At 63.7% G+C, this 57423-nt stretch carries 48 protein-coding genes and 1 riboswitch (2 of these 49 only partly in view); of the genes, 22 read left to right on the top strand and 26 right to left on the bottom strand.

The window, feature by feature from the left end; genetic code table 11:
• On the top strand, positions 1-867 hold the 3' portion of the coding sequence (gene gnd / locus HDE76_RS16825) for a phosphogluconate dehydrogenase (NAD(+)-dependent, decarboxylating) (protein WP_179478897.1). It extends 42 nt beyond the left edge of the window; 867 of the gene's 909 nt are visible here — the last part of the coding sequence; the start codon falls outside the window, past its left edge; its stop codon occupies positions 865-867.
• 214 nt (positions 868-1081) lie between these two features.
• Here the strand turns inward: gnd and HDE76_RS16820 are convergent, their stop codons facing one another.
• From HDE76_RS16820 to HDE76_RS16795, 6 genes are all read right to left on the bottom strand, one after another.
• Positions 1082-1720 (bottom strand): glutathione S-transferase family protein, encoded by a 639-nt coding sequence (locus tag HDE76_RS16820; protein WP_184509204.1) that lies wholly within the window; start codon positions 1718-1720, stop codon positions 1082-1084.
• A 120-nt stretch (positions 1721-1840) separates the two neighbouring features.
• Positions 1841-2275: a hypothetical protein gene (locus tag HDE76_RS16815; protein WP_184509202.1), complete on the bottom strand. Its 435-nt coding sequence runs from the start codon at positions 2273-2275 to the stop codon at positions 1841-1843.
• Between the two features lie 108 nt (positions 2276-2383).
• Positions 2384-3088 (bottom strand): LytTR family DNA-binding domain-containing protein, encoded by a 705-nt coding sequence (locus tag HDE76_RS16810; RefSeq protein ID WP_184509200.1) that lies wholly within the window; start codon positions 3086-3088, stop codon positions 2384-2386.
• Entirely contained in the window at positions 3066-4166 is a 1101-nt protein-coding gene (locus tag HDE76_RS16805) for a histidine kinase (RefSeq protein ID WP_184509198.1), read from the bottom strand. Before HDE76_RS16805 ends, HDE76_RS16810 begins: the two co-directional genes overlap by 23 nt.
• 76 nt (positions 4167-4242) lie before the next feature.
• Positions 4243-4905, bottom strand: a complete 663-nt coding sequence (locus tag HDE76_RS16800; protein ID WP_184509196.1) for a dienelactone hydrolase family protein — start codon at positions 4903-4905, stop codon at positions 4243-4245.
• Positions 4906-4994: 89 nt separating this feature from the next.
• Positions 4995-7166, bottom strand: coding sequence for a prolyl oligopeptidase family serine peptidase (locus HDE76_RS16795; RefSeq protein ID WP_184509194.1), 2172 nt, complete (start codon positions 7164-7166; stop codon positions 4995-4997).
• A 160-nt stretch (positions 7167-7326) separates the two neighbouring features.
• Between HDE76_RS16795 and HDE76_RS16790 the strand changes: the two genes are divergently transcribed.
• Together HDE76_RS16790 and HDE76_RS16785 are read left to right on the top strand one after the other, a co-directional pair.
• Positions 7327-9756 carry a prolyl oligopeptidase family serine peptidase gene (locus tag HDE76_RS16790; RefSeq protein WP_184509192.1) on the top strand — a complete coding sequence of 810 codons (2430 nt, stop codon included), beginning with the start codon at positions 7327-7329 and terminating at the stop codon, positions 9754-9756.
• Positions 9757-10269: 513 nt separating this feature from the next.
• Positions 10270-10755, top strand: coding sequence for an HAD-IB family phosphatase (locus tag HDE76_RS16785; protein ID WP_255481648.1), 486 nt, complete (start codon positions 10270-10272; stop codon positions 10753-10755).
• A 499-nt stretch (positions 10756-11254) separates the two neighbouring features.
• On the opposite strand, the gene HDE76_RS16780 is transcribed toward HDE76_RS16785, so the two are convergent.
• The 4 genes from HDE76_RS16780 to zwf all read right to left on the bottom strand — a co-directional run bounded on the left by HDE76_RS16780 (position 11255) and on the right by zwf (position 16270).
• On the bottom strand, positions 11255-11905 hold the full coding sequence (locus HDE76_RS16780; protein ID WP_221262459.1) for a bifunctional 4-hydroxy-2-oxoglutarate aldolase/2-dehydro-3-deoxy-phosphogluconate aldolase: 651 nt from the start codon (positions 11903-11905) through the stop codon (positions 11255-11257).
• A 55-nt stretch (positions 11906-11960) separates the two neighbouring features.
• The gene (edd, locus tag HDE76_RS16775; protein ID WP_184509190.1) at positions 11961-13778 is read right to left on the bottom strand and encodes a phosphogluconate dehydratase; all 1818 of its coding nucleotides are present in this window, start codon (positions 13776-13778) and stop codon (positions 11961-11963) included.
• Between the two features lie 213 nt (positions 13779-13991).
• Positions 13992-14705, bottom strand: coding sequence for a 6-phosphogluconolactonase (gene pgl, locus HDE76_RS16770; RefSeq protein WP_179478875.1), 714 nt, complete (start codon positions 14703-14705; stop codon positions 13992-13994).
• A gap of 134 nt (positions 14706-14839) precedes the next feature.
• On the bottom strand, positions 14840-16270 hold the full coding sequence (zwf, locus tag HDE76_RS16765; protein ID WP_343205730.1) for a glucose-6-phosphate dehydrogenase: 1431 nt from the start codon (positions 16268-16270) through the stop codon (positions 14840-14842).
• 319 nt (positions 16271-16589) lie between these two features.
• Here zwf and HDE76_RS16760 point away from each other — a divergent pair, with 319 nt between their 5' ends.
• From HDE76_RS16760 to HDE76_RS16735, 6 genes are all read left to right on the top strand, one after another.
• Positions 16590-17342, top strand: coding sequence for a GntR family transcriptional regulator (locus tag HDE76_RS16760; RefSeq protein ID WP_179479110.1), 753 nt, complete (start codon positions 16590-16592; stop codon positions 17340-17342).
• A 69-nt stretch (positions 17343-17411) separates the two neighbouring features.
• Positions 17412-18443: an SIS domain-containing protein gene (locus HDE76_RS16755; protein ID WP_184509186.1), complete on the top strand. Its 1032-nt coding sequence runs from the start codon at positions 17412-17414 to the stop codon at positions 18441-18443.
• Positions 18444-18657: 214 nt separating this feature from the next.
• Entirely contained in the window at positions 18658-19806 is a 1149-nt protein-coding gene (gene nagA, locus HDE76_RS16750; RefSeq protein WP_184509184.1) for an N-acetylglucosamine-6-phosphate deacetylase, read from the top strand.
• A gap of 37 nt (positions 19807-19843) precedes the next feature.
• Positions 19844-20071, top strand: a riboswitch (cobalamin riboswitch).
• A gap of 139 nt (positions 20072-20210) precedes the next feature.
• Positions 20211-22115: a TonB-dependent receptor gene (locus tag HDE76_RS16745; protein ID WP_343205726.1), complete on the top strand. Its 1905-nt coding sequence runs from the start codon at positions 20211-20213 to the stop codon at positions 22113-22115.
• A 253-nt stretch (positions 22116-22368) separates the two neighbouring features.
• Complete coding sequence (locus HDE76_RS16740) at positions 22369-25542, top strand: efflux RND transporter permease subunit (RefSeq protein WP_184509180.1); 3174 nt, start codon at positions 22369-22371, stop codon at positions 25540-25542.
• A 444-nt stretch (positions 25543-25986) separates the two neighbouring features.
• Positions 25987-29160, top strand: coding sequence for an efflux RND transporter permease subunit (locus tag HDE76_RS16735; protein WP_184509178.1), 3174 nt, complete (start codon positions 25987-25989; stop codon positions 29158-29160).
• Positions 29161-29343: 183 nt separating this feature from the next.
• Here the strand turns inward: HDE76_RS16735 and HDE76_RS16730 are convergent, their stop codons facing one another.
• The 10 genes from HDE76_RS16730 to HDE76_RS16685 form a co-directional block, all read right to left on the bottom strand.
• A complete protein-coding gene (locus tag HDE76_RS16730; RefSeq protein WP_184509176.1) occupies positions 29344-29826 on the bottom strand; it encodes a DUF3617 family protein in 483 nt (160 codons plus the stop codon).
• Positions 29827-29936: 110 nt separating this feature from the next.
• Positions 29937-31982 carry an alkaline phosphatase family protein gene (locus HDE76_RS16725; RefSeq protein WP_184509174.1) on the bottom strand — a complete coding sequence of 682 codons (2046 nt, stop codon included), beginning with the start codon at positions 31980-31982 and terminating at the stop codon, positions 29937-29939.
• 208 nt (positions 31983-32190) lie between these two features.
• Entirely contained in the window at positions 32191-33840 is a 1650-nt protein-coding gene (locus HDE76_RS16720) for a multicopper oxidase domain-containing protein (RefSeq protein ID WP_184509172.1), read from the bottom strand.
• 197 nt (positions 33841-34037) lie between these two features.
• Positions 34038-35501, bottom strand: coding sequence for an MATE family efflux transporter (locus HDE76_RS16715; protein WP_184509170.1), 1464 nt, complete (start codon positions 35499-35501; stop codon positions 34038-34040).
• Between the two features lie 143 nt (positions 35502-35644).
• Entirely contained in the window at positions 35645-36166 is a 522-nt protein-coding gene (locus HDE76_RS16710; protein ID WP_179478845.1) for an acyloxyacyl hydrolase, read from the bottom strand.
• A gap of 127 nt (positions 36167-36293) precedes the next feature.
• On the bottom strand, positions 36294-37820 hold the full coding sequence (locus HDE76_RS16705; protein ID WP_179478843.1) for a DHA2 family efflux MFS transporter permease subunit: 1527 nt from the start codon (positions 37818-37820) through the stop codon (positions 36294-36296).
• Between the two features lie 88 nt (positions 37821-37908).
• The gene (locus tag HDE76_RS16700) at positions 37909-39027 is read right to left on the bottom strand and encodes an HlyD family efflux transporter periplasmic adaptor subunit (protein ID WP_255457750.1); all 1119 of its coding nucleotides are present in this window, start codon (positions 39025-39027) and stop codon (positions 37909-37911) included.
• 147 nt (positions 39028-39174) lie between these two features.
• The gene (locus HDE76_RS16695; protein ID WP_179478839.1) at positions 39175-40665 is read right to left on the bottom strand and encodes an efflux transporter outer membrane subunit; all 1491 of its coding nucleotides are present in this window, start codon (positions 40663-40665) and stop codon (positions 39175-39177) included.
• 26 nt (positions 40666-40691) lie between these two features.
• Positions 40692-41168 carry a MarR family transcriptional regulator gene (locus HDE76_RS16690; protein WP_184509166.1) on the bottom strand — a complete coding sequence of 159 codons (477 nt, stop codon included), beginning with the start codon at positions 41166-41168 and terminating at the stop codon, positions 40692-40694.
• Between the two features lie 76 nt (positions 41169-41244).
• On the bottom strand, positions 41245-41496 hold the full coding sequence (locus tag HDE76_RS16685; RefSeq protein ID WP_184509164.1) for a hypothetical protein: 252 nt from the start codon (positions 41494-41496) through the stop codon (positions 41245-41247).
• A gap of 222 nt (positions 41497-41718) precedes the next feature.
• Between HDE76_RS16685 and HDE76_RS16680 the strand changes: the two genes are divergently transcribed.
• Complete coding sequence (locus HDE76_RS16680; protein ID WP_184509162.1) at positions 41719-42531, top strand: helix-turn-helix transcriptional regulator; 813 nt, start codon at positions 41719-41721, stop codon at positions 42529-42531.
• 221 nt (positions 42532-42752) lie between these two features.
• Here HDE76_RS16680 and HDE76_RS16675 read toward each other — a convergent pair whose 3' ends face one another.
• A complete protein-coding gene (locus HDE76_RS16675) occupies positions 42753-43139 on the bottom strand; it encodes a hypothetical protein (protein ID WP_184509160.1) in 387 nt (128 codons plus the stop codon).
• Entirely contained in the window at positions 43136-46447 is a 3312-nt protein-coding gene (locus tag HDE76_RS16670) for a winged helix-turn-helix domain-containing protein (protein ID WP_184509158.1), read from the bottom strand. The genes HDE76_RS16675 and HDE76_RS16670 overlap by 4 nt, the downstream gene beginning before the upstream one ends.
• A 493-nt stretch (positions 46448-46940) precedes the next feature.
• Between HDE76_RS16670 and HDE76_RS16665 the strand changes: the two genes are divergently transcribed.
• Positions 46941-47600, top strand: a complete 660-nt coding sequence (locus HDE76_RS16665; RefSeq protein WP_184509156.1) for a response regulator transcription factor — start codon at positions 46941-46943, stop codon at positions 47598-47600.
• A gap of 42 nt (positions 47601-47642) precedes the next feature.
• Here HDE76_RS16665 and HDE76_RS16660 read toward each other — a convergent pair whose 3' ends face one another.
• Both HDE76_RS16660 and HDE76_RS16655 read right to left on the bottom strand, forming a co-directional pair.
• Positions 47643-48143 (bottom strand): hypothetical protein, encoded by a 501-nt coding sequence (locus HDE76_RS16660; protein ID WP_184509154.1) that lies wholly within the window; start codon positions 48141-48143, stop codon positions 47643-47645.
• Positions 48133-48318: a hypothetical protein gene (locus HDE76_RS16655; RefSeq protein WP_184509152.1), complete on the bottom strand. Its 186-nt coding sequence runs from the start codon at positions 48316-48318 to the stop codon at positions 48133-48135. The genes HDE76_RS16660 and HDE76_RS16655 overlap by 11 nt, the downstream gene beginning before the upstream one ends.
• 71 nt (positions 48319-48389) lie before the next feature.
• Between HDE76_RS16655 and HDE76_RS16650 the strand changes: the two genes are divergently transcribed.
• From HDE76_RS16650 to HDE76_RS16605, 10 genes are all read left to right on the top strand, one after another.
• On the top strand, positions 48390-48932 hold the full coding sequence (locus HDE76_RS16650; RefSeq protein WP_179478821.1) for an N-acetylmuramidase: 543 nt from the start codon (positions 48390-48392) through the stop codon (positions 48930-48932).
• Positions 48933-48970: 38 nt separating this feature from the next.
• Positions 48971-49510 (top strand): DUF2589 domain-containing protein, encoded by a 540-nt coding sequence (locus HDE76_RS16645; protein ID WP_179478819.1) that lies wholly within the window; start codon positions 48971-48973, stop codon positions 49508-49510.
• 72 nt (positions 49511-49582) lie between these two features.
• Positions 49583-50266, top strand: a complete 684-nt coding sequence (locus HDE76_RS16640; RefSeq protein WP_179478817.1) for a DUF2589 domain-containing protein — start codon at positions 49583-49585, stop codon at positions 50264-50266.
• 75 nt (positions 50267-50341) lie between these two features.
• The gene (locus HDE76_RS16635) at positions 50342-50602 is read left to right on the top strand and encodes a hypothetical protein (protein ID WP_179478815.1); all 261 of its coding nucleotides are present in this window, start codon (positions 50342-50344) and stop codon (positions 50600-50602) included.
• A 9-nt stretch (positions 50603-50611) separates the two neighbouring features.
• Positions 50612-51073, top strand: coding sequence for a hypothetical protein (locus tag HDE76_RS16630; protein ID WP_179478813.1), 462 nt, complete (start codon positions 50612-50614; stop codon positions 51071-51073).
• A 4-nt stretch (positions 51074-51077) separates the two neighbouring features.
• The gene (locus tag HDE76_RS16625) at positions 51078-51260 is read left to right on the top strand and encodes a hypothetical protein (RefSeq protein ID WP_179478811.1); all 183 of its coding nucleotides are present in this window, start codon (positions 51078-51080) and stop codon (positions 51258-51260) included.
• 20 nt (positions 51261-51280) lie between these two features.
• Complete coding sequence (locus tag HDE76_RS16620; protein ID WP_179478809.1) at positions 51281-51682, top strand: hypothetical protein; 402 nt, start codon at positions 51281-51283, stop codon at positions 51680-51682.
• Positions 51683-51695: 13 nt separating this feature from the next.
• Positions 51696-52034: a hypothetical protein gene (locus tag HDE76_RS16615; RefSeq protein WP_179478807.1), complete on the top strand. Its 339-nt coding sequence runs from the start codon at positions 51696-51698 to the stop codon at positions 52032-52034.
• Positions 52031-52369, top strand: a complete 339-nt coding sequence (locus HDE76_RS16610) for a hypothetical protein (protein ID WP_179478805.1) — start codon at positions 52031-52033, stop codon at positions 52367-52369. Before HDE76_RS16615 ends, HDE76_RS16610 begins: the two co-directional genes overlap by 4 nt.
• Positions 52370-52456: 87 nt before the next feature.
• Positions 52457-54061 (top strand): peptidase S10, encoded by a 1605-nt coding sequence (locus HDE76_RS16605; RefSeq protein ID WP_179478803.1) that lies wholly within the window; start codon positions 52457-52459, stop codon positions 54059-54061.
• Positions 54062-54069: 8 nt separating this feature from the next.
• Here HDE76_RS16605 and HDE76_RS16600 read toward each other — a convergent pair whose 3' ends face one another.
• Positions 54070-55119, bottom strand: a complete 1050-nt coding sequence (locus tag HDE76_RS16600; protein ID WP_179478801.1) for a LacI family DNA-binding transcriptional regulator — start codon at positions 55117-55119, stop codon at positions 54070-54072.
• Positions 55120-55248: 129 nt separating this feature from the next.
• Entirely contained in the window at positions 55249-56535 is a 1287-nt protein-coding gene (locus tag HDE76_RS16595) for a sugar MFS transporter (protein WP_179478799.1), read from the bottom strand.
• A 447-nt stretch (positions 56536-56982) separates the two neighbouring features.
• On the opposite strand from HDE76_RS16595, the gene HDE76_RS16590 reads away from it, so the two are divergent.
• Positions 56983-57423, top strand: partial view of a glucokinase gene (locus HDE76_RS16590; protein ID WP_343205725.1) — the 5' end (the start) only. Its footprint extends 669 nt past the window's final position; 441 of the gene's 1110 nt are visible here — the first part of the coding sequence; it begins with the start codon at positions 56983-56985; the stop codon falls past the right edge of the window.

Raw genomic sequence — 57423 nt, 5'->3', positions numbered from 1 at the left:
ATGGCGGAACGCCTGATCAAGGGCGGGCACAAGGTGATCGGTTTCGATCCGAACGCCGACGCGCGCACGCTGCTCGTGTCCAAGGGCGCCGGCGAAGCCGATTCGCTCGAAGCGCTGGTCAAAGCGCTGCCCGCGCCGCGCGTGGTCTGGGTGATGGTGCCGTCCGGCAAGATCACCGACGACACGGTCGACACGCTGTACAAGCTGCTGTCCGAAGGCGACACCGTGATCGACGGCGGCAACTCCAACTACAAGGACACGCAGCGGCGCGCGGCCTCGTACGTCGACAAGAAAATCAACTACGTCGACTGCGGTACCAGCGGCGGCATCTGGGGTCTGGCCGAGGGTTACAGCATGATGGTCGGCGGCGACGAGAAGGTCGTCGACGCGATCAAGCCGATCTTCGAAACGCTGGCGCCGGCCAAGAATCAGGGCTGGGGCCGCGTCGGCCCGGTCAGCTCCGGCCACTACACCAAGATGGTCCACAACGGTATCGAGTACGGCATGATGCAGGCGTACGCCGAAGGCTTCTCCATCCTCAAGCACAAGACCGAATTCGGCCTCGACCTGAAGCAGGTCGGCGAAATCTGGCGCTACGGCAGCGTGGTGCGTTCCTGGCTGCTCGACCTCACCACCGACGCGCTGGGCAAGAACCCCGACATGAAGGGTATCGCCCCGTACGTGGTCGATTCCGGTGAAGGCCGCTGGACCGTCGACGCCGCCATGGAGCTGAGCGTGTCCGCTCCGGTGATCACCCTGTCACTGATGGAACGCTACCGCTCGCGCGACAACGATTCGTTTGCCGACAAGCTGCTGGCCTCGATGCGCAACGAATTCGGCGGCCACGAGATCAAGAAGGAAGGTTGACCCCACCTCGCCAGGCGCCGAACGCGCGTCGGCGTTGAAAACGCAGGTTGGTGCTGAGCAAAGCGAAGCCCGACGGGTACCAGGCGATGGAGTTGTCTATCGCCTTACCCCTGTTGGGCTTTTTGTTGGGCATCGGTGCGCTCAGCGCCAACCTACGCGCTATGCGCCGTCGCCATCTCGATAATCGTAGAGATTGAAGGGTGTCTACTGCGAGTCACGCCACCGCGCGATACGTGCTTGGACCGCAGGGCGCCGCGGCAAACGCCGCCAGCGCCTCGGCTTTGTCCGAGAACATGCGTAGCGCCGGATAGTCGGCCGCCTGCACGATATCCGGCAACATCTCCTGGGTGAACTTCCAGGCAACGGCGGTAGTGATACCGGCCTGATCGATAGTGCCGCTGGTAACGGCGAGGGATTGATCGCGAGAGGCCGCTTCGAGCGCATCGTAAGCGGCCAGCAGCTGCCCGCTGACGCGCTCCACCCACGGCGCGTACTGTTTCTCGGTCGGCCGCAGCTTGCGTTCGTAAACGATCTGCACGCTTTTCTCGCACGCGGCCAGTGCCAGTCCGATAAGGCGAAGCGAATGCCGCAACGCCGCCGCCTCCGTCGGCATCAGGCTCCTGCCGTTGCTGGCTATAGCCTCGGCATACTGCAGAATCAGCGTCGAATCGATCAGCACCTCGCCGTCATCGCAGATCAGCGTCGGTGCCTTCACCAGCGGATTGATCCGCTGAAACTCGTCGAAGCCGCCAAACACCGACAGCGACTGATGCTCGAACGGGATGCCGAGCATTTGCAGCGAGATCGCCACGCGGCGGACGTAGGGCGAGTCGAGCATGCCTATAAGCTTCATGGTGATTCCTTTTATCTTGAGATGAGAGCGACCAAAAAATCCATTGTTTCCCTACGCTTCCTGTGTAGATCACGAAGGTGTTCAGCGATGAATGTACGGATGCCTCACATGTTCGAAAATCTATGAAGTCAGCTGCTCGGACATTCTCTGTGCCGATGAAATAAAATCTTGAATATCGGCATCGGAATGGCCGAGGCGGCCAGCGTTCGCCCAAAGCCATGCCGTGATGAGCGCGCCGTTGTAGGGAGGGCTTCCTTGCCGCTCATCGAGATACGACTTCAGCAGTTCCGCGGTTCGTGGAATCAGATGAAAATGTATGCGGTCGTCGGATTCGCCAAATTTCAGAACATAAATTCGCTCGGGTCGAATCAGAAGATCGAGCAGACGCTCCCCGAGTTTCAACACGGCAGCAAGCTCTTCGGATTCCCCTGGCCCGAAGTCGTTCAGGCGACGAACGCCTGAGTGGCACTCGACAAACAGGTAACCAGGAAAGCGAAAATCGTAGGACTGCGAGAGTCTGAAATGCGCCGATTCCCAGATCGTATAAAAATCCATTGGCGACCAGCTCCGCTTTGAATTTCGATTCCCCCATATTAACGGTTACTTTTTCCCAAGCGTGCCGCGGTCAAGCAGGCAATCGAGCGATTCGCGCTCGCAAAGCCCTCATCCCAACCGCAGCAGCCTTCTTACGGCCGGCAGGTTGCGTCGGCTGATTTCCGGGCTCAGCTCGGTGCCGTCCAGACGCGCGAGCACGCGACCGTCGCCGAGGGTTTTCAGTCCCAGCAATCGCGCCGGCGGCACGAGGCAGTTGCGGTGCAGGCGAATAAGCTGGTTCGGATAGGTTTCTTCCAGCTGGCGCAGCGATTCCTCGATCAGCAGCTCGCCGCGGCGGTGCTGCACGACGACGTATTTCTCGTCGGCGAGAAGGTAGATCACTTCGTCCAGAGCGATGCGTACTTCTTCACCGCGCAGCCGACCGCGCAGATATTTGGTCGGTTCGCGGGTCTGATCGGCGAGGCGGCGCTCGGCGCGCTGCAGGGCATCGCGCAAGCGTTCCAGCCGCACGGGTTTGAGCAGGTAATCGACGGCGCCCAGTTCGAAGGCCTGCAGCGCGTGGGCTTCGTAGGCGGTACAGAAGATCACCTGCGGCCGCGCGCGACCGGCCAGGCGCTGGGCCAGCGCGGTGCCGTTGAGCCCGGGCATGTTGATATCGAGCAACAGAATGTCCGGCTGCTGTTCGCCGATCGCCGCGAGTGCGCTCTCGCCGTCGCCGACGCTGCCGACGATTTCCGTACCGGTGCATTCACCGAGCAGCGCGGCCATGCGCGCGCGCGCCAGCGGTTCGTCATCGACGATCAGTACGCGCATCGCGGCTTTGCTCGGAGGGTTGAGGCATGGGGAGATACAGTTTCACGACGAAGCGTTCGCCATCGAGTCCACTCTGTATACCGGCTTCCACACGGGCCAGCGGCCCGTAGCGATAGGCCACGCGCTGGCGCACGTTGTCCAGGCCATGGCCATTGCCCGGTTCGGCGGCGGTATCCGGCAGCGGGTTGATGATTTCAATGACGAGCATCCGCTGCTCGACCGTGCCGCGCAGCATCATCTCGCCGCCGCCGACCCGCGGCTGGATGCCGTGGCGCACGGCGTTCTCCACCAGCGGCTGCAGCAGTAGACGGGGCAGTGGGAAAGTTTCCGGCAGCGCAGCGATATCGCGCTGCACGCGCAGACGATCGCCAAGGCGCAGTTGCTCGATCGCGAGGTAGCGCTCGATCAGCGCCAGCTCGTCGCCCAGGGTGCCGTCGTCGTTGTTGTGCTGGCCCAGCGCGGCGCGAAACAATTCGGACAGATCTTCCACCGTGCGCTCGGCCGCATCGGGGTCGACGCGGATCAGCGCCGCTACGGTATTCATGCTGTTGAAAAGAAAGTGCGGCCGGATGCGCGCCTGCAGCGCGTCGATCTGCGCGCGCGTTACTGCCGCCAGCCGCGCCTGCCACTGCGCCAGCACGTAGAAGTAGCGCAGCATCGCCGCGCCGAGCAGAGCCGCGATAGCCACATTGTCGCGCACGAAGACGCCGCTGCTGTCGGTGCCCAGCTGCATTTGCAGCGCCACATCGAGCCAGCGCGCCACGCTGCTGGCGGCCAGTACGAGCAGCACGATCAGCAGCCACACCGCGGCGTAGGGAAAGTGGCCGGGCAGCCTCTGTAGTAGACCGCGCAGCTTGCACAGCGCGACCGAGATCACCAGCGCCAGCCACGTCACGAACAGCATGCCGACGCTGTAACTGGCCCAGTCGCGTTGCCCGGTGCGCGACAGCCACATCACCGTCACCGTGAGCGCGCCGACCACGATCAGCGCGAACAGCGCCGGCAGCTTGCAGAAGTCCGGCAGCGGACTCTGCTCGGCGCGTTCGCGCGGGCGGCTGGCGATGGTGGGTGGCGTCATGCGGGCAAGTATGCCGCATGAGCGTGGCCGGCTTGATGGGGTTCGCTGGCGTCGAACGAAGCGCCTTTGCTGCGGCCTACGTCAGCCGCTGACCCAGCCAGTCGCGCAGGTCGGCAATCTCCTGCGGATTGACCGCGTGCAGCATGGGATAGGTATGCCAGTCGACGTGATAACCCAGCGCCTGTAGCCGGTCGCGCGAATCGAGTCCGCGCTGCACCACCACCACCGGATCGGCCAGGCCGTGGCCCCAGAAGATCGGCGTGGCTGCATTCGACGCGTGGCGTTCGGTGGCCAGGGTGGTGTGCAGCGGCAGATAGGTCGACAGCGCGACGATACCGGCCAGCTTCTGCGCGTGGCGCAGCCCGGCCGACAGCGCGATGGCGCCGCCCTGCGAAAAGCCGGCCAGCAGAATGCGTTCGCTCGGTACGCCGCGGCTGTGTTCGCGTGCGATCAGCGTTTCCACCGCGGCCACCGAGGCGCGCATGCCTGCCTCGTCCTGCTTGGCATTGAGATCGAACGCCGCGATGTCGTACCACGCGCGCATCGACATGCCGTTGTTGATCGTCACCGGCCGCACCGGCGCATGCGGAAACACGAAGCGCAGCGCCGGCCATCCCGGCGCCACCAGCTGCGGCACGATCGGCGCAAAGTCATGCCCGTCGGCGCCCAGCCCATGCAGCCAGATCACGCTGTGGGTGGGATTGGCGGCGGTTTCCTGTTCGGCAGTTGGCAACGGCATGAGCGGCGCGCTTTTGAAAGTAAAGGACGATGGTAGCAGCCGCTGTGTCGTGGCCCGAACTACGCATCCAGCGCATTGGCTACGGCGGACTATTTCGCATCGAGCCCCAGCTCCTGCGCGAAAAAGGTCAGCATGATCGCGGTATCGCCGACGCGCTGGCTGAAGGGCGCGCCGATACCATGACCCGCGTTGACGCGCGTCAGCAGCAGGATCGGCCGGTCCGAGGTGGTGGCGTTCTGCAGCGCCGCGGTGAACTTGCGCGATTGCCACGGAGCCACGCGCGGATCGTTGGCGCCCGTCGTCGTCAGCACGGCCGGATAGGCGGTATGCGGTTGCACGTTCTGCAGCGGCGAATACGCCAGCGTGGCCTTGAACTGTGCCGGATCGCTGACCGTGCCGTATTCGCTGACGTTGTAGGCGCCGTTGGCGAAATCGGTTTCGTGGCGGATCACGTCATAGATGCCGACCATCGACACCACCGCGCGATAGTCGCCCGGATGCTGCACCAGCGACGCGCCCATCAGCAGGCCGCCGTTGCTGCCGCCGAGAATGCCCAGGTGCGCGCGGTCGGTCCACTGCTTGTCGAACAGCGCCAGCGCGGCCGCATGGAAATCGTCGAACACGTTCTGTTTGTGCAGCTGCTGGCCCTGCGCATGCCACGCTTCGCCGAATTCGTTGCCGCCACGGATGTTGGCGTACGCCAGCACCCCGCCGCGTTCCAGCCACGCGAGCTTGGCGCCGACGAAACCGGGCGCCACCGGAATATCGAAACCGCCGTAGCCGTAAAGTATGGTCGGCCGCTTGCCGTTCGGCGTGATGCCGCGCATCGCGATCACCGTCACCGGAACATGGCTGCCGTCGGGCGAGAGGCCGTCGATACGCTGGACTTCGATGTTCGAATAATCCGCCGCGGGCTTCACCGCGAACACGGTCTTCAGATGACCGCTGCGCGCGTCGTATTCGGCCCGGCGCGAGGGCGTGGTCCAGCCGCCGTAGCTGATCAGCGCCTGATTCTGGCCCAGCTCTGAAGCGATGGCGCCAACGCCAATACCTTGCGCCGGCAGCGGCACGCGACGCACGAACCGGGCCTTGCCATCGTACTGCTCCATCCACCAGTCCGGTCCCCAGCTGCGGGTGACCAGAAACCCGCTGGCGACCGGTTCCACGCCTTGAATCGCACCATCGCGCTCGCCCAGCACCTCGCTCACGGCGCCCTGCGGGTCGACCGCCAGCAGCTTGCCGCGCGGCGCATCGGCAAAGCTCACCACGAACAACCGCTGGCCGATCCACGCCGCCGTGCGCACGTTCGCATCCGCACCGACGATTTTTTTCCATTGCGTGCCATCACGCCGATACACCTCGGCCGGGCCGCCGTCGCCGACGTTGGCCAGCACCGCGAGCTGCTGCGCATCCGGCGAGCTGAGCAGGCGATATTCGGCCACGCGCGAATAGCCCTGGCCGAACACGACGGTATCGCTGGCCGCCGGCTCACCCAGCGCGTGATGCACCAGGGTGGCGTCGAACTGCCTGACCTCGGCGCTGCCCTGCGGCGGCACAAAGCGCACGTAGGTAAAGCCTTTTTCATCGGCGTCCCAGGCCAGTCCCTGCGGCGTGGTGCCGCCGCCGGCCCAGGGCAGCGCATCGGCCAGCACCTTGCCGGTGGCGACATCCAGCACGTGGATGGTGGTCAGCTCGCTGCCGCCTTCGGCCGTGCCGTAGGCCAGATAGCGCGCCCGCGGCGACGGCCAGTAATTGGTGATGGCGGTGTTGCCGCCGTTGGCATTGAGATCGACCAGTACGCGCGGCGTGCCGTTCGGCCACGGCTGCGCCATCAGCAGCGGCTGCGGTTGCGGCGGCGTTTCCTGCATGTAGAACAGCGTGCCGTGGGCCAGCAGTGGCCCGGAACGCGTGGTCGATGTGATGGCGAGCTGCTGCACGCGCGCCGTCATCGCCTTGCCGTCCGGCATGGCGGCCAGCACCGCTTCGGTATGTGCGTTCTGCGTGGCGATCCACTTCTGTACGGTTGGGTCGTTGGGGTTTTCCAGCCAACGGTAGGGGTCGCCGACGCGCGTGCCGTGCAACACGCTGGCGTCCTTGCCCTGCGGCGTGGCGGGAGGCATCGACACCGGTCGGTTGGGGTCGATCAGCGACACGTCTCGCGCTGGCAGCACCGCTGCGGGCTGCACCTGCGCCGCGCACCACGAACTCGCGCCGAGCAGCGCCGCGGAGACAACGATCAGGCGAACGAAGACGAGGAGCATGCGCTTTACTCAGTGACCGCAGAGGCCACAGCGTACTGCGGCGGCGCCTGGCGTGCAGTCGCGCCGGCCGACCCTGACTTCTGGCACGGGTGGGCATGCATGGCCGCCGCGCTCGGCTATGCTGATTTTTCCCATCGTTGCCCTCCGTGGAGACTGCCCCATGCGTCGACTGCTGCTTGCCGGCCTTATCGCTTTCGCTGTGCTGCCCGCCGCAGCCGTTACGCCACCGGCCGGTGGCGCGCTCGACCTGGAAACCATCATGGCCAACCCGGACTGGATCGGGCATCCGGTCGAGATGCCGTACTGGAGCGTGGACGGCCGCAGCCTCTACTACTCGCTCAAGCGCGACGGCAGCCCGGTGCGCGATCTATATCGCGTCGACGCGGCCAGCGGCCAGACCAGCAAACTCGATCCCGCCGCGATGGCGCAGGCCGGGGGGCCGGCCGTGTTCGATCGCAGCCATAAACATGCGGCGTATGTGATGCACGGCGACATCTTTGTGGTCGATATCGGCAGCGGTCGCCGCACCCAGGTCACGCGCACGCCACAGGAGGAGTCTTCACCGCAGTTCTCCGCCGACGGCCGCGCGCTGCAGTTCCGCGACGGCAACGACTGGTACAGCTACGACTTGACCAGCGGCACGACCGCGCCGGCGGCCGTGCTGAAATTCGCCAACGACCCGCAGGCCAAGAAGGCCGACGAGCTGGGCGACTTGCAGCTGCGCCTGTTCAAGACGCTGCGCGATATCAAGGCCGACAAGCAGGCGCTGAAGGACGAGGACAAGGCGCTCGACGCCGCCGATCCCGGCCGCGCCCCGGCGCCGTTCTTTCTCGGCGACAAGTCGGAGGCCGTCGACACCGAGCTGTCGCCCGACGGCCGCTGGCTGCTGGTGGTCACCGCACCGAAGGGGTACGACGAAGGGAAGCATCCGGTGGTCAATCACTACGTGACCGAGAGCGGCTACACCGAGCCGAAGGAAGCGCGCACCTACGTCGGCCACAACGATCCGGCGCCGCAGTCGCTGCTGCTGCTCGACCTGCGCCAGCACCAGAGCTATCCGCTGGCGACCGACGGTCTGCCCGGCATCAAGGACGATCCGCTGAAGGCGCTGCGCGCACAGACCGTTGCCGCGCTGGAGAAAGCCGGCAAGTCCGACGAGGCCAAGGCCCTGAAGGCGCCCGACGTGCGCGGCGTGCGTGTGGTCGGCAGCCCGGAAGACGGCGGTGGCGGCGGCATCGCCTGGAGCGACGACGGCAGCCAGCTCGCCGTGCAGGTGCGCGCCAACGACAACAAGGACCGCTGGATCGCCAGCGTCGACTTTGGCACGCACAAGCTGGTCAACCAGCAGCGCCTCACCGACGCTGCGTGGATCAACTGGAATTTCAACGATTTCGGCTGGCTCAAGGACAACCGCACGCTGTGGTATCTGAGCGAACACACCGGCTACTCGCAGCTCTACAGCAAGCCACTCGACGGCAAGGCCACCGCGCTGACCACCGGCAAGTTCGAGGTCAGCCATCCGCTGCTCAGCGACGACGGCCAGTGGTTCTACGTGCGCACCAACCAGGTAGCGCCGTACAGCTACGACGTCTACCGGCTGCCGGCGAAGGGCGGTGCGCTGACCCGCGTTACCCAGTACCAGGGCATGGACGATTTCAAACTCTCGCCCGACGGCAAGCAGCTGGCCGTGCTGCATTCCTCGCCATACGTCTTCGCCCAATTGGCCGTCCAGCCGTCCGCCGGTGGTGAAGGTCACGACCTCACCAACACCATCAAGCCGGCGTACGCAGCGCACGCCTGGATCGCGCCGAAGATCGTCGAGATTCCCTCCAGCCACGGCGCCGGCGTGATCTACGCCAAGTACTACGGACCGGCCGATGAAAGCGAGGCGGCCAAGCGTCCGGCGGTGTTCTTCGTGCACGGCGCCGGCTATCTGCAGAACGTCACGCTGTCATCCAGCTATTACTTCCGCGAGCAGATGTTCAACAATCTGTTGGTGCAGCAGGGCTACGTGGTGCTGGACATGGACTACCGCGCCTCCGAAGGCTACGGCGAAAAGTGGCGCACCGCGATCTACCAGCACATGGGCCATCCGGAACTCGAAGATCTGCTCGACGGCAAGGTGTGGCTGGTGAAAAACCACGGCGTCGATCCGAAGCGCGTCGGCATCTACGGCGGCAGCTATGGTGGCTTCATGACCGAGATCGCGCTGCTGCGCGCACCCGGCGAGTTCGCCGCCGGCGCCGCGCTGCGCCCGGTCTCTGACTGGACCAGCTACAACGACGACTACACCGCCGACATCCTCAACGAACCGCAGCTCGACCCCGAGTCCTACAAGACCAGCTCACCGATCGAATACGCCGACCAGCTGCGCGACCCGCTGCTGATCGAACACGGCCTGATCGACGACAACGTGATGGCCAGCGATTCGATCCGCCTGTATCAGCGTTTCATCGAACTGCATAAGAAGAATTTCTGGATCTCGCTGTATCCGCTGGAGCGGCATGGGTTTGTCCATGCGGACGATTGGTATGACGAGTACCGACGGATCGATGAGTTGTTTGAGACGTATTTGAAGTCGCCAAATTAATTGGCTTTATCAGCTTTAAAGCGCAGATTTTCGTTCGCCTATGGCGACCGGGCGAGGCTTTTCCTCCTCTCCCCATTGGGGAGAGGAGCGAGGTGAGGGGCGGGTGCTCGCGGGGCAGTCTTTGTGCGTGAGAAGCAGAGCTTTCGCCCTCCTTCGGAGCGCGAGGTACTTCTCTTTTGCTTGTCCAAAAGAGAAGTACCCAAGAGAAAACGACACCCCATTTGGCGCTTGCCGGGCATCCATGCCGATCCCCCTACGGGCCTGTCGACCCCACCTCACCGCCGCACAGGGGCCCCATTTAAAAGCAGTGCGCATCCTGCGCGCTTAGCCGCGCCGTTTGAGATCGGTGAAAGATCATTGACGTTCTCGGCTCCGGTAACCGATGAGGCGACGTATTCGATGCATCGCAATCACGTTCTTGCTCTGACGCAGAGCGATAGCTCTGTTTCAAAAGCAAGTTTTTCTCTGCTATAAAAATCACGGATGGATTGAACATGAAAGGAATCAGTCTCGATGAATCTCGCACTCTTTGATTTCGACGGAACGATCACAACAAAAGGAACGTTCCCAGGTTTCATGCGTTTTGCAGTTGCGCCTGCAAGGCGGTTTATTGGAAGCCTTCTTTTCGCGCCCTTGGTCGCAGGCTACAAGCTCGGCCTCATCTCAAGCATTGATATTCGAGCGCGTGTTACAAAGTTTGCATTCCATGGTGTTGCTGCTGAAGACGCGCGTCGGGCCGGCCATGAGTTTGCCCGGGACGTATTGCCGGATTTGCTGCGGCCTTCGGCGATGGAAAGAATCCGGTGGCATAAGAATCAAGGCGATGTCGTCGTCGTTGTGTCCGGTGCATTCGATGTCTATCTATCGCCCTGGTGCGTGCAACATCAGCTGCACCTCATCTGTTCGCAGTTGGAAGTCGTCGACGGCACGCTGACGGGTCGATACCGCGGAGAGCAATGCGTCAACGCGGAGAAGTCCAGACGTGTTCGCGAGAAATAGGATCTCGAAAAATTTCTCAAGGCGTATGCCTACGGAGATACAAAAGAGGATATGGACATGCTGAACTTAGCCACGGAGCGTTATTTCCGCTGGGAGAAAATGCCCTGAATGAGCTATGCGGCCATCGGTCATCTGCGATGTGCAAGCGAGCCTGCTCTTGCTCCACTAAACCCCTGTGCGGCGGTGAGGTGAGGTGAGGTCGATAGGCCCGCAGGGGAATCGGCATGGATGCCGATTCCTTTTCGTCAGGGCATGAGCCCTGTCGAAAAGCCCGGCCTCAGCTCACGGACTTGCTGGGCGCAGCCCGGCAAGCGCCAAGTGGGGTGGCCTTCTCTTTGGTTACTTTCTCTTGGCCATGCAAGAGAAAGTGACTCGGCCTCCAAAGGAGGACGAAAGCTCTGCTTTAAAAAATATAAACCGTGAGAAGCCAGGGCGCCCCTCACCCCAACCCTCTCCACAATAAGGCCTGGGTAGAAGGGGCAAAAACGGCCAGCGAGAATCAGAGCGAGCGCAAGCCCGCCGCCTCGCGCGCCAACAACTCAATCGCGGCCCAATCCCCCGCCGCCAACCTGTCGGCCGGCGTCAACCATGACCCACCGACACAAAGCACATTCGGCAACGCGAGAAAATCCGGCGCACTCGCCAGACTGATGCCGCCCGTGGGGCAAAACCGAACCTGCGGTAGCGGGCTGGCCCAGGCGCCGAGCAGCTTGGTGCCGCCGGCCGGCACCGCGGGGAAAAATTTCAGAAAACGATAACCGCGCTCCAGCAAGGTCATCACCTCGCTGGCCGTCGCGGCACCGGGCAGCAGTGGCACGTCGCTGTCGTCGACGGCATCGAGCAGTTTCGGCGAGACGCCGGGCGATACCGCAAAGCGCGCGCCGGCCTGGCGGGCGGCTTCCAGATCGCGCGGGGTCAGCACGGTGCCGGCACCGATCACAGCGCCTTCCACTTCGGCGGCGATCGCGCGGATCGCGTCGAGCGCGGCCGGCGTACGCAGCGTGACTTCAATAGTGGGAATGCCGCCGGCGACCAGGGCGCGGGCCATGGGCACGGCGTCGCGGGCGTTGTCGATGATCACCACCGGAATCACCGGCGCGAGCCGCATTAGGGTTTCGACCTGCTGCTGCTTGTGTTCGATGCTGCTCATGAAATCGCTCGTGGAAAGTTTGAAAGGGAGTGGGTGCGCGCTGGTCGCGAAACGGTCAAAGCACGCCGGCACCGAGATCGGCCGTGGTGGCGGCCTGTCGGAACAAGCCGAACAGTTCGCGGCCCATGCCGCTGTGCTGAGCGGACAGGTCGGCATGCTGCGGCAGGCGCGCGTCGAGTTCGTGCGCTTCCATCAGCACGTCGAGATGGCCGCTGACGGCGTCGAGGCGGATCATGTCGCCGTTGCGGATCTTGGCGATATTGCCGCTGGCCACGGCCTCGGGCGTGACGTGGATCGCCGCCGGCACGCGGCCGGAGGCGCCGGACATGCGGCCGTCGGTGAGCAGGGCGACGCGGTAGCCGCGATCCTGAAGCAGGGCGAGCGTGGGGGTGAGCTTGTGCAGCTCCGGCATGCCGTTGGCCTGTGGACCCTGGAAGCGCACCACCGCAATGAAGTCGCGGTTGAGCTCGCCGCGCTTGAACGCTTCGCCGACCTCGTCCTGATCGTGAAACACCACGGCGGGCGCCTCGATGATCAGTCGATCGTCGGGCACCGAGGACACCTTGATCACGGCGCGGCCGAGATTGCCCTGCAGCATGCGCAGGCCGCCGTCGTGGCGGAACGGCTCGTCCATGCCGCGCAGCACGCCGCGGTTGCCGCTTTGCTTGGATACCGGCGTCCAGTGCAGCGCGCCGCTGTCGTCGAGCTGCGGAATCTGCGCATAGCCGTCCATGCCGGTGCCGAAGACGGTCTGCACATCGGCGTGCAGCAGGCCGGCGTTGAGCAGCTGATCGATCAGGAAGGCCATGCCGCCGGCCTGGTGGAACTGGTTCACGTCGGCGTAGCCGTTCGGATACACGCGGGCCAGCAGCGGGATCACGCCGGACAGCGCGTCGAAATCGTCCCAGCGCAGCTGGATGCCGGCCGCGTGCGCAATGGCAACCAGATGCAGCAGGTGATTGGTCGAACCGCCGGTGGCATGCAGGCCGATCACGCCGTTGATGATGGCGCGCTCGTCGATGATGTGGCCGATCGGCAGGTAGTTGTCGCCGAGTGCGCCGAGCGCGTTGACCCGGCGCACGATGTCGGCGGTGAGCGCGTCGCGCAGCGGCGTGTCGGGTGCCTCGAAGCTGGCGCCGGGCAGGTGCAGGCCCATGATCTCCATCAGCATCTGGTTGGAGTTGGCGGTGCCGTAGAAGGTGCAGGTGCCGGGGCTGTGATACGAGGCGGCTTCGGCCTCGAGCAGCTCGGCCTTGCCGGCCTTGCCTTCGGCATAGGCCTGGCGCACCTTGGATTTTTCCTCGTTGGGAATGCCGCTGGGCATCGGGCCGGACGGCACGAACGCGCCGGGCAGATGGCCGAAGCTCAGCGCGCCGATCAGCAGGCCGGGCACGATCTTGTCGCAGATGCCCAGGTACAGCGCGCCGTCGAACATGTCGTGCGACAGCGCGATGGCGGTGGCCATGGCGATCAGGTCGCGCGAGAACAGCGACAGCTGCATGCCGGGCTGACCCTGGGTCACGCCATCGCACATGGCCGGCACGCCGCCGGCGACCTGGGCGGTGAAGCCGGCGTCGCGCGCGATCTGGCGGATCCGTTCCGGATAGCGCTCGTACGGCTGATGCGCCGAGAGCATGTCGTTGTACGAGGTGACGATGGCGAGGTTGCCGCGCAGGCCGTTGCGCAGCGCGTTCTTGTCGTCCGGCCCGCAGGCGGCGAAGCCGTGCGCGAGGTTGCCGCAGGACAGGCGCGCGCGGTGCGGGCCGCCGCGATCCACCGCGTCGATGCGCTGCAGATACGCCGCGCGCGTTTCGCGGCTGCGCTCGCGCAGGCGTTCGGTGACTTCGGCAACCACGGGATGCAGCGTGTTCATTTCAAGACTCCGGAACGGGTGGTGCGGCGATGCGGTAGATAGGCTTTACGTGGGTGCTGCGACATATTTCGTTCTCCCTGAGCGTAGCCGCGCGGCGGCGAAATCGAAGGGCCGTATAGATCAACCGGCCGGCTTCGACCAGGCGCCCTCGGCGCTACGCTTTGCCCGAACGGTACGGCGCCGGTGCGACAACCGTGAGGCAAAGACGACAGCTTATGGGCACCAGTACACAGCCACCGGCACGCGCAGCTGAGTCAATACGGAGCGCACCGGGTAGTCGCGCGCCGCGTCCAGGCCCAGCCGGGCATCGGCCAGCACGTCGCGCTTCTTGTTGCCGGTTACCAGCAGAAACAGCGATTCGGTTTCCAGCAGCGTCGGCAGGGTCAGCGTGATGCGCGGTTCGCCCGCGTCGGGCGCATGCATCGGCAGTACGCGGGATTTGCCGTCGAGGTCGAGCGCCTCCGCCAGATGGTCGCCGCCGGGAAAGAACGACGCCGTGTGGCCGTCGTCACCCATGCCCAGCACCACCGCGTCGAACGGCAGCGCGAGTTCCTCGATCCGCCGGCTGGTGGCGGCGAGGCCTTCTTCGGGTGTCGGCGCGTCGCTGTAGAGCGGCACGAACGTCGCGGCAGCGGCTTCGTTCTGCAGCAGAACGGTTTTCACCAGCTTGGCGTTGGAGCGTTCGTCGGTGTCCGGCACCCAGCGCTCGTCGACCAGGGTGATTTTGACGTTCGCCCAGTCCAGCGTTTCCTTCGACAGCTGTGCGAAGAAATCCTTTGGCGTGCTGCCGCCGGAAACGGCGAGCAGCGCGTGGCCGCGCTGATTCAAGCTCATGCGCAGCCGTTTGGCGACGCGTTCGGCCAGTGCGACAGCCTGGGCGTGGCAATCGGTAAAACTGTGGGTGGTGACGTTGAGATGGGTGGTCATGGATGGTATCTGCGCGCCGGAGGCATCATGCGGAAGGCGCGCCCTGCTTGTCGTTGGGAGGGAAGGTGAAGTGTGACGCACGGTCGGTCCCGCGCAAGTGAATCACCGCTAACGCCTGCAAGTGGCCCGAGCGATCACTCGCTATCCTCGCTCCAGGTGCGGCCGTCGCGTTCGATCAGCGCAATGGCCGCGCTCGGGCCCCAGCTGCCGGCCGAATACGGGCGCGGCGCTTCGCCGCTGGCCGACCAGGCGGCCAGAATCGGGCCGGCCCAGCGCCACGCGGCCTCCACTTCGTCGCGACGCATGAACAGCGTGGGGTTGCCGCGCACCACGTCGAGCAGCAGGCGCTCGTAAGCGTCGGGCTGCGACACGCCGAAGGCTTCGGCAAAGCTCATGTCCAGCGGCACGTGGCGCAGGCGCAGGCCGCCCGGGCCCGGGTGCTTGATCGTCAGCCACAGTTTCACGCCTTCATCCGGCTGCAGCCGCAGCACCAGCCGGTTCTGCGCCAGCGTGCCGGCCTCGGCGTGGAAGATGGAGTGCGGCACCGGCTTGAACGCGACCACGATTTCCGACACGCGATCGGGCAGGCGCTTGCCGGTGCGCAAGTAGAACGGCACGCCGGCCCAGCGCCAGTTGGCGATCTCCGCCTTCACCGCGACAAAGGTTTCGGTGTGCGACTTGGTATTGCCCAATTCATCGAGATAGCCGGGCACCTTGACGCCATCGGACACGCCGGCGCGATACTGGCCGCGCACGGTGAGCTGTGCGACGTTGCTGCTGTCGATGTGCTTGAGCGAGTTGAGCACCTTCAGCTTTTCGTCGCGCACCGCATCGGGTGCCAGGGACGACGGCGGTTCCATCGCCACCATGCACAGCAGCTGCAGGATATGGTTCTGCACCATATCGCGCAGCGCGCCGGCGCGGTCGTAATACGCGCTGCGATTGCCGGTACCCAGCGTTTCCGAGACGGTGATCTGCACGTGGTCGATATGCGCGTTGTTCCACAGCGGCTCGAACAAGGCGTTGCCGAAGCGCAGCGCCAGCAGGTTCTGCACCGTCTCCTTGCCGAGGTAGTGATCGATGCGGAAAGTCTGCGATTCGTCGAACACGCGGCCGACCGCGTCGTTGATCTGGTTGGCGCTGTCGAGGTCGCGGCCGATCGGTTTTTCCAGCACCACGCGCGACTGGCCTTCGTTGAGCTTGTAGTGGCCCAGGCGGCCGCAGATATCGACGAAGAGTTCCGGCGAGGTGGAGAGATAAAACACGCGAATGTGCTCGGGTTGCTCGCCGATCAGGGCGGCAAACTCGTCCCAGCCCTCGTCTTTGCGCGCATCCAGCGAGCGATAGCCGACCTGCTTGAGGAAGGCTTCGATCTTCGCGTCGTCCGCGCCGCTGGTCTTGCTCAGGGTGTCGCGCACCTGTTCGCGGTAGCTGTCGTCGTCGAGCCCTTCGCGGGCGATGCCGATGATGCGGCTGCTGTCGGGAATCTGGCCGTCGAGAAAGCGGTGGTACAGGGCGGGCAGCAGCTTGCGCACGGCCAGATCGCCGGTGCCGCCGAAAATCACCAGATCGAAGGGTTCGGTCCGCTGGGAGGGGCCGCCGGCGGAAGCGTCGGAGCGGTTGGAGCTAGTCGAAGAAGCAGTCACGAAGTCACCTCGATAGATGCCATGAGGGCAGACAAGCGCGACCAAGAGGTGCTGCTGCCCGGTTGGCATCGATCATACCAGTGACATACCAGAGGATGCCACCCGTTTCTGCCCGCTCCCAGAAATCGTAAGCGGAACGGGCAAAAGGCTAACTAAAGCCCTTTCGGCACCCCAGTTTCCGGGGAGGTGGTATTGGGGTGGTTGTCTAAGTGGTTATCCATTGGTATCTTGTGTGACTATGGAAAGCGCCTTGGCCAACGAATACCGCCGGATCTGCCTCGATCCGGCCACCAACCAGCCGCTGGCCTATCTGCGCCTGCGCCGGGCGATCCGCAACGTGGTTGAGCACCGCGATATCGAGCCCGGTCAGGCACTGCCCAGCGAGCGCGATCTATCGGTGGCGCTGAAGCTTTCGCGGGTCACTGTGCGCAAGGCGATTGCCGGGCTGGTGGAAGAAGGCCTGCTGACCCAGCGTCACGGCGCCGGCACCTTTATCGCCGAACGCATCGTCAAGCCGATGTCGCGGCTGACCAGTTTTACCGAAGATCTGCACGAGCGCGGATTGCATCCGCGCTCGGAGTTTTTCGAGCGCGGCATTGGCGAAGTGACGCCGGAAGAATCGATGGCATTGAATCTTTCGCCGGGCTCGCTGGTGGTGCGTCTGCACCGCGTGCGCTACGGCCAGGACGAGCCGCTGGCGATCGAGCGCAGCGTGGTGCCGGCCAGCGTGCTGCCCGATCCCATGCTGGTGCATGACTCACTGTACGAAGTGCTGGAGCAGTTCAACTGCCGGCCGCGGCGCGCGTTGCAGCGCCTTCGCGCGGTGTCGCTCAATGCGCAGCAGGCGCGGCTGCTGCACGTCAGCGCCGGCAGCGCGGGTCTGAACATCGAGCGCCGCAGCTTTCTCGACGACGGTCGCGTGGTCGAGTTTACCTGCTCCTGGTATCGCGGCGATATCTACGACTTTGTTGCCGAACTACAGACGGATTGATGGGCTCTCCTGTCAAGCCGATCGAATAGCCATTTGGACGTCCATAAACCTTTTACTTCAGAGAATCCCATGCAGGCACGCGATACCTTGATGTACAGCGAAGCGCACGAAGCCGCCGACGTTGTCGCGCGTCAGTTTGCCGCCAATGATGAAATCGTCACTGCGCTGGCGCAGACGTTGCGCGCGCATCCGCCGCGCTTCATCGTGACCTGCGCGCGCGGCAGTTCCGATCACGCCGCGGCGTATGCCAAGTACGTTTTCGAAACCCAGCTCGGGATCGTCACCGCCTCGGCATCGCCCTCGGTGACCTCGGTCTACGCGGCCGAGCAGCGCTGGCAGGACGCGCTGTTTATCGCGATCTCGCAGTCGGGAAAAAGCCCCGACCTGGTGCGCAACGCGCAGGCGGCCAAGATCGCCGGCGCCCGCGTGATCGCGCTGGTCAACGTGGAGGATTCGCCGCTGGCCGCCATCGCCGATACGGTGATCCCACTGCACGCGGGGCCGGAGCGCAGCGTTGCGGCTACCAAGAGCTATATCGCCGCGCTGGCTGCCGTGCTGCATCTATGCGCGCGCTGGCGTGGCGACAATGCACTGGGCGAAGCTCTGCATGCCTTGCCCGACGCGCTGCGCAGCGGCTGGGACGCCGACTGGTCGAGCCTGAGCGAAGGGCTGACCGACGCGCACAATCTGTTTGTCGTCGGCCGCGGCTTCGGTCTCGGCATCGCGCTGGAAGCGGCGCTGAAGTTCAAGGAAACCTGCGGCCTGCATGCCGAGGCGTTCAGCGCGGCGGAGGTCAAGCACGGCCCGATGGCGCTGGTCGGCCCGGATTTTCCGGTGCTGTGCTTCGCGCAGGACGACGACACGCTGGAAGGCACGCTGGCGTTGGCCGACATGTTTCGCCAGCGCGGCGCACACGTGTGGGTGGCCGCGCCGGGTCAGAAAGGAAAAGGCAGTCTGCCGGTGATGGCGGGCTTGCCGGCGCTGTGCACGCCGCTGCTGATCATCCAGAGTTTTTATCGCGCGACCGCCGAGCTGTCGCTGCGCCGCGGCTTCAACCCCGATGTGCCGCCGCATCTCAACAAGGTGACGGAGACGGTTTGATCTTCGTGAGAGTCGAGCGGGTAGGGACGAGGGGCGAGCAAAAGCGCCGTCGCTGATCATTCCTGCAGCTGCACTCCTCACTGTCCGCAAAAACATGGCTGGTGCAGCGGGCGTAGTCGAAGTGCAACCTGCCGACACCTTTCAATCTTTGTCGTTGTTCCAAACCTCGAATCGGCAAGCCGACTTTTCGACACACACCTCATCAGGATTCGCCATGACACTCGCCCTCACGAATGCTCGCGTGCTCACTCCGCAAGGTTGGCGTGACGATGTGGCCGTGCTGTTGGACGACGGCAATGTTCTCGACGTGGTGCCGTCGTCCGATGCACGCGTGCAACAGGCCGAACAGCAGGATCTGCACGGCGCCATGCTGCTGCCCGGCTTTATCGATACGCAGGTCAACGGCGGTGGCGGGGTGCTGTTCAACGAGGCGCCGACCGTGGAAACGATTCGCCAGATCGGCGCCGCGCATCGTCGCTTCGGCACGACCGGTTTTTTGCCGACGCTGATCAGCGACAATGTGGAAACCATGCGCGCGGCGATGGCCGCCGTGGAGCAGGCGCTGGCCGACAACGTGCCCGGCGTGCTGGGCATCCATCTCGAAGGCCCCTATCTCGCGCCCGCGCGGAAGGGCGTGCACGATCCGAAATTTTTTCACGCCCCCGGCAGCGAAGAACTCGCGATGCTGTGCGCTCCGCATGCTGGCGTGCGCCTCATGACGCTGGCACCTGATCAGGTGGCGAGTGAGAGCATCAAATCGCTGGCCGCGGCGGGGCTGGTGCTCTGCGCCGGCCACACCGCGGCCGATTACGACACAACCAAAGCGGCGCTGGCCGACGGCATTCGCGGCTTCACGCATCTGTTCAACGCGATGACGCCGCTGGGCAGCCGCGAGCCCGGCGTGGTCGGCGCCGCGCTCGACGATGCGCAAAGCTGGTGCGGACTGATTGTCGACGGCCATCACGTGCACCCGGCGACGCTGCGCTCAGCGATCGCCGCCAAGCCGCGCGGCAAGATGCTGCTGGTCACCGACGCGATGCCACCGGTCGGCGCGGATCACCCCGACTTCGTACTCAACGGCGAAACCATCACCGCGAAAGACGGCATCTGCCAGACCGCGCAAGGCACACTCGCCGGCTCCGCGCTCGACATGGCCGGCGCCGTGCGCAACACCGTCGAGATGTTGGGCCTGCCGATGGACGAAGCGGTGCGCATGGCCAGCACCTATCCCGCGGATTTTCTCGGTCTGAGCGACAGCCACGGCCGCATCGCCGCCGGCTATCGAGCCGACCTCGTTGTCATGGATGACGATTACAAAATCACGCAAAGCTGGATTGGTGGCGTGGCCAACTCAAGGGCCTGAAATCCCTGGCTGGATTGCCCTGCATAGCTGTCTGGCGTTACATTGATCAGGTCGAGGTGTCCCGAAGGCTTACGCTGAAGGGATGAAACGGGAAGCCGGTGCGTGGTGCGGAAGCACTGCAAGGCCGGCGCTGCCCCCGCAACGGTAAGCGAGTCAACGAACGGCGAATGCCACTGTGCTTGCACGGGAAGGCGCCGTTCGGAGCGGATGATGTTGTGTCTGCTGCTCGTCAGCCCGGAGACCGGCCTGGACGATTTCTGGTAGCTCGCGGTGGGCGAGGCTGAACCACGTGCCGTGGCGACCTCAGTTTGTGCGTGCCGCGCCTGCCCGTTGTTCTGTCTTTCTCTGTCGTCGGCTGCCAGCCCATCGAACGTGTGGGCCGTACGCGGGTGTGCGGCTGGGGAATGACATTGAAAAAGACTTTACTGGCAGCCTCGCTGTTGAGCTGCATGATGGCCGCCCACGCGGCTGACCAGGGTGCTGCCGATCTGAGCAACACCAGCTCGCTCGATCCGGTGATCGTGACTGCCACGCGCACGCCGATCCATATCGACGAATCGCTGTCGTCCGTGACCGTCATCACCCACGCCGACATTGAGCGGCTGCAACCGGTGTCGGTGATCGATCTATTGAATGGTCTGCCGGGCGTGACGTTTGCGCAGTCCGGTGGCATCGGCCAGCAGTCGTCGCTGTTTCTGCGCGGCACCAACTCCACGCATACGCTGGTCTTGATCGACGGCGTGCGGATCGGTTCGATCACTGCCGGGCTGCCCGCGTTCGAACAGATCCCGGTGGAGCAGATCGATCGCATCGAAATCGTGCGCGGCCCGCGCTCGAGCCTCTACGGCGCCGACGCGATTGGCGGCGTGATCCAGATTTTCACCAAGCACGGTAACCCTGGCGGTGGCATTGCGCCATCGCTGAGCATGACCACCGGCAGCAACGGTTTCGTCAATTCGCAGGTCGGCTTGTCCGGCGGCGATCCGCACGCCTGGTACAACGTCAGCCTGGGCGGCGAGTACACCAGCGGTATCCCGGCATGTCGACTGGGCGCTGCGGAAGCGGGGGCCGGCTGCTTTGTCGACGATCCGCGCGATGACGCCTACCGCAACTGGAATGGTTCGGCCAACGCCGGCTACCGCTGGGACAACGGCACCGAGCTGGCGTTCGACTGGCTGCGCAGCAAGAGCGACGTCGAATATGCCGGCAGTCCGTACGGCGGCAACGATGCCGTCAACGAGCAGCATGTCGCCGGAGCGCGTCTGAGTTTTTCGCCGCTGGATATCTGGAAGGTGACGCTGGATGCGGGCCAGAGCCGCGACGATTCGCAGACCTACTACCAGGGCACGTATTTCGGCGATTACTACCCGCGCACGCCGACCGGTTACGCCGATTCGCGCCGCAACCAGTTTTCCTGGCAGAACGACATCGCGCTCGGCAGCGGCCAGCTGCTGACCGTCGGCGCGGACTATCAGCAGGAGCACATCACCAGCGACACCGGTTATCTCGACAGCACTCGCGGCGACGCGGGCACCTATGCGCAGTACCAGGGCACCTTCGGCCAGAACGAAGTGCAGCTGTCGGCGCGGCACGACCACAACGATCAGTTCGGCAATCACAACACCGGCGCCGCGGCGTGGGGCTACAACTTTGCCGATGGCCTAAAGCTCACCGCCAGCTACGGCAGCGCCTTCCATGCGCCAACCTTCAACGATCTCTACTATCCCTACGGCAGCGGCAACCCGAATCTGAAGCCGGAAAGCTCGCGCAGCGCCGAGCTGGGGCTGTCGCAGACCGTGGGCATCTGGAACTGGGCGTTGAATGCCTACCAGACGCGCATCAACCAGCTGATCACGCTGGACGCCAACTACGTGCCGCAGAACATCAGCCAGGCGCGCATCCGCGGGCTGGAAGGGCAGGTGGGCGTAAACCTCGACGGCTGGCGTCTGCAAACCTACCTCACCGCCATGCAGCCGATCGAGGACGACAGCGGCCCGAACAACGGCAACCTGCTGCCGCGGCGGCCGAAGCAGACCGCGCGCGTGGAGCTGGACAAGAGCTACGGCAACTTTGCCTTCGGTGGCACCTTCAACGCCGATGGCAAGCGCTACGACGACGCGGCCAACCTGCATCGCCTCGGCGGATACACCACCACCGATCTGCGCGCCAGCTATGCGTTTGCGCCGAGCTGGAAGGTCGAGGCTCGGCTGGCCAATATTTTCGATCGCAACTATGAAACCGCGTACTACTTCAACCAGCCAGGCCGCACCTGGTATTTGACGCTGCGCTATAGCCCGGCAAGTCTTTGAGTCATGCGTATGTGCCGTCAGCACGGACGCTGGCGGAGCGGCACTCCAGGGAGTGGAGCGGAAGCAACACGAACAGGGACGTTCACCCCTGCCTTTCGACAGGGTGAGGACTTAAGGCACATACGTTTGCGCACGCCGACAGGCATAAAGTCGGCATGATCGATACGCATGCCGCTGCCGCACGCCCTTTTACGTCCGCGAAGGTGTTCGCCGGCGTCGGCTCGCCGCTATGCTTGCAGGCCACGGAAGTGCCATGAATATTTTCGCCCCCATGATTCGCCGCCCTGCCGGCACTTCGCTACTCGCGATCGGCCTGGTGCTGGCCGGTATCTGCGCCTATTTTCTGCTCGGCGTGGCGGCGCTGCCGTCGTTCGAGCTGCCGGTCGTTTTCGTGCAGGCCGCACAGCCCGGTGCCAGCGCACAGACCATGGCCAGTACGGTGCTGGCGCCGCTGGAGCGGCATCTGGGTCAGATTCCCGGCATCGACGAAATGTATGGCAATGCCACGGAAGGTTCGGCAACCGTGCTGGTGCGCTTTCATTTTGGGCGCGATACCGATAAAGCCGCGCGCGATGTGCAGGCTGCGATCAACGCCGCACAGGCGGATCTGCCGGTTCTGCCGAGCCCGCCGCAGTACTTCAAGGCGGACACGGCATCGATTCCGATTTTGCTGGTGACGCTGAAATCCGACGGCCTGCCGATCGACAAACTCTACGATCTCACCGATACCTTGCTACAGCCGGCGATGGCGCAGATTCCGGGCGTGGCCCAGGTGCAGGTGTTCGGCGGCACGCCGCACGCGGTGCGCATCGATCTGGACATGCATGCGCTGGCCGCCAAGAACCTCACCGCCAACGACATCAGCAACGTGCTGATCGCAGCCAATGTGTCCTCGCCGCAGGGCGTGCTCTCGGACGGGCACACGCAGATGACGGTGACAGCGAACGACGCCCTGCAGACGCCCGAGGACTTCGCCAAGCTGCTGATCTCCGACATCAACGGCGTGCCGGTGCGCATGTCCGACGTGGCCAAGGTCTACAGTGGCGAACAGGATAAATACCAGGGCGCCTGGTTCAACGGCAGCAAGACCGTGGCCATGCAGATCAGCAAGCGTCCGGAGGCCAACGCGGTCGCCACGGTCGAAGCGATCCGCGCCAAGCTGCCACAGCTGCGCGCCGCGCTGCCGGCCAATATCACCATCACGCCGATCTTCGATCTCACGCAGACCACCAAGTCGGCGCTGCACGAGGTGGAGGTCGCGCTCGCGATCAGTATCGTGCTGGTGATGCTGGTGATGCTGGTCTTTCTGCGCCGCCTGCGGCCTACGCTGATCGCCACGCTTAGCGTGCCGCTCTCGCTGGCCGGCGCCTTCGTGGTGATGTGGGTACTGGGCTATACGCTCAACACGTTGTCGCTGGTGGCACTGGTGCTGTGCATCGGCTTCGTCGTCGACGACGCGATCGTGGTGATCGAGAACATCGTGCGGCATATGGAGCACGGTGAAGAGGCATTGGAGGCATCGCTGGTCGGTGTCAGCGAAATCGGCTTTACAGTGATTTCGATCACGCTGTCGCTGATTGCGGTGTTTGCGCCGCTGCTGTTCGGCAACAGTATTCTGGTACTGCTGCTGCGCGAATTTTCTGTCACGCTGACCGCCGCGGTGGTGATCTCCGCGCTCGTATCGCTGACCTTGACGCCTGCGTTGTGCGGCCTGCTGCTGAAACAGGATGCGCATGGCATCGTGCGCCAGCCCTCGCGCATCGAGCAGGCGATGGAGCGCTTCGACCGCAGCCTGCACCATCGCTACGAGCGCGCGCTGGACTGGGCCATGCGCCATCGCCGGTTGATGCGCTGGCAGCCGCTGCTGCTGCTGGTGTTGACCATGGTGCTGGCCGTTGCCGTAGTGAAAACCGCTGGCGGCACCTTTATGCCCGACGAGGACACCGGCCAGCTTCAGGTCGATCTCACGGCGGATACCAATATCTCGCCGACCTTGTTGGCCGAGCGCGTCAAGCATGCGGCCAGCATCATCCAGGCCGAACCCGATGTGGTCGACGTTCTCAGCATCCTCGGCGCCAACGGCGGCGGCAACGGTGCCGTCGGCAATAGCGGCAGCATGTTCGTGGATCTCAAGCCGCGCGGCAGCGGTGCCGGTGAGCGCCATGAAAATATCAAGGTGCTGATTGATCGACTCGGCAAGAAACTCGACGCCTTGCCCAACATGCGCGTTGAAGTCTCGCCGGTGCAGTTTCTCGGCGGTGGCGGCAGCGGAGACAACGCCGGCCAGTACGAATTCCAGCTGGTCAGTTCCGACGGTGGCGACCTGCAGCCGTGGACGCTGAAATTGGTACATCAGCTGCGCATCATGAAACAGCTGCGTGACGTCAGCAGCAACTTCGATCAGGTCGGCAAGCAGCAGATGATCGAGGTCGATCGCGATGCGGCCAGCCGGCTGCAGGTCAGCATGGGCGACATCGACTCGGTGCTGCAGAACTCGTTCGGCCAGCGTCAGGTGTCGGTGATCTATTCCGACCTCAACCAGTATCGCGTAGTGCTCAACTCCGCCGCGGCCGAATCGATCAGCGCGCAGGCCCTGCTCAACAGCTACGTGCGCAACACACAGGGCAGCATGATTCCGCTATCGGCGATGGCCAGCATTGCGCCCAGCCTCACGCCGACGCGCATCCGCCACCACAACCAGATGGAAGTGTCGACCATCAACTACAACCTGGCCAAGGACGTGACCCAGGACAAGGGCATCGCGCTGATCAATCAGGCGGCCACGATCGTGCAACTGCCCGAAGGTATGCGCGTGGATTTCACCGGCGCCAACCAGAACCTGCAACAGGCCGAAAGCAACGGCTATATCCTGATCGTGGGCGCTATCGTGGCGATGTACATCGTGCTCGGCATTCTCTACGAAAGCCTCGGCCATCCGCTGACGATTCTTTCCACGCTGCCGGCCGCCGGCGCGGGGGCGTTTCTCGCGCTGCTGGTCACGCAGACGCAGATCAGCCTGATGGCGATCATTGCCATTCTCATGCTGATCGGCATCGTGAAAAAGAATGCGATCCTGATGGTCGACTTTGCGCTAGTTGCCGAACGCGAGCGTGGCTTGCCGGCACCCGAGGCGATCCGCGAGGCGGCGCTGGTGCGTTTTCGTCCGATCACCATGACGACCCTGGTGGCGATGGGCGCGGCGTTGCCCTTGGCGATCGGTTTCGGCGTGGGCTCGGAGATGCGCCAGCCGCTGGGTATCGCGATTGTCGGCGGTTTGCTGGTGTCGCAGCTGCTGACGTTGTTGAGTACGCCGGCGATTTATCTGTGGAATCACGATCGAAAGATTCGCAAGGCGGCGCGGATGGAACGACGCGCCGCGAAGAAGCGGCTCAAAGCCTTGGGTAAGCCGGCGCAAGCCGGGGTCTGAAGAAAATCCGATCGTCTCGCTGAGCGCGTAGCGGGAGAGCTTGCTGTCGTTGATGTCGATCAAAAGCAGAGCTTCCTCTGTGGCACCAGGAGTAAGTGATGCAGCATCGAGGCGCGGCTAGCGAATAGCCTCGATCGCCATGCCGAGACCGCGTACCACTCCCGTCGTCGCAGCTTACGCGGTGCTCGATCGTGCGTTGCAGCGCCACAGATCTGATGGCGCCCCCGGAAGAGGGTTGACGGAGTGGCTGCGCAGAGAAGTTGTATGGGTGCGCGACCCCTGCCTTTCGACAGGGTAAGGACTTAAGGCACATACGCCATGGCTGTCCGACAGGCATAACGCCGGTATGATCGAGACGCGCGCCATGGCCACTGACACTCTGCCCGTGGCGAAGGGATTCACACGTGGCGGCTCGCCGCCAGGGTTGTCGGCCAAGAAAGCGCCATGAATATCTTTGCCCCCATGATTCGCCGCCCAGCCGGCACTTCGCTGCTTGCCCTGGGCTTGATACTCGCAGGCATCTGCGCCTACTTGCTGCTTGGCGTAGCCGCACTGCCATCGCTCGAGTTTCCGGGCGTTTACATAGTGGTGCAGCAGCCGGGGGCGAGCGCGCAGACGATGGCGTCTACCGTGGTGGCGCCGCTGGAACGCCACCTGAGCCAGATTCCCGGCATCGATGAAATGCATTCGGAGAGCAACGAAGGGGCGGCGTTCGTGCAGATCCGCTTTAATCTCGGCCGCAACGCGGACAAGGCCGCCCTCGACGTGCAGGCGGCGATCAATGCCGCAGCGCCCGATATGCCCAGCGACCTGCCGGCGCCGCCGCAATATTTCAAATTCGACACCTCGCAGATTCCGGTGCTGCTGGTTGCGCTGACCTCGACCAGCCTGCCGCCGGAAAAACTGTACGACCTCACGGATACCCTGCTTAGGCCGGCGATGGCGCAAATTCCTGGCGTAGCGCGTGTGCAGGTGGGTGGCGGCTCGCCGCACGCGGTGCGCATCGCCCTGGATACGGACGCGCTGGCCGCCAAGGGGCTTACCGCCAACGATGTCAGCAATGCGCTGATCGCCGCCAATGTCAGCTCGCCGCAAGGAACCTTGAGCGACGGCCATACCCAGACCACGCTGATCGCCAACGACGCTTTGCACGAGTCGGGCGAATTCGCCGATCTGTTGATCGCGATGACGAAGGGCGTGCCGGTGCGTATGTCGGATGTGGCGACCATCAGCAGCGGCCAGCAGGATCAATACCAGGGCGCCTGGTTCAACGGTCAGCGCACGGTGATCCTCAATATCAGCAAGCGGCCAGAAGCGAACTCGGTGGCCACCGCCGCCGCGATTCGCGCCAAGCTGCCGCAGCTGCGCCAATGGCTGCCGGCGGACGTGCAGCTTACGCCCATGTTCGATCTCACCCAGACCACCAAGTCGGCCCTGCAGGAGGTTAAGGTGGCCTTGTTGATCAGCATCGTAATGGTGGTGCTGGTGATGCTGGTCTTCCTGCGCCGACTGCGGCCGACGTTGATCGCCACGCTCAGCGTGCCGCTCTCGCTGGCCGGCGCGTTCGTAGTGATGTGGGCCTTCGGCTATACGTTGAACACGCTGTCGCTGGTGGCGCTGGTGCTGTGCATCGGTTTCGTGGTGGACGACGCGATCGTGGTGATCGAGAACATCGTGCGGCACATGGAGCACGGCCAGACTCCGCTGGAGGCCTCATTGAACGGCACCCGCGAGATCGGCTTCACGGTGATCTCGATCACGCTATCGCTGATCGCCGTGTTCGCGCCGCTGCTGTTCGGCAACAACCTGCTGGTGAAGCTGCTGCGCGAGTTCTCGGTCACCTTGACTGCGGCTGTCGTGATCTCGGCCCTGGTGTCGCTGACCCTGACGCCGGCGCTGTGCGCCAGTTATCTCAAGTTCGAACACGCCGGCGAGCACCAACCCGGACGTTTGGAACGCGCGCTGGAACGCTTCGATCGTGGTCTGCACCATCGCTACGAGCGCGCGCTGGACTGGGCCATGCGCCATCGCCGGCTGATGCGCTGGCAGCCGCTGCTGCTGCTGCTCCTGACCGCAGCGTTGGGCGTTGCGGTAGTGAAAACGGCTGGCGGTGCCTTCATGCCGGAGGAGGACACCGGCTTGCTGCAGGCGCAGATCCAGGCCGACGCCAATATTTCGCCGAAGTTGTTGAACGAACGCGTGAAGCAGGTCGGTGCCATCGCCCAGGCCGACCCGGCGGTATTCGATGCCACCACCATCCTCGGCAACGACAACGGGCCTGGCGGCGCGGTCGGCAGTAACGGCACGATGTATATCGACCTCAAGCCCAAGGGCAGCGGCCCGGGGCAGCGCCGCGAAAGCGCCAAGGTGGTGCTGGCGCGATTGAGCGAGCGCTACCAGAAACTGGCGGACGTCGGGGTGTACCTGAATCCGGTGCAGTTTCTCGGCGGTGGTAGCGGCAACAATCGCGGCGGCCAGTATTCCTTTCAGCTGATCGACAGCAGTGGCGGCGATCTGCAGCCGGTGTCGCTCAAGGTAGAGCGGCTGATGCGCATGCACAAAGAGCTGCGCGATATCAGCAGCGACTTCGACAGCGTCGGCAAGCAGCAGTTGCTGAGGATCGATCGCGACGCCGCCGCGCGGCTGCAGGTGAGCGTGGGCACGATCGATTCGGCGCTATACAACTCTTTCGGGCAACGGCAGGCGTCGATCATTTACTCGGACATCAACCAATATTGGGTGGTACTTACATCAACCGCCGCCGAGCGGATCAGCCCGGAAACCCTGCTCGACCTCTACGTGCGCAATACGCAGGGCCAGATGGTTCCGTTGTCCGCGCTAGCCCATATCGAACCCAATCTCGCACCTACCCTGATCACCCATGAAGACCAGCAGCAGGCCTCGGAAATTCACTACAACCTCGCGCCGGGCATCACCCAGGACAAGGGCGTGGCGCTGGTGCAGCAGATCGCGGCGGCAGCCGATCTGCCGGGAGAAGTGCGGCTCGATTTCACTGGCGAGAACCAGCGCCTGCAGCAGGCGCAGTCCAACGGCATGATCCTGCTGCTGGCGGCGATCGTCGCGATGTACATCGTGCTGGGCATCTTGTACGAAAGCCTGGGTCATCCGCTGACGATTCTCTCGACGCTGCCCGCCGCCGGCGCGGGCGCGTTTTTGGCGATGCTGGTGACGCATACGCAGCTCAGCCTGATGGCGATCATTGCCATTCTCATGCTGATCGGTATCGTGAAAAAGAATGCGATCCTGATGGTCGACTTCGCCTTGGTCGGCGAACGCGAACGCGGCCTGCCGGCACCCGAGGCGATCCGCGAGGCGGCGCTGGTGCGTTTCCGTCCGATCACCATGACGACTCTGGTGGCGATGGGCGCGGCGTTGCCCTTGGCGATCGGTTTCGGCGTGGGCTCGGAGATGCGCCAGCCGCTGGGTATCGCGATTGTCGGTGGCTTGCTGGTGTCGCAGCTGCTGACGTTGCTGAGTACGCCGGCGATCTATCTGTGGAATCACGATCGAAAGATTCGCAAGGCGGCGCGGATGGAGCGCCGCGCGGCGAAGCGCCGCCTCAAGGCGATGGGTAAGTCCGCGCAAGCCGCGGGTTGAAGCCATCCCTGTTGCGTTGCTTTGCAAGCAGAGCTTTTACCCTTCGGCGAAGGACGAAAGCTCTGCTGCAAAAAAGACATCAACGGGGAAAAGTAAAGTGAATCTTTACCCAGGCTCTCCCCCAATAGAGCCTGGGAGGGGTGATTACATTCGATGATTCGAGAGAATCACCGCAAACAAAACTCAGTCGCTCGGACTGGTGCAAGCCGCGTAGCGCTTTCCTTCCACGCGCACCACCTCCCCCTCCCCCTCCATCGCGACACTCGCCACATAATGCTCCGGCGAATCGAAATCCACGCGGCCCTTGCCGGTCGTCGACGTATTCCCCGGACAACTCAACGACCAGTCCAGCGCCGTGCTGCGGCGGCGCTGATCGTGGCGCAGGCACTTGGTCTGATTCGGTACGTCGATAGTGGCGAACTCGACCCAGGGGTCGGCCCCTTCGTCGACGCAGTGCCAGGTGGTTTTCGGCTGGCCGACGATCTGGCCGTGACTGACGATGCGGGTGACGATTTTCCACAGGCCGGGCATGGCCTGAAAGTCGCCTGGGTCGGCAAGGGTGGCAGTGCTGACGAGCGCGGCAGTAAGAAATAGAAGAACGATAAAGCGGCGACGGACATCGGAATTTTGCAGTCTGCGTCGGCTGTGTCGAATCGGTCGATGCATGATGAAGTGTTCTCCGTTGACAAAAACAAAGCAGGCCCCGGGCATGCCCGGGGCCTTTGCGCGGTTCGCTTCAGCAGAACCCTCAGCAGAAACCGCGCGGTGTTACTTCATCAGTTTTGCGTGCCGTCCTGCACGGCAGCAGTAGTCCAGCCGCCGCGCGAGAAGTCGAACATGTCCATCAGGTTGCCGATGGCCGGCGCGTTGACGGGCACGTACGGGTTGCCTCGCAAAGCGATCGGGTTTGGCAAGTTGTCGCGGCTGCGCGGGGAGATGGTGGCGTCCAGTCCCCAGTTGGCTTCGACGAATTTGTCGAACGAAACGTGGTCGTAGTATGTGTGCACCACGCGGCCGCCCTGCGAGTATTTCGAGATCACCAGCAGCGGAATGCGCGTGCCGTCGCCGAAGAAGTCGATCGGCTGCACGTAACCGGAGTCGTAGTAGCCGCCGCCTTCGTCCATGGTCACCATGATGACGGTGTCGTTCCATACCGCCGGATTGGCCTTGGCCATGTCGACGATCTTCTTGACGTAGCCCTCGAACAGTTCGAGCTTCGACGAGGCCGGATGGCCGTCCAGAATGCCGTCGGGTTTGGCGATGGAGACGGCGGGCAACGTGCCGTTCTGGATATCGGTGTAGAGGTCGTTGATATCCTGATTCTTGGCGCGCAAGGTCGGATTGGTCATGATCTGGGTGGAGTAGAGGAACGGATCGCAGATGTTGCAGAAAGTGCCTGCCTCACCGTTTTCCTTGCCGTCGCCCCAGCCTTCGCCGTAGTACTTCCAGCTGACGTTGTGCTTGCTCAGCAGCAGAGCGATGTTGTCCTGCTTGGTCGGCGGAATGGTGAACTGCGTGCTGCCCAGCGGTGCGGGCGTGCCATCGCCCATGTAGCCGGGGTTGTAGTTGTTGACCAGGTAATAGGCACCCGGTTTGCAGTCGGTGCCGCGGAAGGTGCGGTACGGCAGTGATTTGAGATAACCCTTTACCGCCGCCACGCCGGGCTGGGTGTCGTCCGCGCAGTTGACGTAGGAGCCGCCGCCGTAGCCGTCCTGTACCCACCAGTTGTTCGTGCCGGACTGCGAGTTGGGGTTTTCGATCTGGTTGCCTGGTGGTGCGGTGGGGCTGCCGTTGGCATCGGCGTAGAAAATCGGGTTGCCGTAGCCGAGCATGATGTGGTTCGCGCCCGTGCCGCCCATCACCGATTGATGGAAGTTGTCGCTCAGCGTGTAGGTTTTCGCCAGCTCGGCGAAGTAGGGCGCATCGCCCTTGGCCACGTTGAGAAACTGCATGGCGGTGGAGCCTTCGCCCGTGCTTTCGTTGGTGAAGTTGGCCGGCTGCGCGACGCCGTTGTTGCCGGCACCCATGGTCGTCTCTACCCACGGGAAGAGATCGGCACGGCAGCCGCTGGGGTTTTTCGCGGTGGCGCTCTGCATGCTGCAGTCGAGTTGCTGCCACATTTGAAAGAAGCGATGCACCGGGCTGTTGGCGTAGTCGTCGTAGCTGATCGACGCGTGCATGTCGACCGGCGCGTTGGCCAGCTGCGTGGGGAAACGTGTGTCGACCACATCGTTGGGCAGGCCGGTGCCGCCTTCGGCGAGCTCTTGATAGGCGTCGCTCGGCAGCGCGGGTTCGACCGACTGTGCCTGTGCGGCGGAAGAGAACGGCGCCTGCGTCGGCGCGCCGCCGGTGTTCATCGGCGGCAGCGTGGCGAACGGTGCGGTGTGCGTAGGCGTGTTGGAATATTTGCCCGTCTGTGATGCCTGCCACTGCTGAGCCTTGGCCACGTTGGGTCCCGGTGTGCCGTCGGCGTTGACGATGCCTTCGGACAGCAGGTTGTTGATGCTCTGGCCCTTGGGCGGCGTGTAGGTGGCGAAGACATGGTCGAAGGTGCGGTTCTCACCGATCAGCAGAATCACGTGCTTGATCGGGGTGCGGGTATACCCGCTGCGATCGCCGCCTTGGCCGGGATTGTGGAGGGTGACGATGCCGCCGGGCAGGCCCGCCTGGTGTCTGGAGGCGGCCGCGGGTACGCCCTGACGGAACGCGGCGTCTTTGTCTGGTGGGGTGGTGCTCTGGGCGCTGACGATACCGGCGATGGTGACGGTCAGCAGGCCGAGCAACAGTGGTTTGTAGTGCTTGCGATGAATCGGTAAGCGCATGGCTTTGTCTCCTGCAGTGGCAACAGTGCTGCAATCGAATCGTTTCCCCCTGATTCGTAACCGCGGGCCTTGCCGGCGCGACGGTCGGCGGGAGTCTGGGCCGGCAAGATGACGTTGCGTTGGCGCTTGTGCGACAGCCGGCGAGCCTTGGATGACGGCGCGGCGACAGCGCAAGAAACTTCGCATCGATTCGCAGGAAAAGGCGATTTCAAGCGGGCAAAAGCTCGTAGGGCCGCATCATTTCGTTGTCCTCGTGCTCGAGGAAGTGGCAGTGCCATACGTAGCGGCCGGGCTCGCCGTCGAAGCGCATGGCGATGCGGGTGACCATGCCGGCGTCGGCGCGCACGGTATCCTTCCAGCCCGTTTCATGCGGTGGCGGTGGCTGCGCAGGGCCGGTGTATTTGACGATGCGATGTGCGTTCCAGGCGAACAGGTCGAACGGTCGGCGATCGATGATCTGAAAACGCACCAGATGCAGATGGATCGGATGCGCGTCGCCAGTGATGTTGACGAAGCTCCAGGTTTCGGTGGTGTGCTGCCGAGGTTTTTCGCTGATCGGATCGGACCACATCTTGCCGTCCAGCAGCATCGTCATGGCGTTGCCACCGGCGTCGTCCTGCTCGCCGAGGGCGAGCTGGCGATGCTGCACGGCGCTGGCCGGATCGATGCGCGGCACCGGCCGCAGCGCCGCCGGCAGCGCCGAGGTATCGTGCCCGCCGCGATCGCGCACGCGAAATTCCAGAATGCCTTCGGACTGTTGGCGCAGCTGCAACGATTGGCCGTCCAGTCCGGAGAAGTCGATAACCACGTCGGCACGCTCGGCCGGGTACAGCTGGATATGTGAGCGTTCCAGCGGTGCGGTGAGCAGGCCCTGATCGCTGGCGATCTGCTGGAAGGGATGATCGTGCGAGAGCGACAGATCGAAGAAACTGGTGTTGGCCACGTTCACCAGGCGCAGCCGATAGCGTCGCGGTTCGACCTCGAAGTAGGGATACAGCTTGCCATTGCACAGCACGGCGTTGCCGTGGCATTCCGACACCCATGGCGCGGAGGGATCGTCGGACACCGGGTAGTACAGCTGCCCATCCTTCGCGATCAGCCGGTCGCACAGCATCAGCGGCAGGTCGTAATCGCCCGAGGGCAGGTTGAGCGCCAGCTCCTCGGCATCGCGCACAGTGAAGGCGCCAAACAATCCGGCGTAGATGTTGAGCCGGGTGATGCCCATCGCGTGATCGTGGTACCACAGCGTGGCCGCGTCCTGCACGCCGGGGTAGTGGTATTGCAGGGATTTACCCGGCACGTACCAGTCTTCCGGCCAGCCGTCGCTGCCGGCCGGTACGCGCGCGCCGTGCACGTGTGTGACCGCGCGTACGAGCGGCTTGTCCTTTTCCGCACCGTGGATGGTGTGATCGATCGGCAGAAAGTGCGTGGTCGGCAGGTTGTTGGCCCACTCGATCAGCAGCGGCTCGCCGCGCGTGGTCTGGATGGTTGGGCCGGGTGAGCTGCCGTTGTAGCCCCACTGCGGCGTAGGCGGCAGATCGCGGTGCAGTCTGGATCGAAACGCCTGCATCTGCATGCGATAGAGCGGCAGCGTACGGCCGGGATACGCCGGATGCGTACGTTGCCCGGCGGCGCGCGCGATCGGTGGCACCGGCAGCGCATCGACGAATTTGCTCAGTGAGGTCGGGTTGAGCAGCGGCACCTTCGGCGCCGTCAGCTGCGGCATTTTCCTATCCGCCGATTTCATCGGCATGGACATGCCGGGTGCTGCGCGTACCGGCCTTAGCGCATCGGTCAGCGCGCAGGCGCCTACCAAGGTGCCTGCGCCCAGCAAAAAGCGGCGACGCGAAAGCGTCATCGGCTCCGGCTCCGCGCATGCGGCCGATCGTTCGCCGCGGCCGTTTTCGCACAGAAGAAAAAAATAGATGCCGGGCGGCCGAACAGAAGTGCAAAAATCATCCGGCCACTCTAGGCAGGCCGAATGACAGTCGCGTGGCAGCTTTATATTGCGGCCCTGCAAAGCGGCCGTTTCTCCACTGAGCGGAAGAACTTTCGTCAGTCGGTAACCGGCATGACTGCCGTGGCCGGCACGCCCTGCCCGGTCGTGGGCGCCTGTTCGGCTGCCGTTGGCCGGAGCATGTGCGCTCGCCGCCAGCCGCCGTAGCGGTAATAGCCGATCGCCATCAGCATCGACACCAGCGAGCCCAGCGGAAAGCTCCACCAGATCGAATCCGCCCCGAGCCGCGACTGCAGCAGCAGTGCGAAGGGCGGCCGGATAAACCACATCGAAATCAGCAGCACGAACAGCGGCGGCCATACCGCCCCGGTGGAGCGCACCACACCGAACAGTACGAAGGTGGCGCCGAAGAACAGGAACGACCATACCGCGATGACGTTCAGATGCATCGCCAGCCGGATCGCTTCGCCGTCGTGCGGAAGAAACAGCCCGAGCGCCGCGCGGTTGAACAGATAAATGATGCCGATTAGTGTGCCGCCCAGCAGAAAATTGTAGATCAGCCCGGTGCGCGCGATGCGGCTGACCCGATCCCACAGCCGCGCGCCGACGTTCTGCGCGGCCATCGACGATACCGCCGCACCGATCGCCATCGCCGGCATCTGCACATACGTCCATAGCTGGCTGGCGGCGCCGTAGGCGGCCACGGTATGCGAACCGTATGCGTTGACGAGACGCATCATCAGGATCGCCGAGCTGGAGATCACGATCATCTGCAGGCCCATCGGCAGGCCTTTGAACACCAGCGCGCGCAGCAGCGCCGGGTCCGGTTTCAGATAGCCCAGTTCGGTGCCGGTCAGCCGCAGAAAATGCTTGCGTCGGTACAGCGTGGCGATGAGCGCAGCCAGCGCGATGATCTGTGCGATCAGCGTGGCGGTAGCCGAGCCGGCGATGCCCATCTTCGGGAACGGCCCAATGCCGAAGATCAGCAGGGGATTGAGTCCGATATCAAGCAGCACGGCCACGCCCATGAAGATCAGCGGCGTCTTCGAGTCGCCGGCGCCGCGCAGCGTCATCATCAGAAAGTTGAGGAAGTACATCGCCGGCATCGCGATAAAGATCACGTGCAGATAGGCGATCGCGAACGGCAGCGCATCGGCCGGCGTGCCGAGCAAGCGCAGAATCGATGCCGTGCCCAGATAGCCCGCCACCGACACCAGCACCGACAGCGCCACAAAGAACCCGGTGCCGGTGCCGACCACGCGCTTGGCCTCGTCGATATTGCGCGCGCCCAGGCTCTGGCCGACCAGAATCGTGCTGGCCATGCTCACGCCGAATACCATGCTGAGCAGCAGAAAGATGATCAGCGACGAATTGCTGCCCGCCGAGAGTGCGGCCTCGCCGAGGTAGTGGCCGATCCACATCGCATTGACCGACGCGTTCAGCGACTGCAGCACGGTGCTGCCGAGAATCGGCAGCGCGAAGAACAGCAATGTCGAAGCGATCGGCCCCGAGGTCAGCGATGCTTTGGCCTTCGAGGCTTGTTGGGGTCGCGGTGAGGACATGGCGATGGTTCCGTAAGGGAGCTGCGCAACCGACGCATCATCGCTCAGTTTGGAACCGAAGGCTCGGGCGCCGCGCCCAAAAAGAAAATCCCCGACGCGAGGCCGGGGATTTCGATATCAGCGAAATAAAGCGGACGAGACGGTCAGAAGCTCACGCCGACCAGCGCCATCGTCTCTCCGCGGTTGGGCTCATGAATGCCTGCGTTGGAAATGTGCCGCAGCTGCAGGCTGAAATGCTTGCCCTGCCAGCCAAACGTGCTGGCAAATTCCAGCGGTCCGCTCAGCCCCGGCGTGCGGCCGGTGTTGTACGTCGGCTGGAAGCTGAAAAACAGATGGCGGTACCAGTCGCCGGGCTGGCCGTACTGGAAGCGGGCGCCGGCGCCGAGCAGAAAGGCGTTGTCGCGGGTGTTCTCGCCTTCGATGCGGTGATTATAAAGATTGCGGCCGTCGATCCAGCCCAGCGAGACGTCCGGCGCCCAGGTGAAGTTGCTGCTGCCGATCGGCTGCGCATCGAATATCCCTTCCACGAAAACAGCCGGCGTGCCGTGGCTGTTGGAGTAGCTGCGGCCGGCTTCGATCTCGAACGTGGCGGCCGCGGCCGGCAGGCTCAAGCCAACGAGGGCAACGGCGAGAGTGGTGCACAGAAGTTTCTGGAAGGGGTGCATTGGCGGGTCCGTGGTTGCGGAAAGAATTCGCGCCATGGTTTTCGATGGCGCGTCGCTTGAAAGTGAATGCTCGCTTACCGTAAGTGCTGTTCGAGTGACGCAACTTCAAGTGTCGATGGCAGGTCCATCAGTGACCGCCGGCGGCCGGGCCGGCCTTTGCCGCAAACGGCGGCCGGGCCAGCCAGATCACCACGATCAGCGAGAAGAAGATCCAACCCAGCAGGTGGAATACCTCGTTGAACGAGATCTGGTAGCCCTGCTGGGTGATCATGTTGTTGATCATCGAGCTGCCCGTGGTCGCGTCGCCGTGTCCGAGCTGGCTGATGGCGGTCTGCGCGGTGGGGCTGTACGGCGTGATGCCTTCGGCCAGCTGCTCGTGATGCACGATGGCGCGACGATCCCACAGAAAGGTGGTGAGCGAGGCGGCGAAGCTGCCGCCCAGCGTGCGCAAGAAGGTGGCCAGTCCCGAACCGGAAGCGATCTCGCTCTGTTTCAGATCCGATAGCAGAATGGTCAGCACCGGCATGAAGAACAACGCCACGCCCAAGCCTTGTACCAGCTGCACCATGGCGACGTGATAGAAGTCGACGTCGAGGTAGAAATCCGAGCGCATGAAGCAGGTGGAGCCCATCACCAGAAACGCGCCGGAGGCCAGCAAGCGCAGGTCGAAGCGTGTAGCGTATTTGCCGACGACGACGGTCAGCAGCACCGGGATGATGCCCAACGGAGCCGTGGCGTAACCCGCCCATGTCGCGGTATAGCCGAGGTTGCGCTGCAACCACTGCGGCACCAGCAGGCCGATCGCGAAGAACGCGGCGTAGGCCAATACCAGCGCCATCGTGCCGTAGCGAAAATTGCGGTGGCGAAACAGTCGCAGATCGACGATCGGGTCCTTGTCGGTCATCTCCCAGATCACGAACACGATCAGTGCAATGGCCGAAATGATGCTGGTGACGATGATGAAGTTGGAGTTGAACCAGTCTTCGTCGTTGCCCTTGTCCAGCACGATCTGCAACGCGCCCACGCCGATGATCAGGGTGACCAGGCCGACGTAGTCGATCTTCGGCCGCTGCAGCTGCTCGATGCGGGCCTTCATCTGGTTGGCCACCACCATGCTGGCGAAGATGCCGATCGGCACGTTGATGAAGAATATCCACGGCCACGAATAGTTGTCGGTGATCAGGCCACCGAGAATCGGGCCGGCGATCGGCGCAACAACCGTGACCATCGCCAGCAGCGCCAGCGCCATGCCGCGTTTTTCCGGCGGGTAGATGCCGATCAGCATGCTCTGCGTGATCGGATACATCGGACCGGCGACCGCACCCTGGATGGCGCGGAACATGATCAACATGCCCATGCTTTGCGAAATGCCGCACAGGAACGAGGTCAGCGCGAACAGCAGGGTGCTCCAGACGAACAGCTTCACCTCGCCGAAGCGGCGCGTGAGAAAGCCCGTCAGCGGCAGCGAGATCGCCATGCTCACCGCGAACGAGGTGATCACCCACGTACTCTGGTCGCTGCTCACGCCGAGGTTGCCGGCGATGGTCGGCAGCGACACGTTGGCGATGGTGGTGTCCAGCACCTGCATGAACGTGGCCAGCGACAGGCCGATCGTGCTCAGCGCAAGGTTGGGTGGACGGAATGCTTCGGCCATGAGGATCTGCGTCAGTGAAGAGTGTCGGGCACGTCGCCATCAGCGGAGAGCGGCACGGCCGCGCTCACGCCGATGGCGAGCGATGCGATCAGTTGTTGCCGGCCATATTGGCGTGAATGACCTTGGCGATTTCCAGGTCGGCATTCGCCAGCTGCTGCTTGTAGACGTCGGTGCTGAACACCGGCTGGGTCGGCGAATGCTGCGACAGGGTCGGACCGTTCTGGTCGTGCAGGCCGACATCCACGGTGACCGACATGCCCAGGCGCAGCGGATGCTGGTCCAGCTGCCGCAGGTCGTCGAAGAACACGCGAACCGGAATGCGCTGCACGATCTTGATCCAGTTGCCGGTGGCGTTCTGCGCCGGCAGCAGCGAGAACGCGCTGCCGGTGCCCACGCCCAGGCTCTCGATGCGACCCTTGTACTTCACCGCACCGCCGTAGACGTCCGAGCTGATTTCCACCGGCTGGCCCAGGCGCATCTTGGTCAGCTGGGTTTCCTTGAAGTTCGCATCGATCCACACCGCGTGCAGCGGTACCACGGCCATCAGCGCCGTGCCCGACATCACGCGCTGGCCGACCTGCACCGAGCGTTTGGCCACATAGCCGTCTACCGGCGCAACCAGGGTCGAGCGTACGTCGTCGAGATAGGCCGAACGCAGCTTGGCGGCAGCCGCCTGCACATCCGGATGCGAGGCGACCACGGTGTCGTCCACCAGCACCTTGTTGCTCTGGTACTGCTGCTGCGACGAGGTCAGGCCGCTCTGCGCGGCGTCCAGCGCGTCGCGGGCATGCGACAGTTCCTCGGCCGAGATCGCGCCGGTTTTGGCCAGCTCGCGCCGGCGGTTGTAGTCGGCGCGCGCCTTCTCCAAGGCGACCATGCGCTGGGCCACGTCGGCCTTGGCGCCATCGACGCTGGCGTAAAGGCCGCGCACTTTGCGCACCGTGTTGGCGAGGTTGGCCTTGGCTTCGGCCACCATCACCTCGGCGTCGCTGGGGTCGAGCTGCACCAACACCTGGCCGGCGTGCACGCGGTCACCGTCGTCGGCGCCGATGCTCACCACCGTGCCGGCCACCTGCGGCGTGACCATCACTACGTTGCCATTGACGTAGGCGTCGTCGGTGCTCTCGTGCCAGCGGCCGTCGAGGAAGTACCACAGCAGCCACGCGATGATACCGAGCACGACGACGACGGCGAGGATGCGCAGCATCAGGCCGCGCGAACTCTTCTTCGGCTTGCTGGTATCGGCGCCGGTCGGCTTGCCGGCGAGCGTGGACTGATCGGGCTTGCCCTGACCAGAGTGGTTTGGATCAGTTTTATTGTTCTGATCGGGTGGTTGGCTGGACATGGTGCTGCCTCAGGAACGTGAAGGGGTAGGGAAAGAAGGGGAGGCGGAGCTGGTCATCGGCTTGGCGTCGTCCTGGCCAGGCAGGCCTTGCGGATGGAAACCGCCGCCCAGCGCCTGGATCAGCTGGACCGAAAGATCGACCTGCTGCGACTGCAGGCCGGCCATCTCGCGCTGCGCGGCGAGCAACTGCTGGCGCACGCTGAGCGCTTCCAGATAGCTGCCGATGCCGGCCTGATAACGCTGCTGCGCCAGCTGCCACGCGCCGTTGGCGGCGTCGATGGCCTGCTGTTGCGCGGTGATCTGATCCTGCAGCGAGCGCAGGCCCGACAGGTCGTTCGCCACGTCGTTGACTGCGCCTACCAGGATCTTGTTGTACTGCGCCACCGCCTCGTCGTACTGCGCGTCCTTGCCGGCGAGGTTGGCGCGCAGGCGGCCGCCGTCGAAAATCGGCAGGCTGATCGACGGCGCCACGCTGAAGAAACGCGCTGGCGCCTGAAACAGGTTGTCACCGCCCAGCACGATCAGGCCGGCGTAGGCGCCGATGCTGACGTTGGGCAGAAACTGCGTCTGTGCGACCTTGATGTTTTTGCTCGCAGCCTCGACGCGCCAGCGCGCGGCCACGAGGTCGGCGCGATGGCCGATCAGATCCACCGGCAGGTTGTCCGGCACCGCGACCGCCGCGGGATTGAGCACTTGCGGCCGGGCGATGGTCAGGCCGCGATCCGGCCCCTTGCCAAGCAATACGGACAGCATCGACTGGGCCGTTTCGATCGAGTGCTTGGCGACAGCTAGCTGTTCGTTGGCGCTGGCGACTTCGGAGTCGCTCTGTTTGAGCTGGATCTGGTTGTCGATACCGGCAGCCACGCGCTGGCGGGTCAGCGTGCGCGCACTGTCGGCGCGGGCCAGTTCGGCCTTGGCCACGTCCTGACCGGCATACGCATAACCCAGCTGCACATAGGCGCGCGCGACGTTTGCCGACACCTCGATGCGCGCCGCGCGGCGTTCGATCTCGTAGGCGCGGGCCTGACCCAGCGCGGCTTCCCACGCGGCGCGCTTGCCGCCCCACAGATCGAGGCTCCAGCTGAAGCTGATGTCGGCGTATTTGAACGGCGCGGCGTGGCCGTTGCCGAGCGGCTGCGCGGTGACCGGCAGGCGTGCGTCGCCCACGCTGCCGCCGGCGTTGATTTTCGGCAGGCGCGCTGCATTGGCGATCCCTGCCTGCGCCTGCGCTTCGCGCGCCCGCGCGTCGGCCATCGCCAGATCGGGGTTGGTCTGCAGCGCTTCCTCGATCAACGCGCTCAGCTGCGGATCGCCCAGCCCGGTCCACCAGTCCTCGCTCGGCCACGCAGCCGGCGACACGTTGAGGCGGGCCAGGCTCTGCTCGGTCTTGAGCGAGTTCGGGTCGGTCAACGTGCCGTCCGAATGCAGGCCGCCGCTGCTGGCGCAACCGGCCAGTGCCAGGGTTAAAGCAGTCGCTGCTGCGAGTCGATGCAGGCGCATGGGTCGAGGTCCAGAAAAGGTAGAGATCAAGGCTTGTCGCGGAGCGTGTTCAGCACGCGCTCCAGGTAATCGTGCAGCTGCGCGCGCTCGGTCGCGTTCAAGCTGCGCTGGGCCGCGGTCATCACGCGGTCGCTGCAGACATAGGCGGTATCGCGCCACATGGTGTGTCCAGCTTCGGTCAGCTCGATGCGAAGGGCGCGGCGATCCTGCGCATGCGGGGTGCGGCGCAGATAGCCCTTGCGCTCCAGATGGTCGAGCTGGCGCGTCATCGCTCCCCCATCCAGTTCCACGGCGCGGGCCAGTTCGGTCGCCGATACCGAACCCAGCTCATGAGACTTTTTGAGGATCAAATACTGGGTAAAGCTCAAATCGACGTTTTTGTCGGCGAATTCCGCCTCGATGGCGCGCACCAGTTCAGCGCGCACCGTCGCCAGCAGCCAGCCGAGAGTGGGTTGGGGCGATGGCTGAGAAGGCACGCTTTCGGGAGGATGGGCTGGTTTCATAAGCCGTGCATTCTATTGCCGGCAATATATTTGTCAAGGCAAATATATGTTTAATTATGTTTGTTTCAGCAAGATTTCATTTATTTGCTCCGTCGTGGGCCATTTCGTCGGCCAGCCAGGTGCGCAGGGCCGGATCGCGTACCTCGAAAAGCTCGAACACGCCCAGGGCACGAAGCGTCGGCAGCTGGGCCAGCAACCGCGGCTCCGTCGCTCGGCGCACCGCCTCGGGCGTGCTCGGATCGAGCATCTGGTGTGCACAGGCAATAAAAGCTTCGAGCGGCGACGCGGCAGGCGTGGCGTTGACAGAGATCAGCTTGATCGGCGGCATGGGCATCCTCGATTCTGGGCATGGCGACCCTGGCGCGCCCTGGCTGAGGCGGGTAGATCCCGCCGGGCGCGGTAGCGCGCTCAGGGGCGGTATGGAAGGAAAGCCGCGAGCGGCGGCAGCGGCCGGCTTTTCCATCGGCACATGCTTGGTGGAACTCACAGCTTAGGCAGCTCGGCGGCAATCTGATAACGTCATTTGGTCAATATGTATCGAGAATCGGCCATGACGTCCAAACAGCAGCTCTATGAACTGATCGAACGGCTCGAAGGTCCGGCGCTGATCGGCTACTGGATCGAGCACGAAGCTGCCAGCGAATACCGCAAAGGCACGCAGACCTACGGCTGGCATCAGCATCTGCGCGGGCAATTTTTCTGCATCGAGAGCGGGCTGGTGCATGTGCATACGAAGCATGGCTCGTGGCTGTTGCCGCCGCATCGCGCCGGCTGGATACCGCCGGGCGAGCCGCATACGGTCAGCGTCAGCGGCGCGATGAGCGGCTGGGGCGTGTTCATCACACCGGCCATCGAGCACGGCTTGCCCGATCATCCTTGCGTCATCGGCGTCAGCGAGTTGACGCGTGCGCTGGTACGCCGTGCCAGTTCGTGGACATGGCAAGCCAGCTTGAACGAGGAACAGGAGCGGGTGATGACGGTGCTGCTCGACGAGATGCGTCGCGCGCCGCGCGAGCCGTTGCACCTGCCGATGCCCTTGGACCGCCGATTGCTGCGCATCGCGCAGGCCGTGCTCGAACAGCCGCAGGACAACCGCAGCCTGGAGGACTGGGCCGCCTGGGCCGGCCTGTCCGCGCGCAGCCTGAGTCGGCTGTTTCGCGTGGAGACCGCACTGAGCTTTGCGCAGTGGCGCCAGCAGGCACGGCTCAGCCGCGGTCTGGAACAGTTGGCGGAAGGCACGTCGGTGGCCACCGTTGCCGATGCGCTGGGTTACGACAGCGTCAGCGCCTTCGTGGCGATGTTCCGGCGCAACTTCGGTCAGCCGCCGGCGCGCTACTTCGCGCACAAGCCGCTATCGGCCTGATCTGTTTGCCCGCAGGCCGGCGTCATCACTCCGTCGTGGACGAACGCCCACTCCTCGCTCCTCAAAGCCGGCGCCATCCATGGCGCCTCCCCGCGTACCCTCGTTCTTCCTTGGCCTGCGGGCAAACAGTTCTCGGCGCGGGCCACGCGGAGACTTTGAACAGGCTCTTAGGCACGACAGCGTCTTGCGGGTTCGCCTCCGATCGATCTGGGGTAAACCCCTCAAGTGCCTGAGACGGGCGGCGGGTCGTTCGTCACCTGGGGGTCGCAATTGACGTGACGCTCGTGCTTGGTGTCGTGGACCAGCAGCGACACCACGGTAAGCTGCTGACGGGTATTGCGATGCATCACGGCCAGTTCGGCGCCGTCCTTGCGTACTTCCATCCGCTCCAGTTGCTCCTTTGTATCGGTCGTATAGAGGTTGGCGATCCGGAAGCGGGGCCAGTCACCTTCCGCCAGCCGATAGACGATTTCGGTATCGCGCTCGGTGACGTGGATCAGATCGGGCTCGAAGGTGTAACTGTAACGACCGCCTCCGGTATTGCCCTGCCCGAGCAGACTGTCTTTGACGGTGAGCGTGACGTCGACGGGAGAGGATTTTGCATTCATCGGTTCAAGGCCTTGCTTGGCTGGTTTTTAAGAGAGGCATCGAACATGGGTGAACGATACCCGGCGTCTTTCAATCGTTGCAGGTACGGACTTGCCTCGGTGCGACGCCCGATGAGAACAGACGCGCGGATATAGGGGTCTAGCAGGCGTGGGTCGTGGCTGGCCGCAAGGCGCGGCTGGAGCAGCGTGATGACGTCGAGCCCATACGCCGTCATGGAGGCACGATCGTTCTGTGCGGCGGCGACTTCGCCGGAGGTGATTTCCAGCATGGATTTCAACACGTCGCCGGCAACGGTGATTTTTGCAGCGCCGTGCGCTGCCATGTCCTTCCATGCGGTGGTTATCAATGCCATAGCCTTTTCCTTCTGGCCTTGCCCCAGTGCGACCACACTTTGGTAATTGTGATCCAGCGCCATCAAGATATGCCAATCCGAAACGTTTGGGTCGGTCGCCAGCAGCATGTGCAAGGTATCTTCGGCCTCGGACAGGCTGTGGACGGCCTGAGCCGGATGGTGCATGCCATAAAAAAGCCAACCCTGCTGGAGTAGGGCATAGGCAAGGTCACGCCGCCACTTCTGATTGTCCGGGACTTCGTCGACCAGCTCGGCAAAGCGCGTTGTGGCGGTCGAATAATCCACCGCAGCCTGCGCGACGAGGCCCAGATCGGCCTCGGCTTTGGCGACATGAAGATCGGCCAGCGCATGGCGATATCGCCACAGGTTGGACGGAGCGCCGGATCCCCGGGCTTTCTGCACGGCCTGCCTTTCCGCCTCGAGCGTGTTCAGCGCCGGGCGAAGATGGCCGTTCTGCTGTTCGGACAGGGCCAGCCAGCTCAGCGTATCGGCAAGTTCCAGCCAGGTCTTTTGATCCTTCAGGCGAACCGCCAAGACGCGTTGCTTCAAGGCAACGGACTGCTTGAAAAACGCGGCCGCGTCTTCCAGTCGGTCGGCTTGCAGCGCATAGGTACCCAGGCAATTGTTCGCGTAAGACAGTTCCAGCCAGGCATCGGGTTGCCGCGGCTCCAGCGACGCGCGACGGCTGGCGTCGGTCAAATACGCCTGCCATGCCCGATACGCGTCGCCGATCCGGCCTTGTCGTGTCGCGACCTGGCCACGCCAGAAATCCAGTTTGCCGAGTTCGGCATCGATGGCAGGGAGTTCCCCATGATCGGCCGATAGTGGCTGCAGACGTTTATCCGCGGCGTTGAAAGCTTGCGTGGCCGAGTCGAGATCGCCGCGAGTGAAGCGAATTTCTCCGATTTCGCGCAGCGCCCGCACCTGCCTCAACACGTCGTCGGGCCTGCCCGTTTGCCAGCCATGATCGAGAACGCGCATGGCGCGTCCGGTCACGGCATCCAGCAGATCGAGCCTGCCTAAGGCATCGAGTCGCTCGTGCATGTCCCCCAGCATGAAATCGATCAGGCCCTCGGCGTCGGCACGGCGCTGCTCGGCGCGCGTTTCAGATCGACGGGCCATGAGCGTCGCCCATGACGAAAACAGTGCGAGCGCCACGATCAGCGTGCACGCCGCCGCCAACAGCGTGGCCCGGATGCGCACGCCGCGCAGGCTGCGTCGCACGAAAATCCGCTGCGGCGCGCTCATCGGAGGCGATGCCGTTTTGTAGAGCCTGCGCGCCTCGGCCAGCAGCAGGCCGCGCGGCAAAAGATGTTCCTGGCGCCGGCCTTCGTTGAGCCAGCGCCGCGCCATCTCGGCGATGCGCGCACGCGATCGTAAAACGCTGCGGTGCGATTCGACCCAGTCGACGATGCGCGGCCAGTGCCTCAACAAGGCTTCGTGCGCCACGGTGAAGCACGGTTCGTCACCCTCGAGCAGGCTGACGAGCAAGTGCGCATCCACCAGACGCCGCACGACCCGCTGCTGCGAAGCGCTGGCAAGATCGCGCCAGCGCACCCTGCACGCGGTTACCTCCTCACCGTCGCTGGTGACGACGATCAGGCTCTGCAAAACATCGGCAAATGCATTCGCGGCATCGCCATCGAATCCGGCGAAGACAGTTTCCGCCTGCTGTGCGAGAGCACCCTCCAAGCCGCCCAGCTCGCGGTAGGCGGCAAATGTCAGCTGACCACGGGCGTCGCGCCGTTCATAGAGAGCCTGCAGCGTGTACTGCAGCAGTGGCAGCACACCGGGTCGGCGACAGGCGCCGTCGAGCAGTACGTCGTCCAACTGCCGCTCGGTGATCGCGTCGCGCTCAAACGACAGGCCGGCGGAAAATGCCGGGAGTCGGATCATCTGCGCCACTTCCCCCTCGGTCGGCATCTCGACGTCGTACAGGCCGCCGCCGCGCTTGAGTGCGAGCAGCGCCGGGATGTCCATCAGTTTGGGATAGAAGTCGTTGCGGCATAAGGCCAGAACCATAACGTGCCCGCTCTGGGCCAGTTGCGCCAGCGTTTGTACGAAGGCCGAGCATTCGTCGGCCGACACGGTGGGTGTCGCCACCAATGCTTCGAGCGTCTCCACCACCAAAAGCGCGCTGTCGCCATCGCGCCGTTGTGCGTGGCCGCGCAGACTGTGGGCGATACGATCGAGAACGCCCCGCATATCCTCACGCAGTGCGGTGGTGAGAGCCTTTCGTTCCGTCTCCAGAAAAATGGGGCGGCCAAGCACTTCCCATTGCGTCATCGCCGCGGCAAGCGCCTCGTGCGGCGTCATGCCATGGATCTTGGCGGCAAAGCTGGCGACGGCGAGGGCGCGGATGCCGCCGCTGCCGGCTTCGCGGCGCAGCGACGCGGCGATGCCGGCGTGTACCAACGACGATTTTCCGCTCCCGCTCGGCCCGGTGACGAGAACAAAGGCGCAGCCGCTGCGTCGTTGAGCCCGCAAAGCCGAAAGGAGTTCCGAGGTGGCCTTTGCGCGGCCGAAGAACAGGGCGGCATGCTCGGTATCGAACGGCAGCAGACCTCGAAAGGGCGATCCGTCGGTCCAGGTATGCCGTGAGGGCGGGCCGCGCAGGCGCTCGTCGGAAAATGCCACGTCGGCCACCACCTGATAGCCGCGTTTGCGCACGGTAGAAATATAGCGGGGCGCTTTGGCGTCGTCCTTCAATGCCTTGCGCAGCAGCGCAATGGTCTTGTGAACCGGGTTGTCGCCGTAGAACGTGCCGCGCCAGCAATCGATCAGCAACTGCTCGGTACTCACGACGACACCGCCGGTACCGGCAAGATAGGTCAGTACATCCATCAATTTGGGCTCGAGTACGATGCGCTCCCGGGCACGTTCGAGCGAACGCTCGGCCGGCCGCACGATCCAGTCGCCAAAATTGAAAAAGGCGGCTTCTTCCCTCACGAACATGGCGATTCCCCTTCACCCGACGTGCAGTGGTATCGCGCTCGTGCACGACAGTCAAACCGATCGTCGCGAAAGCTTCGACGGCTTCGCGATAATCGGTACGTGCATATAAATTGTTGATTATTCGGCCGATAAATCACCGTAAGGTTTTCGGAAGGACATAACGGCAGGCCCCACGTCACGGTGTTTCCCTCGACATGGAGGCACCGATCATGCAGCGACCGTCAACGCGCTTCAGCCACACCGTGGTGGTCCAGGAGCCGCCCGGACAAAACCTGCAGAACGAGCAAGATGGGTTATGGGTCGGATACGTTCCAGCGCCGATCGATGGTTCTGGGACAGCGGCCTCGTTATGGACTCGACCGATCCGCGGAAGGGGTCTCGCCTACCGGCAATACGGTTCGCCGGATATCCACAGGTACGTACAACGATGCGGATGGCCGGGCATCGGCTTGTCCGCGCGGACCGTCCGGCTCGCGCAGGCGGCGTCGCGGTGATGAGGCGCCGGAGCGTGCTACTGGCGGACGGCTGCGCGCTGCTGCGCGAGGGCGTGGCTGCTTTGCTGGCCGTGCACTCCGGTTTTGACGTGATCGGCAGCACGGGCGATGGCCGCGACTGCGTACGCATGGCTCTGCGCGACGCGCCCGATGTGATGCTCTTCGATTGCTCCTTGCGCGGTCTCAATGGCATCGAGGCCGCGCGTCGCATCGCCGAGCAGAATACCCATACGCGTCTGCTCTGCCTGTCGATGCATGAGGAGCCGCATTGGGTACGGGCGACCTTCGATGCGGGCGCCCATGGCTACGTGCTCAAACGGTGTGCGTTCACCGAGTTGCTCGAGGCGATAGAAACGGTGCTGAGTTCGCGTTACTACGTCGCCCGCGACGTGGCACACACGTTGGTCGAGGGTTGCCGCACCCGCAGTCGTCCTGAGATCGTGGATGACGCGGGACTCAGCACGCGCGAGCGGGAGATCACGCAATTGTTTGCCGAAGGCTATTCCACTCAGGCCATCGCCGAACGACTGCATATCAGCGCCAAGACGGTCGCGACCCATCGTGAGCACATCATGGCGAAACTGGGTATCCACGGTATGGCGCAGCTGACGCGATACGCGCTGCGCGAGGGACTGACCACACTCGATTCGGGGTCTTAGGTCGCCATCGTCCGCGCCGCGCGCGTGGACGGTGGCGCTACGTCAGTGCAGCACGCCGGCGCTTCTCGCTTGCAGGGCGATGGTTACCCAACGGTGCAGGGTGAGCGTGGCCGCCTCGGCCAGAGCGGCGAGCACTTCGGCCGCTGGCGTATGGGCGAATATACCGCCGCTGCTTGCCGGCAGGTCAGCGCATTCCTTCAACAGGTCGGTGGCGATTCCGATAAAACGCGTGCAGCACGCCGATGTTCGCATGCCGAAGCGGCTTCTCGGCGGCGTTGTCCTGCTGCAGGAATACCGATATCGCACGCGCGAGAACGCTCTCGAGCTGACGTCCTCGCCGACTCGGTCGGCCAGTTGCGCGCCGGCGTATTTGACCGCCTTGATATCGGTCTTGCGCAGATCGACACGGCTGCGTTCGATCATCACGGCCGGCCGGCGCATGGCGACTTTTTCCTGCATCTCCTTGTCGCGCAGTCCGTTGAGGACGGTGTTCACCTCTTCGTCCATGAAACCTAGATGGACGTCTATCACTTTATCGCTCATGACCATACGTCGCTGACGCCGGCAAGCGATGGCGAGAGAGCGTGTCGGTTAGCCAGCGGTCGCCGACATCGGCAAAACCCGATTTTTCGCCGCCCTGCGCGCGCCAGAACGGATCGCTCGATCCATCAGACAAATGGCGGCGCGCAATCAGCATTCTGCCGATGCCCGGCGGCATGAACGATCGCGATAGTGGGGGTGCCGGATGCCAAGCGTACGGCTTTCGAATCCGCCCACGAGAATTTCGCCATGGCCGACTTCAAACTTTTTTTCCCCACGCTGCTTCGGCATGAAGGGGGTTTCGTCGACGACCCCGTCGATCCTGGTGGGGCGACCAACAAGGGCGTTACGCTGGGAACGTTCAAGCAGTGCGCGCAACGCCTGCTCGGCGTCGCCCCGACGCTCGATGCGTTGAAGGCGCTGACGGACGACCAGGCCGGCGTGATCTACAAGGCGCTTTACTGGGATCCGATCCAGGGCGACCGGATCGGCCTGCAACCGCTGGCCGACATCGTGTTCGACTTTCAGGTCAATGCCGGCAACCGCTCCGCGAAGCTGCTGCAGCAGGTGCTGAACGATCTCGGCGCGAAGCCGCCGCTGGCCGTGGACGGCGCCATCGGCAAAGGCACGCTCGCCGCGCTGCAGGCCTGCGACCAGAAGGCGGCGTACGCGCGCTTCAAGCAGGGTCGCATCGATTACTACCGCAACCTGGCCGAACAACGGCCGGCATTGCGGAAATTCTTGAAGGGCTGGCTCAACCGCGTCGCCTCTTTTCCTGACCTCGGCGCTTAAATCCGGCCACAACGCACTCTTCCTGGAGCACGCAGCACATGGCAACGCAGACCTCTCTGAATGAATTGATCGAAGCGATCGCTGGCGCGGTGACCGATGCGCAGGAGCGCATCGAGCAATACCAGGTCGCCCACCTGAGCGATTTCTTCGACGAGGACAATCGACCCAAGAGTGTCGTCATACGGATGCCCTCGATGCATCCACAAGCCGTCGATGGCGACGAAGATCTCTACCGCGCGCCGATCCTTCCGCTGGTGTCGACCAACGTGCTGCGCATCAAGGATGTCGAAATCACGTTCGACGCGGACCTCGGCAGCCTGGTCGATAGCGAACCGCCCCAGGTCGGTACCGCCACCGCGCAGACCGATACCGCCAGCGGCGATTGGCGTGTGAAAGCACAACCCGGCAAGCGCACCCTCCAGGTCGATACCGCGGTCGGTTCGCCGAGTCGAAAAGGCGGTTCGGTCCATGTCGTGCTGCGCGTCGAAGGAAGCGAGCCGACCGATGGCGCAGCGCGCCTGATGAATCACCTTGCGCAGACCCAAGGCGTTTTCAAGACGTTCAAGCCGGGCGGATAAACGCCGCACGGCTGATCCGTGACGCACCGACGCGTGCGCCGCGCCCTATCCACTTGTAAAGGAGCAATCATCATGGCTGACGAACTCGTCAACATGTCCAGTCAGTTCAAGGGTCTGCCGATGGGGGACCTCATCGGAGGTCCGCTCAGTGCGGCCTGCGAAGCACAGGTCAAGCTGGCCCAGGCCACTGCGGACTTCATCAAGGTCATCGGCTTTTTGCCGCCCGCGGCGGGAAGCACCGATCCCAACGCGGTCGGCGATACGCGCACGGCCACGTTCAAGTTCAAGCGTCCGGTCGACAACCCGACACCCGGGGCCGACGGCATCGCCGAGGAAGAGGTCGAGCTGGAGGTGCCGCTGCTGGCTATCGTCAAGGTACCCAATCTCAGCGTCACCACGGTCGACATCACCTTCGACATGGAAGTGAAGTCGTCGTACTCGCAAAGCGAGTCGGAGGACAAGAAGGGTGAGTTCTCCGCCGACATGTCGATCGGCTGGGGCATTTTTTCGGCGAAGGTGCATGTCGCCGGCTCGGTCGCTACGCACAAGGAAAATACCCGTACGTCGGACAACTCGGCCAAGTATCACGTGGCCGTGCATGCCGAGGACAGTGGCATGCCCGAAGGCTTGGCCCGCGTGATGGACATCCTGCAGACCGCCTGCGCACCCCGTCGCATCAGCGCCCCGGTGGCGGTACCCGCCAGCACCGCCCCGGCAGCGCTTCCCGCGGGTGGCGCCGCCGGCGGCACGCCGTAAAGGTTGGTAGATCGCAGCTTGTCGATACGCGGCGTCAGCCTGGCGTCGCGTATCGACCTTCACCGGGAAGACTCCATGTTCGATCTGAGCGACGTCAAGTACATCAAGCGCGTGGTGGTCGGCAGCGACAACCCGAACCAGATGCGTTCCGAAACGCAGGTGGAGGAGGCACGCGCGCTGCTCAACCGCTGCCTTACCGATACGCCCAGGGGCACCATTGTCGGTATCGAGAAGAGCTTCACGATTCTTCAGATCGGCGAACACCAGGTCGTGCTGCAGTGGCTTTGCTACCACGTCGGCTTTCCGCGCAAGCCGATCTGGATGCAGGAAAACTAGGAGCGTGCCATGACGACATGTGCGCTCGATGCGCTGATTTTTGCCCTGCAGGACGCCGTGATCGGAGCCAACGATTCGATTCGCCGGCGCCGGGAGGCGCAGCTGGCACGTGGCGGGATGGACGACAGCGATCACGTCGCGCTGCGGGTGCAGATACCGCAGAGTCCCGCGCAGGATGCACCATGCACGCCCGTCACGATAGCGTTGAGCGAGTTTCGCGATCGCCGTACGCCGCATATCGCGATGATGTCGGTCGAGTTCGATTGCCGCGTGCATTTTCTCCGCCAGCGCGGGCAGCCGACGCCGGTGTTGACGATGTCGCTGGGCAAGCCGCGCTTTGCGTGGCTATCGCGCAAGCTTTTGCATCATGTGCGTATTTCCTACGCGTCGACGAACGCCTGGCAGCCGCAAATCGACATCGACGGTCGACCGCTCATCTTGCCCGCCCTCGTACGCGACATGGAGCAGTGAGCCCATGCAGCGCATCAAGCACTTGAGCGTTTCGCCCGCGCTGGAGGCGGCGCTGGTCGACTCTCTGGGCGCCGCGTTTCAGCGGCCCCGGCACCTCTTTAACCGATCGACGGTCGCCTTGTTCGTCGGTCTGATCGTCGCATGCGCCGCGCTCGCGGCCGTGCTTTTGTACCTCACCTACCGTTAGGCCAACCCCAGGAGGTTCCTATGTTCCGTCGCCATTCGAAGTACCCGGTCATCCTCGTTTCGCTGCTGTTGGGCCTGTCGACGAGCGTGTTGTCGCAAACGACGCCGACCGGCCGGTGGAGCGGCGTCGTGCATTCGGTGAAAAACAGCGTTCGCGTCGATGTCGGGCTAAAGCCGACATCGGCAAGCCTGCATGTCGGGCAACCTTACGGCTGCCGCATCGAAGCCGGCTTTCTCGACACGGAAAAAGACGGCAATCACTACCGCTTCGATGCGTCATCGTCGACGGGCGGTTTTTGCGATCACCTGGGTCCGGGCGATTTGATCGTGGGCGAATCATCGGCTGATGAAGCGTTGATCTCGTTGAAGCAGGGTGACATCGACTGGACCGGTGTGCTGACGCCGCGTCCATCCACGCGTTGAACGGAGGCGAGCCATGGATTCCGATCTTCTTACGCAATTCTGGCTTCTTCTGGCCGGTGTCGGCGGAGCCTTTCTGCCCGTGGCCATCGGCCAGGGCACTTCGTCACGTGCACGCGCGCTGGCTCAGGTCACTTGCGGGGCGTTGATGGCCACGTTCTTCGCGCCCGCGCTGGAACGGCATTTTTTTTCGACCTCGCCGGCGCAGGTCAATGCCGGTATTTCGTTCTTCGTCGGCTGTTTCGGGCTGAAGCTCACCGAGCTGTCGCAGAAGCTTATCGATAGCCGGGGCGAGGCGCTGGCCAACCGCCTCATCGATCGTATTGCCGGTGCCGATGAGAGGAAGCTGCCATGATCCTGATGACGATCAATCTCGCCTGCAGCCTGATCATGGCCATCTGCGGTCTATGGGTATTGACCGGACGACAGATGCCTCGAACAGTCCGCGTGTGCTGCGCGCTCATCGCTTCGGGAGGCAGCGTCAATGCCATGGGCATGCTGGCGGCGTTATTCAGTGTGGGGAAATTCGTTTACGGTGATATCTGGCCCGGCGAAGTCATCGTCAACATCGGGGTGTCTGCCTTGATGACGCGCTGGATCTGGCAAACGCGCAGAAGCGGCGGCCAGCGGCTGTCGCCGAGCGATGGCACCGCGTCGGCGAAGCGATCGGAGCGCACCGCCGACGTATGACTTCTGGGTGATGAAAGCGGGGAGACGGCATGCCTATGCTGGCGCTTGCCCGGGCGTTTCTGCCCGGGCGCCCAGGACCCGGCCCTCATGCGCAAATTTACCCTCGCTGCGGCGCTTGCCGCCCTTTTGCTGAGCTCATCGGCTTTTGCCGGTTCGTCCGACAAGAAGGACGAGAAAAAGGACGACAAGCCCGAATCCGCGCTGCTGAAATCGCAGACCTCGATCACCGACGGGTCGGTGTCGGTCGAAGGTCACAGCATCAGCTACAAAGCGGTGGCCGGCACGCTGGTCCTGCATGGCAGCGGCGACAAGGAGGACGAGCCGCAGGTCAGTATGTTCTACGTCGCCTATATGAAGAAAGGTGCCGAGCCGGGCAAGCGGCCGATCACCTTCATCTACAACGGCGGCCCGGGTTCGGCCACGGTGTGGCTGCACATGGGCGCATTCGGGCCCAAGCGCGTGGTCACCGCCGACGACAGCCACACGCCGGCCGCGCCGTACGGCCTGGTCAACAACGATTACAGCCTGCTCGATGCCACCGACGTGGTGTTTATCGACGCACCGGGCGCAGGCTTCAGCCGCCTGATTGCGGCGGACGAGGACAAGTCCAAGCGCGACGAGCAGATGAAGGATCGCAAGAAGGCGATCTACAGCGTCGACGGCGACGGACACGCCTTTGCGCAGTTCATCACCCAGTTCCTGTCGAAGTACGGCCGCTGGAATTCGCCCAAATACCTGTTCGGCGAAAGCTACGGCACGACGCGCTCGGCCGTGCTGGCCAATATCTTGGAGAACGAGAACAGCGTCGATCTCAACGGCGTGATCCTGCTCTCTCAAATCCTCAGCTTCGATACCAGCATCGACGGGCCGCAGTTCAACCCCGGTATCGATCTGCCGTACGAGCTGGCGCTGCCGACCTTCGCCGCCACCGCCTTCTACCACCACAAGCTGCCGCAGCAGCCGGCGGCGCTGGAGCCGTTCCTGGAGGAAGTGAAGCAGTACGCGCTGGGCGACTATGCGCAGGCGCTGATGGCCGGCTCGCGGCTGGGCGCGGTGCAGAAGCAGGCAGTGGCGCAGCGGCTGCACCAGTACACCGGGCTGCCGGTCGATTATCTGATCAAGGCGGATCTGCGCGTCACCGGCGGCATGTTCGAGCAGCAGCTGCAGGGGGGCGACGACATCACCACCGGCCGCCTGGACAGCCGCTTCTCCGGTCCCTCGCTCGATCCGCTGGCAAAAGACTCCGAATACGATCCGCAGTCCTCGGCGATCAGCTCGGCGTATATCGGCGCGTTCAACGACTACGTGCGCAACAAGCTCAAGTTCGGCGACGGCCTGCAGTACCGCGAGTTCGCCGATATCGATCACTGGGACATGTCGCACAAGGCGCCGGGCGTCAACGGCGAGGCGCTGCAGTCGTCGACCAACGTGATGCCGGATCTGGCGATGGCGATGAAGACCAATCCGAATCTGAAGGTCTATTTGAACGGCGGCTATTACGATCTGGCTACGCCATTCTTCGCGGCCGACTACGAGATGCACCACATGCCGATCCCGGCCAGCCTCGATGCCAACATCAGCTACTCGTGGTATCCGTCAGGGCATATGGTCTATGCGCACGAGGCGTCGCTGAAGCAGCTGCATGACAACGTGGCCCGCTTCATCGAGCAGACCGACAACGTCAAGCGCTGAGCGCGCGCTCAGCGTTTCGGCGGCGTATTTTGCCGCGGTGCGGTGGAGCCGCGCACAACGAGTTCCGGACGAAAACCTTCGTTGACCGTGCTCAGCGCCTCGCCGTTGGCCTCGCGCTGCAGGTCGTCGATCAGCCGCTTCGCCGCATGGCGGGCGATCTCTTCGGTAGCCTGGCGCGCGGTGGTCAGCGCGGGCCACGACTGTTTGGAAAACGGGCTGTCCTCGAAACCGGCGATCGACAGTTCGAACGGCACGTTGATGCCGTCCGAATGCGCTGCGGCCAGCACGCCGGCGGCAATTTCGTCGTTGGAGCCGAAGATCGCGGTGGGGCGATCCTTCAGCGCCAGCAGCTTGCGCGCACCGCGAAAGCCATCGTCGAAGGTGAAATCGCCGGGCAGGATCAGCTTGCGATCCAAGGTCATACCGTAATCCTTCAGCGCATCCTCGTAACCCTGGTAACGCTCGGGGCTGGAACGGTGCTCGCGACCTCCCCACAAAAAGCCGATGCGCTGATGGCCGAGCTGGATCAGATGCTCGGTGATCGCATACGCCGCGTCGCGGTCGTCGACGTAAACGCAGGGATAGCCGTCTTTGGGATCCTGTCGCGCCGAGATGATCCGCATAAAGGGAATTTTCGCCGCGGTCAGCGTGCGGATCAGCTCCGGCTGCTCCGACATCGGCGGCGCCAGCACAAGGCCGGCCAGACGCGAACGGCGTACCAGCTCGCACAGCTCGTCGGCCAGTGTGGACGAAGACGAATCGCAGGGATGGATCTGCAGGCCGAAGCCGCTGCTGCGACACGCCGACAGTACGCCGCGCTGCATATTGATGATGTAGTGCGCGTTCGGATTGTCGTACACCAGGCCGACGGCGTAAGCCCGCGTGCTCCGCAAACTGCGCGCCGAGGGATCGGGCTGGTAGCCCAGCGCGTCGATTTCGCGCTGGACCTTGGCGCGCGTACGCGCATGCACCGACGGCTCGTTGTTGATCACACGCGACACCGTCTTCAGCGAGACGCCGGCCTTCTCTGCGACATCCTTGATAGTGGAACTGCGCAACCGCTAGACCTCGTTCGCCAACTGTGATGGCAGCGCCGCGGCGCCGACCGCACCGCGCGCGATGTGCGGTGCTGCCGTGCATCCTAGCCTATGGTCATGACCGGAGCGACAGCGCCGAGCGTAAACCGCTCAGCGGCGCTGGCCCACGCGATGACCGGCCAGCCCATAAAACAGGATGTACAGATAGCACGGCACCATCAGCAGCATGAAGGCGAGCTGGAAATCGACGTGCTCTTTCAGATGCACGAAAAGCTGCGGAATCACCGCTCCGCCCGCAATCGCCATGATCAGCAGCGCCGAGCCGCGCTCGGTCAGCGCACCCAGCCCCTTGATCGCCAGCGGAAAGATCGCCGGCCACATCATCGCGTTGGCGAAGCCCAGCGAAGCGACGAAACCCACCGACACATAGCCCTGGGTGAGAAACGCGCCGATCGAAAACAGCACGCCCAGCACCGCCGAGATCGCCAGGTAGCGCTGTTGCGACACGATTTTCGGAATCAGCAGCAGGCCGGCGACGTAGCCGAGCAGCATCGCGCCCAGGGTGAAGGCGGTGAAGAACTTGGTCTGATCCAGCGGCAGATGGAAGCCGGCGCCATAGGTGCCGATGGCGTCGCCGGCCATCACTTCGACGCCGACGTAGACAAACAGGCACAGCACGCCCAGCCACAGATGCGGAAAGTGCATGATGCTATGTGAGGCCATGGCATCGCCGGCGCGTGCCGGCGTGCTGTTGGCCGAGGATGCTTCGATATCGGGCAGCGAGGAGCGTGCGATCCAGATCGCCAGCAGCACCAGAACGCCAGCCATGAACAGGTACGGCGCGTGGATGCGCGAGGCGAATTCGTTGAGCAGCGCTTCGCGTGTGACCGGATCGGCGGCTTTCACCTTCTGATCCAGATCGCCGATGCCGTGCAGCACCAGCGTACCGATCAGCACCGGCGCGAGAATGCCCGCGACCTTGTTGCAGATGCCCATAAAGGCGATGCGCTGCGCCGCGCTGTCGATCGGTCCGAGAATGCTGATATACGGATTCGACGCCGTCTGCAAAAGAGACAGGCCGGCACCGATCACGAACAGGCCGGTGAGCGCGCCGGCAAACACGCGCATGCTGACGAACTGGCCGAACAGCAGCGCGCCGACGGCCATCACGAACAGGCCCAGCGCCATGCCTTTTTTCATGCCGGTACGGCGAAGCACTAAAGAGGCCGGCAGCGACAGAAAAAAGTACGACAGATAAAACGCCGATGGCACGAGGAACGCGTAGAAATCGTCGACCTGAAACGCCAGCTTGACGAAGGTGATCAGCGGTCCGTTGAGCCAGGTCACGAAGCCGAAGATGAAAAACAGCATGCCGATGATCATCATCGGTCCGAAATTCGAGCGTGCGGCCGGCGCCGCCGTGAGTGTCGCTGACATCGATGATGCTCCCCGGGTGCTTTGATCTGGATGATCTGGTGTTTCGTGGCGCCGTCGACCGAAAGACGACGGCATCGCGAATGTCTCTTTATTGGCCGTAAAGTGCATCGTTGTCAATTCGCGTCGCACAAAAGCCTTCGATAGCCAGCAAACCGGGGGTGCCTGCGGCTGCTCGCTGCTGCCTGTGTGGCAGTGCGTCAGCACGCGGCCCGTGCCGGATTTTTCCAAGTTTGGCTATGTATATAGACGTTCGAAGGCGCAGCTCATGTCTTCTCGCGAATGCCTGACGGCGCGATGCTGCGGCGCCGTACGGAGGAGAAAAATAAATTTCGACGCCGTGTTGACAACGTTGTCATTTTGACGACAGACTCCGCCAATCGAGCCCTCCAGCGCCTGCGGTGATCCACTGTGACGCGCTCGGGGCCAAACCGTTGTCGGGAGAGCGGAGTGGGGGAAGTCGCCAATCAGCGTCATGCATCGGAGCCGTCGGCCGTCACGCTGCCGGGTGCGTCGATGCGTGCGGCAGAGGATCAGATCGCGGACGCGGCACATCGTCCTTTCATCGCCGCCGATGTCGGCGGTACGCATGCGCGCATCGGTCTGGTGATCGGCGGTGCGGTCGGCAAGACGCCGGTCGACGTGCTGCATTACCACCGCTACAGCTGCAGCGAATGGCCGAACCTCGTCGTCATGCTGCAGGACTTTGTGGCGCAATTGGCAACGACGCCGTATGCCGCCGCGGCGCGGCACATCGATCGCTGCGCGCTGGCATGCGCCGGCTACGTGCTGGACGACACCATTGTCAACGAGAACCTGCCGTGGCCGGTCCCGATCGCGCCGATTCGCCAGGGCCTGGGCATTGAGCAGCTCGCCGTCATCAACGATTTC

Source organism: Rhodanobacter sp. ANJX3, assembly GCF_014200755.1.
In the GTDB taxonomy this organism is placed as follows: domain Bacteria; phylum Pseudomonadota; class Gammaproteobacteria; order Xanthomonadales; family Rhodanobacteraceae; genus Rhodanobacter.
This window is presented reverse-complemented; position numbering and strand designations above follow the sequence as displayed.

What these genes read in the sequence shown, in the direction of transcription:
- HDE76_RS16820 (WP_184509204.1), bottom strand. Translation starts at nt 1,720, where the DNA reads ATGAAGCTTATAGGCATGCTCGACTCGCCCTACGTCCGCCGCGTGGCG.
- HDE76_RS16815 (WP_184509202.1), bottom strand. Translation starts at nt 2,275, where the DNA reads ATGGATTTTTATACGATCTGGGAATCGGCGCATTTCAGACTCTCGCAG.
- HDE76_RS16810 (WP_184509200.1), bottom strand. Translation starts at nt 3,088, where the DNA reads ATGCGCGTACTGATCGTCGATGACGAACCGCTGGCGCGCGCGCGCATG.
- HDE76_RS16805 (WP_184509198.1), bottom strand. Translation starts at nt 4,166, where the DNA reads ATGACGCCACCCACCATCGCCAGCCGCCCGCGCGAACGCGCCGAGCAG.
- HDE76_RS16800 (WP_184509196.1), bottom strand. Translation starts at nt 4,905, where the DNA reads ATGCCGTTGCCAACTGCCGAACAGGAAACCGCCGCCAATCCCACCCAC.
- HDE76_RS16795 (WP_184509194.1), bottom strand. Translation starts at nt 7,166, where the DNA reads ATGCTCCTCGTCTTCGTTCGCCTGATCGTTGTCTCCGCGGCGCTGCTC.
- HDE76_RS16790 (WP_184509192.1), top strand. Translation starts at nt 7,327, where the DNA reads ATGCGTCGACTGCTGCTTGCCGGCCTTATCGCTTTCGCTGTGCTGCCC.
- HDE76_RS16785 (WP_255481648.1), top strand. Translation starts at nt 10,270, where the DNA reads ATGAATCTCGCACTCTTTGATTTCGACGGAACGATCACAACAAAAGGA.
- HDE76_RS16780 (WP_221262459.1), bottom strand. Translation starts at nt 11,905, where the DNA reads ATGAGCAGCATCGAACACAAGCAGCAGCAGGTCGAAACCCTAATGCGG.
- edd (WP_184509190.1), bottom strand. Translation starts at nt 13,778, where the DNA reads ATGAACACGCTGCATCCCGTGGTTGCCGAAGTCACCGAACGCCTGCGC.
- pgl (WP_179478875.1), bottom strand. Translation starts at nt 14,705, where the DNA reads ATGACCACCCATCTCAACGTCACCACCCACAGTTTTACCGATTGCCAC.
- HDE76_RS16760 (WP_179479110.1), top strand. Translation starts at nt 16,590, where the DNA reads ATGGAAAGCGCCTTGGCCAACGAATACCGCCGGATCTGCCTCGATCCG.
- HDE76_RS16755 (WP_184509186.1), top strand. Translation starts at nt 17,412, where the DNA reads ATGCAGGCACGCGATACCTTGATGTACAGCGAAGCGCACGAAGCCGCC.
- nagA (WP_184509184.1), top strand. Translation starts at nt 18,658, where the DNA reads ATGACACTCGCCCTCACGAATGCTCGCGTGCTCACTCCGCAAGGTTGG.
- HDE76_RS16745 (WP_343205726.1), top strand. Translation starts at nt 20,211, where the DNA reads ATGACATTGAAAAAGACTTTACTGGCAGCCTCGCTGTTGAGCTGCATG.
- HDE76_RS16740 (WP_184509180.1), top strand. Translation starts at nt 22,369, where the DNA reads ATGAATATTTTCGCCCCCATGATTCGCCGCCCTGCCGGCACTTCGCTA.
- HDE76_RS16735 (WP_184509178.1), top strand. Translation starts at nt 25,987, where the DNA reads ATGAATATCTTTGCCCCCATGATTCGCCGCCCAGCCGGCACTTCGCTG.
- HDE76_RS16730 (WP_184509176.1), bottom strand. Translation starts at nt 29,826, where the DNA reads ATGCATCGACCGATTCGACACAGCCGACGCAGACTGCAAAATTCCGAT.
- HDE76_RS16725 (WP_184509174.1), bottom strand. Translation starts at nt 31,982, where the DNA reads ATGCGCTTACCGATTCATCGCAAGCACTACAAACCACTGTTGCTCGGC.
- HDE76_RS16720 (WP_184509172.1), bottom strand. Translation starts at nt 33,840, where the DNA reads ATGACGCTTTCGCGTCGCCGCTTTTTGCTGGGCGCAGGCACCTTGGTA.
- HDE76_RS16715 (WP_184509170.1), bottom strand. Translation starts at nt 35,501, where the DNA reads ATGTCCTCACCGCGACCCCAACAAGCCTCGAAGGCCAAAGCATCGCTG.
- HDE76_RS16710 (WP_179478845.1), bottom strand. Translation starts at nt 36,166, where the DNA reads ATGCACCCCTTCCAGAAACTTCTGTGCACCACTCTCGCCGTTGCCCTC.
- HDE76_RS16705 (WP_179478843.1), bottom strand. Translation starts at nt 37,820, where the DNA reads ATGGCCGAAGCATTCCGTCCACCCAACCTTGCGCTGAGCACGATCGGC.
- HDE76_RS16700 (WP_255457750.1), bottom strand. Translation starts at nt 39,027, where the DNA reads ATGCTGCGCATCCTCGCCGTCGTCGTCGTGCTCGGTATCATCGCGTGG.
- HDE76_RS16695 (WP_179478839.1), bottom strand. Translation starts at nt 40,665, where the DNA reads ATGCGCCTGCATCGACTCGCAGCAGCGACTGCTTTAACCCTGGCACTG.
- HDE76_RS16690 (WP_184509166.1), bottom strand. Translation starts at nt 41,168, where the DNA reads ATGAAACCAGCCCATCCTCCCGAAAGCGTGCCTTCTCAGCCATCGCCC.
- HDE76_RS16685 (WP_184509164.1), bottom strand. Translation starts at nt 41,496, where the DNA reads ATGCCGCCGATCAAGCTGATCTCTGTCAACGCCACGCCTGCCGCGTCG.
- HDE76_RS16680 (WP_184509162.1), top strand. Translation starts at nt 41,719, where the DNA reads ATGACGTCCAAACAGCAGCTCTATGAACTGATCGAACGGCTCGAAGGT.
- HDE76_RS16675 (WP_184509160.1), bottom strand. Translation starts at nt 43,139, where the DNA reads ATGAATGCAAAATCCTCTCCCGTCGACGTCACGCTCACCGTCAAAGAC.
- HDE76_RS16670 (WP_184509158.1), bottom strand. Translation starts at nt 46,447, where the DNA reads ATGTTCGTGAGGGAAGAAGCCGCCTTTTTCAATTTTGGCGACTGGATC.
- HDE76_RS16665 (WP_184509156.1), top strand. Translation starts at nt 46,941, where the DNA reads ATGAGGCGCCGGAGCGTGCTACTGGCGGACGGCTGCGCGCTGCTGCGC.
- HDE76_RS16660 (WP_184509154.1), bottom strand. Translation starts at nt 48,143, where the DNA reads ATGAGCGATAAAGTGATAGACGTCCATCTAGGTTTCATGGACGAAGAG.
- HDE76_RS16655 (WP_184509152.1), bottom strand. Translation starts at nt 48,318, where the DNA reads ATGCCGCCGGGCATCGGCAGAATGCTGATTGCGCGCCGCCATTTGTCT.
- HDE76_RS16650 (WP_179478821.1), top strand. Translation starts at nt 48,390, where the DNA reads ATGGCCGACTTCAAACTTTTTTTCCCCACGCTGCTTCGGCATGAAGGG.
- HDE76_RS16645 (WP_179478819.1), top strand. Translation starts at nt 48,971, where the DNA reads ATGGCAACGCAGACCTCTCTGAATGAATTGATCGAAGCGATCGCTGGC.
- HDE76_RS16640 (WP_179478817.1), top strand. Translation starts at nt 49,583, where the DNA reads ATGGCTGACGAACTCGTCAACATGTCCAGTCAGTTCAAGGGTCTGCCG.
- HDE76_RS16635 (WP_179478815.1), top strand. Translation starts at nt 50,342, where the DNA reads ATGTTCGATCTGAGCGACGTCAAGTACATCAAGCGCGTGGTGGTCGGC.
- HDE76_RS16630 (WP_179478813.1), top strand. Translation starts at nt 50,612, where the DNA reads ATGACGACATGTGCGCTCGATGCGCTGATTTTTGCCCTGCAGGACGCC.
- HDE76_RS16625 (WP_179478811.1), top strand. Translation starts at nt 51,078, where the DNA reads ATGCAGCGCATCAAGCACTTGAGCGTTTCGCCCGCGCTGGAGGCGGCG.
- HDE76_RS16620 (WP_179478809.1), top strand. Translation starts at nt 51,281, where the DNA reads ATGTTCCGTCGCCATTCGAAGTACCCGGTCATCCTCGTTTCGCTGCTG.
- HDE76_RS16615 (WP_179478807.1), top strand. Translation starts at nt 51,696, where the DNA reads ATGGATTCCGATCTTCTTACGCAATTCTGGCTTCTTCTGGCCGGTGTC.
- HDE76_RS16610 (WP_179478805.1), top strand. Translation starts at nt 52,031, where the DNA reads ATGATCCTGATGACGATCAATCTCGCCTGCAGCCTGATCATGGCCATC.
- HDE76_RS16605 (WP_179478803.1), top strand. Translation starts at nt 52,457, where the DNA reads ATGCGCAAATTTACCCTCGCTGCGGCGCTTGCCGCCCTTTTGCTGAGC.
- HDE76_RS16595 (WP_179478799.1), bottom strand. Translation starts at nt 56,535, where the DNA reads ATGTCAGCGACACTCACGGCGGCGCCGGCCGCACGCTCGAATTTCGGA.